Below are 57,671 nucleotides of genomic sequence, written 5' to 3'. Positions count from 1 at the left end.
TGCAGATCCCCTGGCAAACACTGCGGTATGCCCGCTCGGCGGATTCGATACAAACCTGGGGCATCAACTTCTTCCGAAACCGCCGGTATTCTAACGAGCTATCGGCCTGGTCGCCCTTTCCAAGAGCCTTCACGTCGAGCCGCATGGAGTATGCAGGGTTGATTACAGGTTTGAAGCCGCCCCCGCCTTCGCCGAATATTCGTATTCAGCCGTATGTGTTGATCAGTGATGATCGAGCCAACGGAACTGAAATTGGCTACGGGCAGAGCGCCAAGCTTAAACTTGGTGGTGATCTTAAGTGGGCAATCAATCCCAATACTGTACTTGATCTTACTCTCAACACAGATTTTGCCCAGGCAGATGTGGACCGACAGGTAAATAACCTGACTCGTTTTTCGGTATTGTTTCCAGAGCGCCGGGCGTTTTTCCTGGAAAATGCCAGCCTTTTTGGGGCGGGCTTGCCGGGCAACAAGAACACGGGTGAGGGAGGCAGTATGATTATCCAGCCCTTTTTCAGCCGAACTATTGGCCTGGCAACGCTCCCCGACGGCACCAGCGCGCCTGTACCAATCGATGCCGGTGCACGGCTTGTGTATCGCTCACTAAAGCGCAATTACGGCGGTATGGTTATCCGGCAACGGGGCATTCCCGGCAGCCCGGCAACCGACTTTTTTGTTGGGCGATATGTCGAGAATGTGGGTCGTCAAAACCGGATTGGTGCTCTGTTCACCCTGAAAAACGTACATAGTACGGATAGTACTGGAGGGCGTCAGAATGGGACATTCGCTCTGGATGGTTTCTTTCGCTTGAGTCAAAAATGGACCTACAATGCCATGCTGATTGGATCAGCCAGTTCGGGTGGTACCGATCAGGGTATATCGGCCTACAGCCAGCTTATTTACCGGACCAATCAGGTGGTAGGGTGGTGGACACAATCACTGGTAACAAAGGGATTCAACCCGGAGATGGGCTTTGTGTCGCGGGGGGATGTGATTGCTACCACACCGGGCTTATATCTGGTTAACCGCGGAAAGTGGTTGCCTAAATGGGTGCGTAATTTTGAGCCGGGGGCTTTTCTTGAACTCTACCATAAAGCATCGACGGGCTATTTGCAGGAAGCACAATACAATTTTAACCCCATCTGGCTAACGTTCCAGAATGGGGGAAATCTGGGCCTTTTTGTGAATCCAACTTATCAGCGTCTGGATGATGGCGACTATCGTCCGCTGGATCTGGCTATTGCTTCTAATAAATACCATTATGTTCGCTACAGTGCCATGTTTGGCACGGACCCATCGAAGAAAGTATCGTTTCAGTTCAACGGGGAAACAGGCGGTTATTATGATGGAAGCTTGAATTACGTACGGGCGTCGCTTATTCTGGCGCCTATTCCACATGCGGCTTTTACGTTCAACGCCGAAGTCAACGCTTTTCAGAAAGTAGGCGGCTATTCAGGTACCATATCCCTGTATAGTGTGGAGAGCCGGATGGCGGTAAACCCGCGTTTGCAGCTAATCAGCTTCATTCAGCGGAATACCTATAATGATAAGAACGCCTTGAATATTCGGCTCGCCTGGGAGTTTCAACCGCTTTCCTTTCTCTATATCGTCTACAATTACGGCACCTACGCCGGGTCTGTTGTTCAGACAGACCGGCAGCAGGAGCAGCACATTATTGGAAAGCTATCGTACTTGAAGCAATTTTGAACCGTATGGGCGGCCCCACAGGATTTAGTTAATTATTCTGATGGATTCAGATAACCTGTTTCTCAATCAGCAGAATAAACAGGTGAATCACTTTGATGTGAATCTCCTGGATGCGGTCGGCATACCCGAAGTGAGGTACCCGAATCTCAACGTCGGCCTGACCCGCTAGTTTGCCACCGTCTTTGCCAGTCAGCAGAACGACTTTCATCCCTTTTTGCCGAGCTGCGTCAACCGCCCGAATTATGTTAGCCGAGTTGCCGCTGGTACTTAACCCTAATAACACATCGCCCTCGTTGCCCAGGCCTTCTATAAAACGGGAAAACACAAACTCATAGCCATAGTCATTACTTACGCAGGAAATATGGCTGACATCTGAGATGGCTATGGCCGCCAGCGCCCGACGGTTATCGCGATACCGGCCTGAGAGTTCTTCTGCAAAGTGCATGGCATCGCAATGGGAACCGCCATTGCCGCAGGATATAATTTTATGGCCATTCTTAAGCGCGTTGGCCATGAGCACAGCCGCTTGTTCAATAGCCGAAAGGTGATCGGGGTTATTCAGAAACGCATCTAAAACAGATTGGGCTTCAGTCAGTTCCTGATGGATAATATCGAGCATGGGATAAAGAAGTAAGTAGTGAAGTCGTAAGCCAATGAGGCAGAGCGACGTAAACATACTGCCAGCTTACGACTTTATGATTAAAAGACCCAATTTCGATAGGGGAGATTCCAGCGTATGGCAAAACTGGCCACCTGATCCGTGTAACTATCGGGTTTGTACTGACTGTCCTGGTAGCGATACAGGTAGCGCCCTTCCAGGAATACGTTGTGCCGAATCATATAGGAAGCCCGAACATCGGCGTAGGTGACGACCGTTTTGCGGCCCTGTCCAATGAAGTTACCTTCATCGCGAAAGCGGAATGTATAATCCTTCAGAATATTTCCCCCATAGTTGATCGTAGGATCCGGGTCAGTTCCATACATCATCACACCAAAAATACCATTGGCCGACAGGCGTTTGCGCTGATACCGCACAATACCCAGCCCTTCCATAAAATTACCACCCAGCGGATGGGCCAGTGGCTGGCTATAGTGGGCGTAATTGGTTTGGCCGGAGGTGACCGTTGGTGAAGCTTCGTGCGAGTACGTGTATGGACGAGCCAGATTGAACTCGGTCTGTAAATCGAGGTTTGGGATCGAAAATGCGTCGATGTATTTTGCCCCTACCTGAAGGGCAAATTTATTGGTCCAGTCACCTTTGCCCGCCAGCAGTGGTTTTAACCGAAATTCATCCAGCATAAACTGGGTGTAAACCAGAAATTGAGAGAGGAAATTAGCTTTAAAATCAATGCCGATGAAGGCATTATCGCTGCTGCCCAGGCTGGATTCAACATAACGATACAGAATGATTGGATTCAGGTAGCTCAGATCCAGGCGATCCCGGCTAAAGACCTCAGCCTCAAATACGCCCAAATTCATGTGGTCGTTCAGGTTGATGCTCAGGTGGTGCATAGCCGCAAATTTGGGCGGAATCAGCTTGTCGTCCTGGGGCCTGGGGGCTTGTGTATTTTGCAGAGAAGTGAAGAGGTTTGTATACTGAATCCGGCGACCCAGTTTTGTGGATAGCTTCAGGAATAAATACGCAGGGCTGTTGTCCGACAGGAACAACGACCTGAATCCGTTCCCAAAGAAATTCCGGTCGTGGCCAAACTGCACGTTGATGACCTTAAGGGTATTGAACGTGATGTAGCCACGAGCCGTCAGAAAGTCAGCACCGGTCGTGCGGTAGGGCTTCACAAATCCTTCGCCCGGCGCGGTGGGCTGGGGTGTGCTGGATACATTTCTATCCTGGCCATAGGTCAGGCCATATTGCCGAATATATTCCGGGTAAATGGCCTGATTGTCAGCGAAGAACGTATAAAACCCTAGTTTACGGCCAATGGTCCCCCGTACTTCGATCCCTCTGGTATTGATGAATTGCGCCTGGCTGCCAGTACTTAACGTAGTGGTTGAACCGGATATATTTTCGGCACCAAACCCAAAGTAGAGAACTGGGTTAACATGCAGGTCGACATCAGGCGTTTGTAAGTTATAGAAGTCCGCCTTCTTGCGATAGAAGTGAGTTAGAAACGGCTTTTTGCTATCGCCAGGTGCTTCCTCTGGTCTTAAATGACGCGTAAATGGATCAGGCTTCAGCGAATCGTACGGAGCTACCCATTCCCAACTGTCATTGCGCAGATAATCGAAATTGAAGTAGTCAGTATCGGAGAAATCCCGATTTGGGTGAGCCGCCACACTGTCGGTGAGTTGAATAATGCTCTGCCGATTGTAGGGCTTTACGGAGCTGTGAAACCCTTCGGCCCATTTGTTTTGACGAATTTCGAGACGGTCTATCAGGTGATAATAATCGGCGTTGAGCGGCACGAATGGGCTTTGCGCCCGAACCGAAAACGAAAGGAAAAGCGAACAGAAAAGATAAACGTTAATGCGCATGTAACTAACTGACTGGCGGTGTTATTAGGCTGACTTTTGTGGACCGATACAGGCTATAGGTCGGTTAAATTAGGTATTTGGTTTGGATATACGCCAACCTTGCGCCTAAATTACAGCGAAAGAAGCCTTTATACCATGTTTGTTTTTACGCAACAGCCCTCATTGGCCAACCAGTACATTGCCGAGCTTCGGGATGTATCTATTCAGCAGGACCGGATGCGCTTTCGGCGAAATCTGGAACGACTTGGTGAGTTGATGGCTTATGAAATCTCGAAAACGTTGTCGTATCAAACCGTAGCCGTACAAACTCCTCTTGGGGTTTCTCACACGCAAGTTCTTCGTAAACAGCCCGTATTAGCCACAATTATGCGGGCCGGTTTACCCTTCCATCAGGGATTTATCAACTACTTCGACCAGGCTGAAAATGCCTTTGCGGGCGCTTATCGGGGCTATAGCTCCGGTGATAATGATGAATTCGAGATTGCTATGGATTACATCGTGAGCCCCGACTTAAGTGGAAAAACACTTATCCTTTGTGACCCGATGCTGGCCACGGGCCGTTCGCTCGAAAAAGTCTATCATGCTCTGTTACGCTACGGAATCCCTGCTCAAACCCATATTGCAGCGGTTATTGCCAGCCCCGAGGGCATTCGGCATGTGCAGGAACAATTGCCACAGTGCCACTTATGGCTTGGTGCCATCGACGATCATCTGAATGAACATTCGTATATAATACCAGGCCTGGGTGACTCCGGCGATTTGTCGTATGGCGGAAAAGTATAAACTATCGCTAAGAGTATTGATGTAATGGCGTCAGGCTATCGAGAGCAACTACGGTTCAGCCCCGATTAGCAGGCGGTTATTCTTGAGGTTATACAGTAGTAGACAAAAGGCTCCCTTGCTGGCAAGGGAGCCTTTTGTGTTCGCAATGAATAAACTACCGAAGATCGACTACCTCAACGCCTGGATACTTCGACTTGTCGAAGGCAAAGAAGGTATCCGGCACGTTTACATTGGGCGTAAACTTGGTAATGGTATAAGACGTCTGCTTGCCGTCTTTGTTGACGATCAGCCAGTTCCGAACCGACTTGTCAGCTTTGTCAACCGAAATTTGTACGGTTTTAATGGCGCTTTTGGGACGGTTAGACGTTAGCTCGATGACTTCGAGCGTGCGGCCTGCCTGCTTCTGTTCTTTCAGAAAACGATAATCGAAGCCACGTTTGTAGATGGTGTAAATCTGGGTTGGATTCAGTTCGCTGTTGCCACCGGCGTCATAATCCTGCACGTTAACTTCGTTGGACTCTTTGATGTATGTAGACATCGTTTTGCCATCGGTGAATACCTCCTGCCCACCAAGTGACAGCCTGAATTTCTCGTTTTTTACCGTCAAATCTCCTTTGTAGGATTCTTTGGCCGCGCCACCTGCGCTGGCGAATGTAAAATTTGCCTGATAGGATTTCAGTGCTTTATACTTTTTGCTCATCGCGTCCAAAATGCCCTGCGCTCGTTTGTCTTTCTGAGCAAAAGCCGGCAGCGTCATCATCAACGCCAAACTTAGCATCCAAGCTATCTTCTTCATTTTCATTGATATTACTCGTCGTATGTGGTTCTCCCGCTCGATTTGTTCTACGAACCGAACGTATTGTTCTTAGACGGGAAAATAAGGGGAAAAGTTTAATATTTTTAATTGTTACCAACTGTCTAGTAGGTGCTGTCCGTTGCTTTATTCACCTTTCAGGCGCTTCAATATATCTTCCAGCGTTTGCAAATCCTGAACCAGCACATCGCGGGCTTTGCTTCCCTCGAAGGCCCCCACAATTCGGGCAGCTTCCAACTGGTCGACCAGGCGACCGGCGCGATTGTAGCCTAACTTGAGCTTACGCTGAATCAATGAAGTGCTACCCTGCTGATGAATAACGATAAGTCGTGCCGCTTCGTCGAACATAGGGTCACGGTTGGCCATGTCCACATCCTTATCGTCACCCTGGCCGCCGTCGTCACCCACAAATTCGGGAAGTGCATAGGCATCATCGTAGCCGCGCTGATTTCCGACAAATTCGCAGATGTCTTCAATTTCGTTGGTGTCCACAAAAGGGCATTGTAGGCGGACAATATCGGAGTTAGACGAAAGCAGCATATCGCCCATGCCAACCAGTTGCTCAGCGCCACCCGTATCCAAAATGGTTCGGGAGTCAATTTTAGAGGTCACCTTAAAGGACAAGCGGGCCGGGAAGTTGGCTTTGATCAAACCCGTAATGACGTTTACCGAGGGGCGTTGGGTGGCCACGACCAGGTGAATGCCAATAGCGCGGGCCAACTGGGCCAACCGGGCAATGGGTTGTTCAACTTCCTTGCCAGCCGTCATCATCAAGTCGGCCAGCTCATCAATGATCAGGACAATGTAGGGCAGGAAGCGATGGCCTTTTTCGGGGTTAAGCCGCCGTTTAACAAACTTTGCGTTGTACTCTTTCAGGTTCCGGCACCCCGCGTCTTTGAGCAGGTTGTACCGGTTATCCATCTCGATACAAAGCGAGTTGAGCGTATTAACCACCTTCTTGGTGTCGGTAATGATGGGTTCTTCGGAGTCGGGCAACTTGGCCAGAAAATGCCTTTCCAGTTTGTTGAACAGGGTTAGTTCAACCTTTTTGGGGTCAACCAGCACAAGCTTGAGCTGCGACGGGTGCTTCTTGTAAATGAGCGATGTCAACAGCACATTCAACCCAACGGATTTACCCTGCCCGGTGGCTCCCGCCATGAGTAAGTGCGGCATTTTGGCTAAATCAGCCACATAAATCTCATTCGAGATCGTCTTTCCCAGAACAATGGGCAGGTCAAATTTGCTGTTGTTAAAGACATCGCTCGTAATAACCGACCGCATGGAGACCATCTCACGGTTTTTGTTCGGCACCTCAATACCAATCGTTCCCATGCCGGGCATCGGCGCAATAATCCGAATGCCAAGGGCAGATAAACTCAGCGCAATGTCATCTTCCAGGCTCTTGATTTTAGAAATTCGGACACCCTTAGCCGGAATGATCTCATATAACGTAACCGTTGGTCCGATAGACGCCTGGATGGAGTCTATTTCGATCCCGAAGTTGCGCAGTGTGTTTTCGATTTTTTCTTTGTTGGCCGTCAGTTCATCATCCGATACCTGCGCCTTGCGGCTGTTCGGATAATCGGTCAGGAGATCAGAAAGGGGATATTGGTACTGCGGCAAATCGAGGGTTGGGTCATACAAACCATGGGTTGCTACCAGATCATCTTCCTCGAATGGATCGGGTTCAAACGTAGGAGCGGGCACGGCACTAAGCTCTTCGGTGTCGGCGCCGTTGTTGATTGTTGTATCGCGGTTTTTAATGGTGAGCGTAACGCCCGTGGTTTGCGCAATGACTTCGGGTAACGAAGTGGCTGGAATTGGCTGTTCGTCAGGCGTTACGGCATCTGAAACGAATGAATTAACGGGCTGGCTCTGCGGAGAAAATGGCTGGTGTTCCTCCTCATCGTCGGGCTCGATCTCGTCGTCTGCCTCGGGCTCCAGCTCGCTTTCAGCATAGGTTTGCAACGGATCATCCGAACGGATTTTGGCTCTCGGCTGGGTTGAATGTGAAAAATCCGGTAGTCTGATATTCCGGACGTCGAAGAAATAAACGACAAAAAAGAACAGCAGAAAGCCAATAAAGGCCAGGTTTCCCCAACCAAACAAACTATACAGGGCTACATTGACTTCGTAGCCAATACCGCCACACCAAACACTGGCGGTCTGGGCGGAGTCGGTAACGAGCACTATATACCCCAGCATCAGGCTGGACCAAACAGCGGCAAACAGCAACGCCTTGGTCGCCCGGCTCAACGGAACCAGCTCACTTCCAAAGGTAAGTTTGTAGCCTGACAAAAAGACAATAACGGGTATGGCCAACGCGCCCACGCCAAACCAGCGGAAAACAAAGGCCTGGGCTACGTATGCTCCTACCAGCCCAACCCAGTTGCGGGTTTCGGTGCCGGTTTCGGCGAGTGGCTCCGAGAAAGCTGCGCCTACTACGCTCTGATCGGCGGGACCATTGATGATATACGAGATAAACGCCACCATCAAGCCCAGCGCCAGACCCATCAGCAGCATGCCCAGTGTTAGGGCTGAGCGTTGGTCGGTGAGCCAGCGGTCAAGGGCGGCTCCCCAGTTGAAAGAAGGGGTCTTGAACCGACCGGATGAGGATCCCCCATCCCGGTTGACACGCGGACGGGGTTCATTGCGTTCAGCCGGACGTCGGATTGTATTCTGACGGGGTGATGTAGTTGGTTGTGCCATACGTTGGGTTAGGGCGGTCGCTGCAGGTAAATTTCCCACTTTTTAACGAGAAACAACGATAAGAAGAGGTGCAGAAAGACAAAAAAAAGGCCGTACGGTAGGTAATCAAATAGAAGGAGCCCTATTTAACTACAGTTCACTTACTAATGACTTGTTGATGCGTTTGGCGAGCGCGGGTCCTTCGTAAATAAAGCTCGTGTAAACCTGCACCAAACTGGCACCGGCGGCAAGTTTTTCTTTCGCATCGTCGGGTGTGGCAATACCACCAACGCCAATAATTGGAAACGCCCCGCCCGATTGCTGATGTAAATACCGGATGACTTCAGTAGCTCGCTCGCGCAGTGGTTGGCCACTAACCCCACCCGCGCCTATCTGGGCAACGGTGGCCGGATCGGTGGCAAGGCCATCACGGCTGATGGTCGTGTTGGTAGCAATAACGCCCGCAATCCCGGTTTCGGCAATGATGGCAATAATATCGTCTAACTGGCCATTGGTCAGATCTGGAGCAATTTTCAGAAGAATAGGTTTTGGGGTTGGTTTCTGGCGGTTTTCTTCTTGCAAAGCCGCCAGCAGGTTGGTAAGAGGCTCCCGCTCCTGCAAGTCGCGCAGGCCGGGGGTGTTGGGCGAGCTCACATTGACGACAAAATAATCGACGGCATCGAACAATTCACGGAAACTGATGAGGTAATCCGTCAGCGCCTGTTCATTTGGAGTATCTTTATTTTTGCCAATATTGCCGCCAATGATTACCTGTCGATTGCCGCGGTTTTTAGCGAAATGCCGAAGCCGTTCGGCGGCCGGACCAGCCCCTTTGTTGTTGAAACCCATCCGGTTGATCAACCCGCTATCGGCCTTCAACCGAAACAGGCGTGGCCGCGGATTGCCTGGTTGAGGGCGAGGAGTTACCGTCCCGATTTCAACAAAGCCAAAACCTAAATCACTTAATTCGCTGACTAACTCGGCGTTTTTATCAAACCCGGCGGCCATGCCTATTGGGTTTGGAAACGTTAGCCCAAAAACGGTGCGCGCTAAACGCTTGTCGTCAACAACATACAGCTTCCGGCAAAGACCAGACACACCCGGAATAGATAAGGCGATCTGCAACAGGCGCGTAACGGTGTGGTGAATGGTTTCGGCATCAAAGCGGAATAGTATGGGCAGAATAATGTGCTTGTACATACCGACAAAGATACTATAGAGCCGCTCGTCCCCGGTTGGTTTCGCCTATAGAAACTTTGACCTGTGTCGTGGTCGGGTCAGGGCGGGCAGCTGTTTGCTACCCAAATAAGTCGGATGAAAGATAGCGGTCGCCCCGATCGCAGATGATGCAGACGATTACGCCAGACTCCAGCTCCTGAGCCAGTTGAAGGGCCGCATGAACCGATCCACCACTGCTCATACCCGCAAAAACGCCCTCGACGTTTGCCAGTTTACGGGTCATGAGGGTCGCTTCTTCAGCGGAAACCTCCATGACGCGGTCGACGCGCTGGGGTTCGAAAATTTTTGGCAGGTATTCAACCGGCCATTTCCGTATACCTGGTATCGACGAGCCATCGGTCGGCTGACAGCCGACGATCTGAATGTCCGGGTTTTGCTCTTTCAGGTAGCGCGACGTACCCATGATGGTGCCCGTGGTGCCCATAGATGAAACAAAATGGGTAATTTTGCCCGCCGTATCGCGCCATATTTCAGGGCCGGTAGTTCGGTAATGAGCGAGGTAATTGTCGGGATTAGCAAACTGATTCAGCATCAGGTAGCCGCCCTTTTGTACTTGTGCGTCGGCGTAATCGCGGGCACTTTCGATGGTTTCTGTCAGGGTAACTTTGGCACCGAACGCTTCCATAGTCAGCACACGCTCCCGGGTTGAGTTTTCGGGCATGACCAATTCGATCGGAATGTCATAGAGCCGCGCAATCATAGCCAGAGCAATGCCTGTATTGCCACTTGTGGCTTCAACCAAAGTCATGCCCGGTTGAAGTTCACCGCGAGACAGGGCACCCTGAATCATGCTGACGGCGGCTCGGTCTTTTACACTGCCACCAGGATTGTTGCCTTCAAGTTTGCCATATACGGTGACGTTAGGATTTGGATTCAGACGGTTCAACTCAATCAAAGGGGTATTACCGACTAAATCGAGCAAAGTTGCCATGCTGATTTGTAAAGGGATTGTTTTTAGCTTTCAAGGAGAAAGCCACTTAATAAGTTCGTAAATAAGTCATTTTCGGGAAAAACAATCAGCTGGTAACCAACTGTTGGTAAAGTTGGACTTTTGCTTAATTGAGTATAATTACGGTGTAGAATAATTTTATATATCAACTAATTGCTTGAAAATTAAAATTTTGTAATTTGCTCTTACTTTTAGGTAAGTACAGGTTACTTATTGAGTAAATCTTTTTTCCAACTATTCACACTTTAACAAATCAAGTATATGAGAGCAACAGTCGTTACTCATCCGCTTTCAAAGGGACATGTCGAAAAGCTTGCGGGCCAGTTTTCCATGTCAGATCTTACGCTTCCATTTTGGGGGTGCCGCAAAAAAATGCCGATGCACCGGATTGTGCGCCTGGAAGGCGAGGGGAATTACACCTTATTTCATTTTTCGGATGGTAGTCAACTGATCGTGTCACTGACGCTGAAAAAAATGGAGAGCCGCTTGTCGCCCAAAGTTTTTGCCCGTCTGCATAAAAAGAACATTATTAATTTATTGTACCTGGACAGTGTTCATCCCAGCCAGCAGCAGTTGAGTGTGAGCCTGATTAATGGTGATCGGGTAGAGGTGTCCCGTCGGAAAGCTAGCCGGTTTATCAAGCACCTGAAGGGATTTCAGCAAGAGTTGTCGATGCTAAATACGGTAGAACCGGTATCGTAAATCAGCCCATTATCAGTTGAAAAAGGCGTTTCTCAATACAGAGAAACGCCTTTTTCAACTGATAACAATACTATTTCTTTAGTTTGGCTAACTCTTCATCCCGCAGAGGTCGGCGAAGGATTTTGCCTACGTTAGACTTAGGTAATTCGGTCCGGAACTCGATAATCCTGGGAACTTTATAGGGCGTCAGGTTCTCGCGGCAGTAAGCTTTGATGGTTTCGATGTCCAGGTTGGGATCTTTTTTGACGACGAATATTTTGACTACTTCCGTCGATTTCTCGTCGGGTACCCCAATGCAGGCCACTTCGAGAACGCCTGGGCACTGCGCTACGACATCCTCAATTTCATTCGGGTACACGTTAAAACCCGAGACCAGGATCATATCTTTCTTACGGTCAACGATTTTGAAGAAACCATCTTCATTCATGACGCCAATGTCGCCTGTCTTGAACCAATCGCCCAGCATGGATTGGGCGGTTTCTTCGGGGCGTTTGTAATAACCCAGGAACACCTGCGGCCCACGAGCGACAATTTCACCCGCTTCACCAACGTTGGCATCGGTGCCGTCTTCACGAATGATTTTCATATCGGTGCTGGGCCAGGGGACGCCAATTGTGCCGATACGTACGCTGCCATCAACGGGGTTTGAGCAAAGAACGGGCGATGTTTCGGTGAGTCCGTAGCCTTCGCAGGGGGTGTTGCCGGTGAGTTTTGTCCAGCGTTCGGCTACGGCCGTTTGTAGAGCCATACCTCCGGCTGAAGTAACTTTCAGAGAACTGAAGTCGACTTCGCCAATGCGCGGATGATTCAACAGGCCATTGTAGAGCGTATTGACGCCCGTGAAGGCCGTAATCCTGTATTTTTTTAGATCGTCAATAAAGGCGTTCAAATCGCGCGGGTTGGTAATTAGCAAGTTCATGGAACCGCTTTTTAAGGCTGCCAGTGCGTTCGTCGTGAGAGCGTATACGTGATAGAGGGGGAGGGCCGCCACGATAATTCCCTCACCATCGGGCGTACCGCCTGGCTTCATCCAGAAATGCTGCCCTTCTACATTGGCAATAATGTTTCGGTGGGTGAGCATGGCCCCCTTCGAAACACCCGTTGTCCCGCCCGTATATTGCACAAAGGCTAAATCCGTATTCTGGATCGGTACGGGTTTGAACGGCTGGCTGCTTCCCCGGCTCAGTGCATCGTTGAATGAAATGGCGTCGGGCAGGTTATAGGCGGGAACCAGTTTCTTCACGTATTTTACGACGGCATTAACGATCTGCTTTTTGGGAAAGCCCAGCAAATCGCCCAATTGCGTAATTACAACGTGCTGGATCTCTGTCCGGTCGAGGATTTTCGCCAGGTTACTGGCAAAGTTGCTGAGAATGACGATCGCTTTTGTCCCCGAATCTTTAAACTGGTGCTGCATTTCGCGGGGCGTATACAGCGGGTTTGTATTGACTACCGCCAGACCCGCCCGGAGCGCTCCAAACATAGCGATAGGATACTGGAGCGTATTGGGCATTTGAATCGCAATGCGATCTCCTTTCTGGAGTTTCAGGTCATTTTGTAAAAAAGAAGCAAACTGGGCGGATAAATGATCCAGTTCACCAAACGTAATTTGCTTACCCATACAAGCATAGGCAGGCCGATCTGTGAACCGTCGGCATCCTTCTTCCAGCAAAGCGGCCAGTGACGTATAAGCATCAGGGTTAATCTCATCAGGAACGCCTTTTGGATAAAAACGGCGCCAGGGATATGGATTTATTGTCGATTCTGTGTTCATGTAGTGTGTAGGTTTAGCGCAGGAACGAATTTCTGTTCGGCATTCAAGCTTCTAAATGCTGGTTATTAAAGGTCTTTTTTCGGCCTTGCTGTCATTGATGCGTACAACAAAACTAAGTAAATTGTTCAATTCTTCAGGCCCTGGCAAAAAACCTTTCCGGGAAGCGAAATGACAAACGCCGGGACTAAAAAAGCCCCGGCGTTTGTCATACCCATTGGTATACGTATTCTGCCGTTTGTAATAAAGTGTCCGCTGGCGTGCAACATTAAACCAATTTCTTGCGTCATTAGTCTGACGCTTTAACAGCGTTTAAGTTAAGAAAAGGGTGCAAAAACGCCGGGCCACGATGTGTTCGGCGTTTTTTGGTTTTAGGCACCACTGGCAAGATAAGTAATATTTTCTAAACGAAACCAATGCGCAACCTTAAGTAGATGGACTTCTTATTTGGGTATGCGTTTAGCATACCGGATCATCTGGCTGCGGTGATTCGTATAGTGTTCAGTTACATGAAACCATTTGCAGTAGTTGTTCCAATCCTAATCTTTAGTTTCGCCGGATAGGGTATTTTTCAGCAGGTAGCCAAGTGGTTCTTATGCCTTGCATCAGTTGATGGTTGTTCGCCTAATCACCAGCTGATTTTAGTCAGCAACCTGATGACCATGGCGATTGGCATATTCGTGTTCTAAGTCAATTAATGGGCTGTTACCCTGATTTCGTCGCTGGGCATTGCTAGTTATGGGCACGGGCAAACCTATCCGGCCAGTTTTAGCCAGGTGCAGGTAGCTAATGGGATTACCGGACCAACGGCAATGTCATTTGCGCCTGACGGACGCATCTTTGTAACTCAGCAGGGGAGCTTTACGCGTCATTAAAAATGGAGCGTTGCTGCCAACTCCGTCCATATAGCTGAATGTTGATGCCAATGGCGAACGAGGGCTGATTGGTATCGTTCTGAACCCAGCCTCTTCAAAAAAACACTGCATTGGGTATTTGTTTAAGAGGTAGGGGATACTTCTTGAAATGTTAAATAATTGTAAATCAATGGCTTATTAACATTTGTTAACGGTTTGGCTGATCCATGCTAACGGCTTCCAAGTGTAGTTTTGGCGACTTCTTACACAAAATCATGTTGCTAACGCTATACGCTTATGTTCACTTTCAACCGACTGAATACCGTCATCGGGTGGCTTATGTTTGCCACGGCGCTCGTTACCTATGTGCTGACCGTCGAACGAACAGCCAGTTTCTGGGACTGTGGCGAGTTTATCGCTGCTTCGTTCAAACTTCAGGTACCTCATCCGCCGGGAGCGCCTTTTTTTCTGTTGCTGGGCCGAATTTTTTCCATGTTCTCTCTCGGCGATCTGACCAGAGTTGCGTATTGGGTTAACATGGCCTCTGTGCTGGCCAGCGCCTTTACCATTTTGTTTCTGTTCTGGACCATCACTCTGCTGGCCCGGAAGCTCATTGGCAAATCGGTAAGTGAGTACACCACTACCGACTCGATACTGGTTATTGGGACGGGTAACGTTGGGGCATTGGTGTACACATTCTCCGACACCTTCTGGTTTTCGGCCGTTGAAGCCGAAGTATATGGGATGTCGTCTTTTTTTACCGCTATCGTGGTATGGGCTGCTTTTAAGTGGGAGCGCATGGAGGATGAAGCGGCCGCTAACCGCTGGCTTGTTTTCATGGCCTACCTAACGGGTTTGTCTATCGGGGTGCATTTGCTGAATCTGGTTGTTATTCCGGTCCTGGCGCTCATTTATTACTACAAAAAATATCTGGTGCCAACCTTCCGGGGTGGTGTAATGGCGTTGGCCATCGGGCTGGTCATACTGGGCTGTATCAATGCCTCGATTGCGGGCCTGCCCGCACTGGCATTTGCCGTGGAGCGGCTGTTTGTCAACTCGTTTGGCTTGCCGTTCAACTCAGGCGTGATTTTCTTCATCCTGATTTTGGTCGCTGCCATCGGGTACGGTATTGTCTGGTCGATTCGTCGGCAGCGGGTTATCTGGAACACCGCGTTGCTTGCCGTAGCGTTTCTGCTAATTGGCTACACATCTTATTTGCAGGTGCTCGTTCGGGCAGGTTTTAACCCACCGCTCAATGAAAACAACCCCGCCGATGTGCTGAGCTTTCGGGCTTACCAGAGTCGGGAGCAGTACGGGAGTCGTTCCCTGCTGTATGGGCCTGTATTTACGGCCCGGCCCATTGACCAGAAGCGGGGTGCGCCCATGTGGAAGAAGGAAAACGGTAAATATGTCATTTACGATTACCAACCGGAATACATTTATGCGCCCGGCGATGAGATACTCTTTCCACGCCTGTACAGCAGTCAACTAAATCATCCTCAGTTATACCGGCAGATGCTCGGCTTGGCGGAGGGGCAGAAGCCGACCATGGGCGATAACCTCCGATTCCTGTTTACCTACCAGTTGAACCATATGTGGTGGCGGTACCTGATGTGGAACTTTGCCGGTCGGGAGAGCGACGAAGATGACGCGGGGTATTTATTGCCTTGGTCATCCGATCAGCTTGCACCCGACCTGTTGAAAGCCAACAAAGCCCATGATAACTTTTATATGCTGCCGTTTCTACTAGGTTTGTTTGGGAGTATTTACCAGTACAAACGCCGACGCCAGGATTGGCTCGTTGTGAGCTTATTGTTTCTGATCACGGGCATTGGTCTGCAGGTCTTTCTGAACTCACCCCCATCTGAGCCGCGAGAACGCGATTACATCTATGTCGGCTCGTTTTACTTCTTTGCCATCTGGCTCGGCTTAGGTGTGGCGGCCCTCGCCGAAGGGGTACGAACGGCCCTGAAGTCAGTTAGGCTTCGGAACGAACTGGTGCTCGGCGTATGCCTGCTGGTACCCGTAATGATGTGCGTAAAAAGTTGGGATAATCACAACCGGGATCACCGCTTTCATTCGGTCGATTTTGCCAAAAATATGCTCAGCTCGTGCGCGCCAAACGCGATCTTATTCACCGAAGGCGACAATGACACTTTCCCGCTTTGGTATGTGCAGGAAGTGGAAAGCTTCCGGCGCGATGTGCGGGTGTGCAACCTGAGTTTGCTGGGGACAGAATGGTATATCCAGCAAATGAAGCGAAAGACCTATGAGTCCGATGCCGTGCCCATGTCGCTGGCATTCGATCAGTTTAACAAAGGGAAGAACGACATTATTCCCTTCTACGAGATTTCCGGCGTGAAAAACGGTATTGACCTAAAACAGTACATCAACTTGGTGAAGGATAATAATCCGGCCATTCAACTGCCGCTCACCAGTGGTGAGATGACCAATGTGCTGCCCTCCTCCATTCTGTATCTGCCGATTGACAAGAAAGCCGTTGACCAGGCCCGATTCGTTTCGGCCGAGCTCCGGCCGCTGCTTAAGGATACCCTGCAATGGACGCTGGGTAAAAAGGATTTGTATAAACCCGATCTGATTATGCTGGATGTGATTGCGACCAACAACTGGCAGCGTCCTATTTACTTCTCGAGCACCCTGACTACGGATCACTATCAGGGCTTAAAGAATTACATGCAACTGGAAGGATACACATACCGCCTGATGCCGGTGGCCGTGCCAGGCGCAACGGATGGTTATGTCGATTCTAAACGGATGTATACCAACATGATGCACAAGACCGTTTGGCGGGAGCTCGACAACCCTGATGTGTATTATGACCAAACCTACAAAGGGCCGCCTGTTGTCTCGGCCCGCATGGCGTTTTTCCGGCTGACAGACCAGCTTTTGCGCGAAGGTCAGACCGATAAAGCCCGTGAAGTGCTGGACTTTTCCCTGAAAGTGATGCCGGACAAGAGCCTTCCGTATGACCAGATTTCGTCTAATTACGTACGGTTCCTGTTTGCGCTAAATGAACCTGCTAAAGCCCTGTCCATCGCCGATACCATGGCTACCCGCGCCGATCAGAATTTAACCTATACCAAAAGTGGGCAGGGGCGGTTTAGCAGTCCCAATGCTGATTTGTATATACTGCAAACCATCGTTGAAGCCTGTAAGGAGGCAAATCAACCCCTGGCTGCGGCCAGGTATGAAGCCATTTTTCAAAAGCACCTGGCAACCTATGGTTGATACGTATTGAGCTGCATGGACTACTGTTCTAAAGTGGACGTTATCTGTCCATAATCGTACACATTTAGGATGTTATGTTGTGCAATATTCTGATTATCAATGGCTTGATAACCTGGTATGGTAGTTGACTTCTAAACAGCTATGGGGCTATCCTACTCACCCTGGAGTGCGATAACTTTGTTTAGTTAGGTTAAGAAAAGCATAAAAGCCATTCCCACCTTGAGGAATGGCTTTTTACTTAGCAATAGCCGAATAAGTATGCTTGTCGTTAAGGCTGCTGTCAACCAGGAAATAAAATGAAAAGCCGTTGTAACGTTTTCCTCCTTGAATCGTCTAGGGTATGCAGCCATGGAGAAATATTTTTAATCCGGGATGCAACCTGTAGGGCGTGAGTCCTATCCTTATTCCAACGAACGAATAAGACCGGAAACCGGAACCGTCTTACTCATTCATAAACCTTAATTCATTCCCCGCCTACCAACTTAACCACAACGGGTTCAATCGTTCCAAGATTCTGATGAAACATCTTTTCACGCTGCTTCTGCTTAGCGTATGGGCGACTAGTGCCCAGGCTCAAGCCCTTCATTCCGGTAAATTAACGGGATCATTGACCGACTCAACGACGGTGAAACCCGTTCCTTTTGCTACAGCCGCCCTCATGGATGGGACTAAGCTGATTACCGGAACTACCACGGATGGCGCTGGCGCATTCGTATTGCCCAATATACCGCTGGGTTCCTACACACTCACGCTATCGTTTGTCGGCTACCGAACCAAACGGATACCGGTTACCCTCACTGCTGATCAGCCAGTACGGCAACTGGGCTCCATTCTACTGATGACCGAAGGGAAAACGCTTGGCGAAGTGACTGTGGCGGGCCAAAAAGCGCTGGTCGAGGATAAAGGCGACCGGTTGGTTTATAATGCCGAAAAAGACATTTCGAATGCGGGTGGTACGGCTGCGGATGTCTTAAGAAAGGTGCCTACCTTAAGTGTTGACCTGGATGGCAATGTGCAAATGCGGGGTAATGGCAATATTAAAGTCCTGATTAACGGTAAGCCCTCGGCCATGATGGCCCGCAACCTGGCAGATGCCCTGCGCCAAATGCCTGCCAACGTCATCAAATCCATCGAAGTAATCACCAGCCCCGGTGCCAAGTATGATGCTGAAGGATCGGCCGGCGTCATCAATATCATTACTAAAAAAGCCCTTGAAGGCTTTAACGGATCCGTGAATGTGACGGCGGGAAATTTGAATCGGGGTGTGGGGACTAACCTGAATCTGAAACGAAAGAAATTCGGATTCTCGTTGTCGGCCAATGGCTATCAGTTTCGCAATATTCGGGAAAGCCAGTCGACCCGTACGACCCTGATGCCCGTGAGTGATGGATCCAGCCAGCCGCTGAACATATTAACCCAGAGTAGCCAGGCGGATAATACAGGCACGGGTGGGTATGGCGAGATGAGTGCCGACTACGATCCCGATTCGACCAGTCATTTTAACTTTGCCGCTAACGTCTGGGGAGGCTATTATCCGAACAACAATTCAGTCATCAATCGACTGACCAGCCCCACGGGCGATGTACTACAAGCCTTCCGAAATGATATCCGGTTCAGTAATCCATATGGCAATGGACAACTTGATCTGGGCTACACGAAAACGTTTAAAAAGCCCGGTCAGGAACTGTCCATACTGACGCAGTTCAGCCGAATGCCCGACAATTATTTTTATGATACTGACCGATACAGTCTCTCTGACCTACTGACGTACCGCCAGCATAGTACCAATTATAGCAGTAACAAAGAATATACAGCTCAGGCCGATTATACGCATCCGTTCACCATTAACAGTGCACACGATACCACCGATATCAAGCTGGAAATTGGCCTGAAGACTATTCTGCGTGACATTGGCAGCGAATACCGCGTGACACAGTCGCTGGATGGGCAAGGTGCCCTGCTGCCCGATTCGACCCAATCGAACGATTTCAATTACATACAGAAGGTCTATTCGAGCTATGCCTCCCTGCGGGTAGACACCAAACGGCAATGGAGTCTGAATGCCGGCGCCCGCTTCGAACACACCGCCATTCAAAGTGACTTTGTTACGAGCCAGACGAAATTGTCCAGTCAGTACAACAACCTGATTCCGAGCATTACGCTGTCAAAAAAAATCAAGACAAACACCTTTAAGGTTAGCTATACCCAGCGGATTCAACGCCCAATGGTGTGGTACCTGAACCCGTGGCTCAACCAAAGCGATCCCAAGAATATTCAAACGGGTAACCCCTTGCTCAATCCGGAGTTAAGCCATGCCACTGAACTGGCGTATAGCTTGAGCGCCAAAAGCGGATTATCCATTAACACGGCTCTCTACTGGCGGATGACGAACAATGCCATCGAATACCTGTCAACTGTCGATGCGGCCGGCATATCCACCACAAAACCACAGAACATAGGCCAGCGGAAAGCCTACGGGCTGAACGTCAATGTCAGCAGTCAGCCCACAAAAAACTGGTCGCTCAACGGCGGGGGCGATTTGCGGTATGTTGATCTGACAAGTCCCGCGCTCAAGCAGGGAAATAACGGCCTGGTATGGAATCTCAACCTGAACAGCAGCTACAAACTTCCTCATAACTATACGTTACAGGTAAATGGAAATTACAACTCGGGCTGGATTAGTTTACAGGGCACCAACACGGGCTTTTACTGGCATAGTATTTCGGCCAAACACGATCTGTTGAATAAGCAAGCCAGCCTCACACTGGGTCTGAACAACCCATTCTATCGGGGCATTGCGCAAACGAGCCGACAGTCAGCGCCCACGTTTGAGTCGGAGTCTCGTTTTTACATGATTCGCCGGTCGGTGCGGCTCACATTCGAATGGCGATTTGGCCAGATGAGCGCCGGGGGCGGTAAGAAAGGCAAGAAAATCAGCAACGACGATAAAGATAGATAGCTGATACACAGGGCGGCTCTGCTGAGCGGTCTAGTAACTAATAAAGGCTAATCAGTTGATTGGAGTTATGTTAACTCAATCAACTGATTAGCCTTTATTAGTTAATTAATGCGCCTAGTCGGTTCAGTGTAAGATTTTTGGCACCATGATTGAGGTTAAATGGGAAACTTCTTAGAAAAACGCTCTCACTCTTTTTGAGACTATGAAAAAACTGTATTATCTATTCCTTCTCTTGCTAAATACCCCTCTCCTGGCTCAAAATAACTATGTTGCTAATATAGTCAATGCCTCTGGACCAGGGACTTACAATACATTGGTTGGGCCTGGAGCAGGTAATGGCATTACAACGGGCTACAACAACGCCTTTGTGGGATATTATGCAGGCTACAACAACACGACAGGCTACCAAAATACCTTTATGGGTTACCAAGCGGGCCGTGCTAACTCAACCGGGAATTTTAATACTTCTATGGGCTATAATGCGGGCTCTTCAAACACATCAGGTGGATTTAATACGTTTATAGGGGCTAGTGCGGGCTTATTCAATACAACAGGTACTCAGAACGTTCATATAGGTAACAATGCAGGTTATTTTAACCAAACAGGCAGTCTAAATACATATGTAGGATTTAACGCCGGATCTTATAACTCAACAGGTACCCAGAATACTTTCATGGGTAACGTCGCTGGCGAGTTAACCACGACAGGCTATGATAATGTCTTCATAGGCTTTTCAGCAGGCCGTGCTAACTCAAGCGGCAATGTTAGCACTTTCGTCGGATCCGGTGCAGGACGTTCTAACACAACGGGCGGCCAAAATACCTTTCTGGGTTATCAGGCAGGATATAGTAATACGACTTCTCCCTATAACGTATTTCTGGGGTATAGAACGGGTTACGCGAATACTACCGGAAACCAAAATACATTCGTTGGCTCATCAGCCGGCGAACTTAACACGACCGGCTTTTTTAATACCTTCGTCGGGGAGAGTACAGGAAGAAAAAATACGTCAGGAAGCGGCAACTCTTTTGTTGGCACACAGGCAGGATACAATAACACAGAGGGGGCATCAAATACCTTTGTCGGTCAATCGGCTGGTCAGAGTAATCAAACCGGTACCCAAAATACATTTTTAGGCCATCAAGCAGGCTTTAATTCCACCGCTAGAGCTAACACCTTTTTAGGGCAACGCACCGGATTTGCTACTACCAGTGGTACGCAAAACACCTTTGTTGGCTACAATGCAGGCCAGAATGTTACTGTGGGTAGTAACAATATCATTATTGGGCCCAGTTCCGGAACCGCTGTCGTTGACAGCGACGATAACGTACTAATGGGGTACAATGTTCAGTCAGGAAACGGGAATGGAAGTCATAATGTCATTATTGGTGGGGAGGCTGGAGGTGGGCAGTGGGCCGGAGGAAACAACACCCTAATTGGCCACCAAGCCAGCGCTGAGTCAATTAGCTTACACCATGCAACCGCCATCGGAGCCGGAGCCCGTGTTACCGTCAGCAATGCGGTAATATTAGGTAATCAGGCCAACGTCGGTATTGGTACCACTGCTCCAACGGCACGGCTACATGTTAGCAGCGGCCAGCCAAATGAATCTGGTTTTCGACTAGCCGATTTAACAAGCAACAGCCCCACTACCCAACATACAGATCAATTCCTGACCGTTAATGAGCGGGGTGATGTGATCAAGGCTCGTTATCAGCTACGAATCAACAACGTGACCGAGTGGAGCGATAAAGTATTTGCGCCCAACTACACATTACGTTCGCTGGATTCAGTAGCAAGCTTTGTTCAAACGAATGGGCATTTACCGGGTGTACCGTCAGCCAGCGAAGTTATGAAAGAAGGTGTTGACTTGGCGAAAATGAATGCTACGTTGCTGGAAAAAATTGAGGAGCTGACCTTGTATCTGATCCAGCAACAGAAACGGATTGAGCAATTAGAAAAGCGCAACTAACTATATGATAGTTAATTAGGTGAATTTTGTCAGCTACGTTCATTCGTATTCATCGATAAAAAAACAGCCCGCTTACTATCAACTAGCAAGCGGGCTGTTTCTTGTTGTGCTCCCGAAGGGATTCGAACCCCTATCGTCGGTACCGGAAACCGAAATTCTATCCATTGAACTACGGAAGCAGACAATGTCCCTGTTTGGGCCTGCAAATATAGCAGATTAAGGGACTAAAACGCAAGCCAAATAATAAACAAGATTTAAGTTTGGGCCAGTTAATGGCCCAAACCCTACAATCATTTATCGGCGTCCCCGGCCTCCTCGCCGGTTTTCACCCTTTGGCGCTACGCTGTCTTTGCCTTTTGAACGACCACCCGAACGGGATGAGGACGATCCGTTTGAACGGCTACCGCTCTCGCTTCGGCCCGGCCGACGGCTGGTGCTCAGGTCGGTAGCCCGACCAGCGCTGTCGCTGACCAACGCAAAGTCCATGCTTCGGCGGGCCAGGTTGGTTTCTTTTAACCGAACCACCACGGCGTCGCCAAAGGTGTACATCTTTTTGGTACGGCTGCCAATGATACGATAATTGTCTTTGTCGTATTCGTAAAAATCGTCGCTTAAATCCTGCATCCGAACTAAGCCTTCACAACTGTTTTCGGTGATTTCTACAAAAATGCCAAACTCGGTAACCCCCGAAATAACGCCTTCAAACGTTTGATCGGGCGCCATACGGCTCATAAACTCAACTTGCTTGTACTTGATACTGGCACGTTCAGCTTCGGCAGCCATTTTCTCCCGCTCCGACGAATGCCGACATTTCTCTTCATATTCATCCCGGTCGGCGGGTTTGCCTTTGTCGAGGTAATGCTGCAACAACCGGTGCGCCATCATGTCGGGGTACCGACGGATGGGCGATGTAAAGTGCGAATACCGTCGGAAGGCTAAACCAAAGTGGCCTAAGTCTTCGGTGCTGTATCGCGCTTTCGACATCGTTCGTACCGCCAGTTGCTGAAGCATGTTGGCTTCGGGCTTCCCTTCAATGCTCGCCATGAAGCGGTTCATCGAATTCGACAGGTGCTCGTCGTCGACGTTGAGTTTGTAGCCTAGTTTACGGGCAAACTCTGAAAAACTCCGGAGCTTGTCCTCAGCGGGAGATTCGTGAACCCGATATACCATGGTGTTTTCTTCGCCACCTTTATTCCGCTTCGAAAGCGAGTGCACAAATTCAGCTACACGCTTGTTGGCCAGCAACATAAACTCTTCAATGAGCTTGTTGGTGTCCTGCCGAATTTTCGGGTAAACGGCCAGCGGAACACCGTTCTCATCCAGCCGGAAGCGTACTTCAACCGTTTCGAAATTAATGGCTCCGTTTTTGAATCGCTCATCGCGTAGCTTGTAGGCCAGTTCATTCAGCAGCCGAAGCTCTTCCAGGTAATCGCCACTGTTGTGATTCAGGATGTCCTGCGCTTCTTCATAGGCAAAACGTCGGTTGGAATGGATGGCGGTTCTTCCAAACCATTCGTTCACAATCTGAGCATTAGGCGTCAACTCAAACACCGCCGAGAAGGTAAGTTTATCCTCGTTTGGCCGCAGGGAGCACAATCCGTTCGACAATTTCTCCGGAAGCATCGGCACCACCCGGTCTACCAGATAAACTGATGTGGCCCGTTTGAAGGCTTCCTCTTCCAGTTTCGAGCCCGGTAATACGTAGTGCGTTACGTCGGCAATGTGGACTCCAATTTCGTAGTTGCCATTGTCGAGTATCTGCACTGAAAGGGCATCATCAAAATCCTTGGCATCAATCGGGTCGATGGTGAAGGTCGTCACGTCGCGCATATCACGCCGTTTGGCCAAGTCTTTTTTCAGAATCTTGGTCGGTATGGCTTCGGCTTCCTGCTCAACATCGGCCGGGAAGTGAATGGGTAACCCAAATTCGGCCAGGATGGCGTGCATTTCGGTATTATTCTGCCCCGCTACACCCAATACCGTAAGTACTTCGCCTTCAAACCGCTGTTTGCTGCTGTTTGGGTCTGGAAATTTTGTTAGCCGAACAATCACTTTTTCGCCATCGCTGGCCCCACCGAGTTTTTCTTTCGGGATAAAAATGTCGTCGTAGATCTTCTTGCTGTCGGGAACCACGAAGCCATACGTAGGCCATACCTCGATGCGTCCTACCAACTCGGTGCGTCCGCGTTCAACCACGCTGGCGACTTTGCCTTCGATCCGGCGTTTAGCCCCACTACGGCCTCCGTTGCGGGAATCGGTAAAGCGCACAACCCGCACCCGGTCGCCGTCCACAGCACCGGCAAGATCATCGGTAGATACCCAGATGTCGTCGTCTCTGTCGCGACGGACACCGGCTTCCGTATCCGGCACTATGAACGCGAAGCGCGAGTTGACATGGTCGACAACGCCTTCGACAACGTTAGCATCGGCGTCCGCCCGATAGCTGCCATCGGCCTGGCGCGTTAGGAAGCCTTCGTCCTGCAATTCGCCAATCAGGCCGTGCATGATGAGTTTCATGCGCCGGTCGCTGGTATCGAAATGCTCAAGAACCTGCTCCTGCGTGAAGGATTGATTGTCGTTAATTTGAAAAAACGCCATCAGGTCGTTTTTCATTTCGTCCAGAAAAGAGTCAGCCTGTTGTATCGATCTACTCTGACTTTTTCCTGCTTTTTCCACCCTTTTTTCCCGTGGGCGAGCCGGGCTAGACTGTCGGCTGGCGGGTTGGCCAGCGGTGTCTTTTGTATATTTATTTTGTTTCGGTTTTCCGTTTCTCATGTTACTTGCCCGGCTTTTAGGACCTGGCTAAAAAAGTATGAACTACCATGGCAGTCCATGACGTATATGTGTGGGCTTTGTAGAAAGGCTCTGCTTGCCCGTGTTTGTGGTTATTGACCAGATTGTTTGTCCAAATACCAAACAACCGGTTGTTTATTGGCTATCGGGCTAGTCCGTAGATTGGCCCGGTTGTCCTGACTGACTTAATCACTCAGTACAATATGCTCGTCGGCCACGAGCGGGGCACCCACCAGGTGAAGGTAAACCTGAACCAGCATCACTATCGAATCGCGGGCATATTGCTCAATGCGTGGCCAGTCGTGTTCGCGGTAATATACTTCGCTGGTTCGGTCGCCGGTCCATTCGAGCGGTCGGGTGGGCACATTCAGCACGGCGGCCAGCAGATCGAGCGGAACGAAATGCCGCTTATCGCCAAACTGCCAGAACTCAAGCGTGTCCCGGTGCGGTATTTCCCAGGGTTTCTTACCTGATATCTGTAAAGCAGGTGGTAACGGCAATCCATTGACCATCAGCCGTCGGCATAAATAAGGAAAGTCAAATTCCTTGCCATTATGTGCACAGAGCGTCAGTTCGCCGGGTGGGTACCGGTTGACAATGACTAGAAACTCGTTTAGCAGAGTTTGTTCATCGTCATTGCTCAACAATTTCACTTTCAGGTGGGGCTTGTCGTCGTCATCGAAAAACAACCCACCCACGCTGATGCAGATAATCTTGCCAAATTCGGCAAAATAAGATGCCCGCCGATCATACCAGCCAGCCGCCGATAGCTCATCGTCACTCTTGAAAAACCGACTTTTTTCTTCCCACTGTCGTTGCAGACGTGGCTCTACAGACAGAAGTGACGGCTCCCCCGCCACTGTTTTAAGGTCGATAAAGAGGAAGTTTTTAAGGCGACGCTTCCAGGAAACGGGTTGAGGCATAGTATATAGTGTGGGCAGAGACCCGCGAATCTAAAATAATGGACCTTTGTTAGTAGGACCGAGTCGTAGAAACTTAAGCATCAACATCGTGGCTTTCTACCCACCTTACTCAAGCATGCAAAATTCCTTCCAGCCCCAAAGCGGGTATCGTCACCAGGTTTTCTTCAACAATGCTGTCGGGTACGAAGATAAACTTCTTGTCGAAAATCTGTTTTCCGATAAAATAACTCACCCAATACTCATTGTTAAGGTGAAATACATCCGGCATGATGGTTTCGACAACTTCATGTGCGCCGGGTTGAATTTCGACAAAGAAATGCCGCAGAGTCGAGGTTTTCTGCTCTTCGTCGTTCTTCAATCCGTAGCCTTTTGAGGTAACAAAAACCGTTTGGATTGGCACGTCATTCTGATTGATCAAAAAAACCTGCCAGTCATATCCGCCAAGGAGGTTCTCTTTCCGGGCAATTACTATGTGTACGCCCTCAACGGGCAAAAAATTAATGTCTTTCTTCATTATTCTCAACTAATTCCATGTCAAACAACTCGAACAAGTGCCGTTGAACATTGTTTGCGACTTCATCCAAAGGTACTTCACGGCCCAGCTCTACGGCCAGTGAGGTAACGGCCTTATCGGTTATGCCACAGGGGACAATATGAGAAAAATAACTCAAATCTGTATTAACGTTCAGGGCAAATCCGTGCATCGTTACCCAACGGCTTGCTTTAACGCCCATGGCACAAATTTTCCGTGGATTCGGGCCATCAACATCAAGCCAAACGCCCGTTAACCTGTCGGCTCCCGCGCCTTCTATCCGGCCCGCCTGCAACCCATAGTCGGCCAGGGTCAGAATAATGCTCTCTTCCAGCAACCGCATGTAGCGATGAATATCGGTAAAGAAGTTGTCCAGATCCAGAATGGGGTAGCCTACTAACTGGCCGGGGCCGTGGTAGGTAATGTCGCCCCCACGCCGAATTTTGAAAAACGTTGCGCCGAGCTCGTTGGTCAGCCGGTCTTCATTGATCAGCAGGTTTTCCGGGTGTCCGCTGGTGCCGAGGGTATACACGGGCGGGTGTTCACAGAACAGCAGGTAGTTGGCCGTGGGCTGCTGCTCATCGGCAGGCTGGGTACGGTTCAGTAATTTTTGATTGACAATGGTGGCAAACAGGCGTTCCTGTTCATCCCAGGCTTGCCGATACGCGATCAATCCTAACTTACGAACGTCAACTTGTTTATTAATGCGACTATTCATTGCTTTACGGAGGAACTGGCCTTTCATAAGGCAACTTCCTTTTGCTAACAATCAGACGGCTCTGTTTCGTTCGATTGTTTACCCGTAACCTACTTAAAGCAATGGCGCAACACAACGAAACTGGTAAGCAGGGCGAACTCGAAGCGACCCGTTACCTGCGGGAAAAAGGCTACGAAATTGTCGCCCAAAACTTCCGTCATCAACACGCTGAAATTGACATCATCGCCCAAAAAGAGAAACTATTGATTTTTGCCGAGGTCAAAACTCGCACCAATCTGAGTTATGGCAACCCGGAGGAGTTTGTGTCCTACACGAAGGCCAAACTGGTTATGAAAGCCGCCGAACAATATATCTTCGCTAATGGCTGGATGCACGATATCCGGTTCGATATTATCGCAGTAACCGTAGCCGGCACTGACTTGCGGGTGAAACACATTGAGGATGCCTTTTCGTAGACGTACAATCAATTGGTCTATATTAGTATCTTTCGATAGTCTTTTAATCCGATTCCTGTGTTGCCAACACCAGACTCAAATGAACCTTTACTTCCGCAGCAGGAAGAAAAACTGCGCGAATTAACCACGCAGAGCTGGAATCTCGAACTGGTTATTTCGGGGGCCGCGTTATTTGCCGTTCTGCAACTGCCTGATTTGCTCGATGAAGCCTTCGATTACTTTCGGTATAATCTAATGAGTCAAACGGCAGGTATGCAGGGGCTGTTTCCGGCCATGGCCTACAGCATGATGAAGGCGACATGCTATGTTCTGTTCCTGGCTTTCCTGACCAACTTCGTCATGCGTGCCTTCTGGGTTGGCCTGGTTGGCTTACTGGCCGTTTATCCGACTGGTATTCATTACGACCGAATTCCTTTTTCCACCAAATATGCCCAGGAAAGAATGGCGACCGAATTGGGGCCACTGGATGCCTATATTATGCGGTTGGACCGACGATGTAATATCGTCTTTGCCGTAGCTTTTCTTTTTGTTTTCATCCTGATTTTTGTTGCGCTATCCTATTTGTTGACCTTACTGGTTTACTCGGTAATCCACCCGATTATTCCCGATCAGTATTGGGAGGGCATAAAACAGACGGCTTATGGACTCATCATCTGCTACTTTATAGCCAGTACTATCTTGAGTTTACCCAAGGTCAGAGCACATCCGCGTGGAGCCAGTATACACTATCGATTGACTTCTCTTAACAAACTCCTGTTTTGGGGCTTTCACAGACCCTATGGCTTCATTCTCAACACGTTTTATAGCCATCTGCCATATCAGAAAATTATCCGGACGATGGGGGGGATGACGATCGCTTTCTTCGTCTTGATTATCCTTGAGTTCTATATCGACTTTTCCCGGCTAGAACAGCGTAAAGTAAATCTACGCCAACGTCATTTGTACACGGCCCGGCTCGATAGCCTATATATCAACCCAAGTGCTTATGACAATCAACGAGCGGAGGGGCAATACGTTGATAGAGCCTCCATTCAGGCCGATGTAATCCGGGACCCGTATATTCAGTTGTATATAGCTTATCCCAAAACCCTGGATACGCTTCTGACCAGGCTGTCCACGGAGCCTGTATGGAGCGATACCCCGTTCGGGCGAAAGCGCCGTAAGGTTTTCTTCACCAAAAGCGCCGAGGGTATCGGTAAGCATTCTGTGTTCCAGTGTTGTGCCTGTTCCTTCCATATTGTGTATAGTGAATTTAAAGAGTGATGGTATATCTCCGCCAGCACTAGTCGTAATGCCTATGAGCTGGTGCCCAAATTGCGTAAAATTTTCGACAAGCTCTCCAGGCCGCCTGTCCAGGTCCCTTCGGCGGTTTGGCCTTCGGCAACTTCCTGTGCGGTATCGGCCAGACTTGTCAGCAAGGTTCGTAGGTGCTGTTCGTCCGGTTGGGCCGATTGCAGAACCGTGCGTAATTCATTGAGTTGATCTTTGATCCGGTCGATGTTCGGGTCGCCGTCTAATGCCTGTAGCCAGCCATCGATTAACATAACGCCCTGCGTGGCTGAAAGATCGGCCGGGTCGGTACCCCGAAACAAACTGAGCGTATCGCCGAGCATGCTCTCTTCTAACTTGTTTGATCCTAGCATCCTGATGGGGTTAATTAATGACAAACCAATAAAGTCTGTAAGACCCTGTTGGTTTGACCTATTGCTATTTATTGACCTTTCTACATTCCTGCCAGCGAACGCAGCGTAAAGGCCACGCTGTCCAGCTTGTTGGCTGTTTGTTCCTGAACATTTTTGCTCTGCGCCACAAGCGCAGTATTATCGGCGAGGTTTAGCAGCAAACTCCGAACGCGGTCGGCGTCGGGTTCATCAAGCATAAGCTCGCTTCGTAATTCGTTCAATTCCTCTTCGACGATTTGCGTACTGGTATTTCCAGCAATGATCCGTAACCAGTTGTCAATGAGTTCAACACCATCCTGGGGCGACGCTAAAATCGAATCGTTTTCGTCGGTGAGGCTGTTTGTTCGTTCGAACAGCCGTTGATCTAATGCGTGAGAAGGCATAGTTCTTTATGGATTGTAACAGGTCGAAAATCGTCTGATCAGGAGCGGGCTTCAACCAGTTAGTGGTTTGTTGTTCTATAAATAACCCGTCTGGCGACGGTTTGTTTAGCTCACAGAAGGGCGTTGCCAGCTACGCGAAAAGCCGGTCTGACCGGGTATGTCTCTGGGTTCAGGAGCAGTAAGGCAAGGCCCTTGATTCCCTCAAAGAGATGACCGCCCTCCGGATTGAATGGAATCCGAATCGCTGTCACCGCCGGAAATACCCATACCGCCAACTCGTCCCGCACCAGCTTCTGCTACATCCGAAACCGATGAATACGAGTCGCCACCGGCCGTTTGGGAATTGCTCGCGTCACGGCTTTCGTTTGAAGAGCTGCCGCTGGCAGCCAGCCGGCCATTATCGGGGGTGGCCTCCATTTCGACGGTTGGACCACTGCTTACGGTACCTCCATTTCGGTTCGACAGGTCATCGTCACTTGTTCCAACTGCCGACATGCCCGCGCCACTGGTAGTCGACTCGCCCCCAACGGTGCTGGTCATGGGCGCCTGTTTGTCGGGGTTGGTCATTGGCGTTGGCAAGTTCAGTTGCTCATTAAACCCCTGCAAGGCTTCTGCTAAGGTGGTAAGCCTTGGTTTGTTGTCGGCCTCTGCTGAATCGGCTAATTGCGTTGTTTGCCCAACCAGATCATTGAGAATGTCCTGAATCCGGGCGCCGTTAAGGTTGCTCTCCTGTAATTCCGTTCTTAGCTCGGTTAAGCGATTGGTGATCGGGTTGTTTTCCTGTCCGTCAGATTTTAGAAAGCTAATCCAACTGTCGACAAGTGAAAGTCCATCTGTTGGGGATATGCTGATAACATCGCCATTGAAAGCCTTAGCGGTGATATCGATCAGGTTTGATGCGTGCTGGTTTATAGCCATTTAAATGGGTTGTTTGGGATTAATCAATACGACTAACTGCCTGCCGATGCAGGTTTTCGAGCGTGGCAATCAATTGCGAAAGCTCCAGTTGCTCAGCACTGGCTTCGGGCAAAGCCGCTACCTTTTGAGTTTGCTCAATAAGTTCCTGTAGTAGACTGGCGATCTGCTGGTTGTCTGTCCGGTTGTAGCGTTGCGACGTGTCGATTTCGGGCCGAAGTCGTTCGAGTATATCGGTAATGGTAGCCGTGTTTTCAGTGCCAGCGTCATTGAGCCGGGTAAGCCACTTATCAATGAGCGACAGGCCGTCGGTGGCCGTCGTCTCGTCAATATTTCCATCGAACGTATTTACCGTCTCTTCAATGAGCGAAATCTGATTTTGATCTTTAGCAATCATGGTCTAATGTGTTCTATATGTAGTTTGTTGTCTTGCGTTTTACTTGGCCAGCCCTCGGGCAAAATCCTTCAGGGAAGTGGATAGATTCTGCAAATCCTCTTTATAGTTACCCGTTTCGCCATCGTTAGCGAAGTCGATAAGTACCCCGGAAAGATCGCGCATGAGCCGTTCGACCTCGTTTACATCGTTGGCATTGAGGGCATCCCGAAGCTTTCGGAGAGGCTCGGCAACCCATTCGGTATTGGGCGTAGAGCGAACAATCCCGATCCACTGCTCAACCAGGTTAACGCCTTCATCAGTGGTGGTTGAGGGCGAACCACCACCCAATACGGTTAATGTATCGCCCAGCATCGTGGCGATTTTCTGATCGTGATGAGCCATACCATTGAATCCATTAGTTTTGGGGAAAACTGACACCTTTGGCGATTGTTCGCTGATTCTGTAGTTTTTCTATTCAATCTGCAGATTAGCTTCATTAAGTATGGATACGTCCCGTTTACAGCCCGAGTTACAGTATCAATTTGCCCGCAGTGGTGGGGCCGGTGGGCAGAATGTAAACAAAGTGGCAACCAAAGCTGAGCTCCGATTCAACGTTCGCCAGTCGCAGGTGCTTACAGAAGAAGAGCGGGCGATTCTGGAAGAAAAACTAGCCAGCAAACTGACTACCGAGGGTGAGTTGGTACTGACGCATCAGACCGAGCGGACGCAACTGGCCAATAAAGAGAAGGTAACCAAGAAGTTTTACCGGCTTATCGAAAAAGCGTTCGAGAAACCCAAGCCCCGGAGAGCGACAAGGCCATCGAAAGCAGCCGTCGCTGAGCGCATTGCCGCAAAAAAGCATAAGGGAGAGGTGAAAGAGAAGCGGAAGAAAGTTGACTTCTAACTTTAAGCAACAGTAAGTTGATTGGTTTACATGAAATAAGCGCCGAATAAACTTTATATCAACCCATCACGCGACACGTGACGGCGGCCCGGTTTAGCGGTAGGGTTAGTCAAAATGGCTTCATCTTATGAACCGTTTCAACGGTTTATGCTCATGCTAAACCATTGAAGCGGTTGTTTATGGGCGCTTATTTAATAAAAGTCAATCAGCTGAGGGCTGATCAGGTTCGATTTTGCCCTTATTCATCTTAAATCAATGAATTAACCACAGAGACACACAGGGCACATAGCTTTTGTGTCGAATCGTCGGCTACTGCTGATGCCAATCTCCGAATTAGTAAGCGCTTCTGCCTAATAGGCTCATCGTCACGTCAATGCCTTTTCGAAGCCTCAGGCTAGTCTTGAGTAACGGTAATTCCCGATAGACTAATGGGTAAATCTTTGATAATCAAATTTTTAACTTTCTCTTGGAAAAGAAATTTGACTTATTAACCTTTGCCCATAAATTAACCATACTATTATGCCTAACGGCAAGCTTCGTTTTCGCTGCGAGGCAGTTTATCGGTTGTTGCCACGGATTCTGGCACCTAACTAGTGAATAGCTCAATCAATGATGTGCTTACCCATTCCTGTCCAGTTTATGGACAACTAACCACCTAATTTTATTATCCGTATGACCAATTATTTACAAAAAGCCATTAACGTGGGTCTTTTGTCTATGCTATTGCTTGCTGGGTTGCGGCCTGCCTGGTCGCAGTCCGTTGTCCTGGCCAGTAATCTCCAGCTCAAAAAAGAACCTACCAAGGTCGTTACCCGTCAGCTAAGAGATGCTTTAACGAAGGCATCCTCGACGAGCATTGCTGACCAACCTATTACGGGTACGGTGAAGAGCGAGACGGGCGAAACTCTGCCGGGAATCAATGTCGTCATTAGGAACACCGCAAAAGGTACCACAACCGATGCCAACGGGAAGTTCACCCTCGATGCGCCGGCCAATGCTGTTCTGGTTTTTTCGGGTATTGGCTTTACCACACAGGAGGTGCCGGTGAATGGGCGCAGCCGTATTGAGGTATCCTTGACAACGGATAATAAGCAACTTGACGAAGTTGTGGTGGTAGGTTATGGTACTCAAAAACGCAACAGCCTGACGAACTCCGTATCGCAGATTGGCGCTGAGGAGATAGCCCGGCGGCCCGTTTCCAATATTCAGCAGTCGTTGCAGGGACAGCTGCCAGGCGTTACCGTACTCGATCAGGGCGGTTCGCCGGGGCGCTCCAATACGGCAATCCGCGTTCGGGGAATTACCACGTTCAACATCAATGGTGTCAGTAATACGGCCGGAACCAACAATGGCACGGGCGGATACGACATGAGTAAAAACGACGCGCTGGTGATTGTCGATGGGATTGAACAGCGGCTATCGGATATTAATCCAGACGATATTGAGACAATTTCTATTCTGAAAGATGCTGCGTCAACGGCCATCTACGGCTCCAGAGCTACAAATGGTGTGGTACTGGTTACTACAAAGCGGGCTAAAGGCAGCAAAGTTCAGGTAGAATATAATGGGTATTACGCCCTCCAGAATTCGATTAACAAACCGCATATGATGGGCCTGGAAGATTACATGCGGATGCAGGTAGCAGCTTATACTAATGCCGGTTCGCCGTTGCCCGCCCGCTTTACTGAACAGTCCATTCAGGCGTATGTTACGGCTACTGATCGGGAGAAGTACCCGCTACCCAACACCTGGTTTCAAACGGTTCTTCAGGCGGCTCCCCAGCAAAATCATACCATAGCGGTAGCCGGAGGCACCGAAGCCATCCGGACCCGGCTAAGCCTCCGGTATCAGGACCAGGCGGGTATCATCACACATTATGGGAGTAAGATCGGCGAAATACGTCTGAATACAGATTATACAATTTCGCCTAAACTGCGGGTGAGTGGCGACATCAACTACCGCTACAACTATTCTCAGGCACCTACTGTCGACCCGATCAACTACTTCCTGCACGGATCACTATGGGCCGTCCCGAAATATGCCGACGGTACCTATGGCTTAAGTACGCAGGGAAATAATCCGTTGATGTATGCCGAAATAGGCGGTGATTCAAAGCGGTCTACGGATTACCTGGCGGGGTACGTAAAAGCTGACTGGGAAATCGTTGACGGCCTGACCTTCTCGACGCAACTGGCTGGCAGGGGCTTTTTTACGCAGGAGAAGAACTTTGCCAATTCGTATGTCAACACGGATAAGAACACCAATATTACAAAAACGGTCGCCAACAATACGTTGACTGAAGTCCGCAATACCCTACGGGAATACACCCTAATCAACCTGCTGACCTACGAGCGGAAACTGGGTAGCCATAACCTGAAAGGGCTGCTGGGTTACTCGCAGATTGGCAATACGCAAACATTTTTGAGCGCTTATCGCGAGCGGTTTTTCAACAACGACATTCAGTCAATTGGCCAGGGCGCCAATGATGGGACCAAGAGCAATTCTGGAAACGATGCCGTTTATGGCTTACGGTCTTATTTTGGTCGTGTCAATTACGATTACGATGGCAAGTATCTGGTTGAAGTGAACGGACGTTATGACGGCTCATCCAAATTTACAGGTCCCAGGCAATACAGCTTCTTCCCTTCGTTCTCGGCAGGCTGGCGACTCTCCAGGGAAACGTTCTGGCAGGGTCTGCAAAAAACGGTTAATGATCTGAAACTGCGTGGTTCGTGGGGGATAACCGGTAACCAATCGGTGAATCTATACAGTTATTATGCCGCCCTTACGGCGAATGGCTATGATTTCAACGGGGCCGCCGTGCAGGGTTATCGCCAGACAACACTCGCCAATACGAACCTGGGATGGGAGTCGACGACACAGTTGGATCTGGGCCTGGATGCCTCTTTTCTGCGTGGCCGACTGAACCTGACTGTCGATTTCTACCGAAAGCTGACGAACGATATTCTGTTGAACCTGGATATCCCGGCAACCATCGGCCTGACGGCTCCGCCACAAAATGCGGGCTCGGTAGAGAATAAAGGCTGGGAGTTCAGCCTGAACTACCGGGGTGCTAAAAATGCGTCCGGCTTTCAGTATAACCTGGGGGGCAATTTCAGTATAAACGAAAATAAGGTCGTTGACCTGAAAGGAACGGGCCCTTACATCATTGGCTCCGATATTGATCCAAGGTACATTATTGCCGTCGGGTTGCCGATCAATACATTGTGGGGCTACAAGACCGATGGGTTGTTCCAGACGCAGGAGCAGATTAACAACTACAAAGCGACCTATGCCGCCAACACCAAACCCGGCGACGTAAAATACATAGACGCCAATGGGGATGGTAAAATTGACGCCAATGACATGACCAATATTGGCAACTCGTTTCCCAAGTTCACCTTTGGCCTCAACTCCAATTTCTCGTACCGGAATTTTGAGTTGAATCTGCTCTTTCAGGGCGCTGCCCAGGTGAGTACCCGTTTGGCCGGTGCGCTGGCCGAAATGGGAAACCAGGAAGGTTTTACACATTCTATTTACACCAATAATTACTGGACACCTGACCATACGGATGCCCGGTTTCCAAGACCGCTGAAATTTGACCTGCGAAACGTAGCAACCTCCGATCGGCTGGTGATCGACGGGTCGTATGTCCGGCTGAAAAACGTCCAGCTGGCCTATTCACTACCAGCGGCCATCGCGTCGAAAGTGCGCTTAAGCCGCATCCGTACCTACGTGTCGGCCACTAATGTGTTGACCCTTTCTAAACTCAATGAGTGGAACCTGGACCCCGAAGCCGGCTCGGGCCGGGCGGTTTATTATCCGCAAACGGCCTTGTACACGCTCGGGCTCAACCTGCAGTTCTAACCTCATCCACTCTGTTTATTCTACACGCATGAAACGAATAAATTATATACTGCTTCCTTTTCTGCTGGCCGTCTCCGGGTTGATTTTTACGGCCTGCGACCGGGAGTTACTGGACACTGCTCCCAACGACCGCCTATCGGAGAACTTATTCTGGAAAACCGAGAATGATGCCCGCCTGGCCGCTAATTCGCTGTATACAGACCTCGACAGCACCAACATTTTTAGTTGGGATGCCATGACGGATATTGCCCACACTAACCAGCCGTTCGATGTGCAGGCTTATGTTGAACTGGGTCAGTATGACGCCACAAGCGCAAAAGTTTTTGGCGAATGGGCTAAGGCCTACAAGGGTATCCGAGCCTGTAATTATTTTCTGGAGAACGTCGATAAAGTGACGTCTACCAATACCACGTTGATCAGTCAGTTTAAGGGAGAGGCACGAGCGCTCCGGGCGTATCAGTACGTAAAGCTGGCTTCTCTTTTTGGCGATGTTCCCTTGGTGACGACGGCTATTTCGCTGGATCAAAGCCGCACCCTGGCCCGAGCCCCCATTACCCAGATATGGGATTTTGTGGATAAAGAACTAAGTGAGGCTGCGGGCTTGTTGCCCACCACCTATGCCGCTACCGATAAAGGCCGTTTTACCAAAGGGGCCGCCCTGGGTTTGCGGGCGCGGGCTAATTTACTGGCTGGCCGATACCAGCAGGCGGCTGATGCGGCCGATCAGGTCATAAAGCTGGGAGTTTATGGACTAAATGACAGTTACGAAAAGCTATTTACGCTGGCAGCCGAAAACAACAAGGAGGTACTGCTGGACCGGCAATTCATTAAAGACACCTATCCCGTCAATGTCTTTAACTTGCTGGCGCCTTATAGTCAGAAAAGTGCCAACAGCACCTATGTGCCGACCAAAGCGCTGGTGGATATGTATGAAACAACGTCGGGTAAGCTGATTACCGATGCCACTAGTGGCTATGATCCGGCCAATCCATATACCAACCGCGACCCACGACTACGGTTCTCGGTTTTCCTGACGGGTGATGTGCTGCCAAGTGGGATAATCTTTCGGCCTGAGCCAACCAGCGGTACGGCCGATGCCGTCGGGAATACGTACATTGCCTCCACAACAGGCTTTAATATCAAGAAATATGTTAATCCAGAGGATTATGCCAACCCGGCCAACAATGGCATCAATATCATTTTGCTGCGTTATGCCGAAATTCTGCTGACTTATGCGGAAGCTAAGATTGAGTTGAATCAGTTGGATGCCACTGTCATTGCGGCCATCAATGCCGTCCGGAATGGTCGTTCGGATGTGAAGCAGCCTGCTATTGGCAGCACCGCCAGCCAGGCCGATCTCCGAGCGATTGTTCGCCGGGAACGGACAGTTGAGTTAGCCTTTGAAGGCCAGCATCTGTTCGACATCCGCCGATGGAAAACGGCTGAGAGTGTGATACCCGGCCCGGTTTATGGAATTACCTACAAAACCGCTACGGGAGCGCTGGCAACCGTGCAGGCAGTGGCTGTAAATCGGACGTTCGATAAATCCCGCCATTATCTTTGGCCCATTCCGCAAAAGGAGCGTAATCTAACCCCAACGCTCACGCAGAATCCGGGCTGGTAAAAAGTTGATGTTGTATAATTTAGGCAAAGCCCTCACCAACATGAAAACAGGCACATTTTGGGGGAGTATCTCGGTTCTATTAGTATCAGGTTGGGTCGGCACGGCCTTTGTTTTCAGGCAGGCTGTGCCGACCAGGCCCAATGTCATCTACATCTACGCGGATGATCTGGGGTATGGGGAACTGGGATGTTATGGCCAACAAAAAATCCGGACGCCCAACCTGGACCAGATCGCCCGCGAAGGCATCCGGTTTACGCAGCACTACACAAGCATGCCCGTTTGTGCACCGGCGCGCTGCATGCTGTTGACAGGCAAACACAGCGGCCATTCCTACATTCGGGGTAATTACGAGATGGGCGGCTTTCCCGACTCGCTGGAAGGTGGGCAAATGCCACTCTACCCCGGCGCGTTCACTATTGGGCGAATGATGCAGCAAGCGGGTTATAAAACCGCCTGTATCGGTAAGTGGGGAATGGGCATGAGCAACACTACCGGCAATCCCAATGAGCAGGGATTTGACTATTTCTACGGCTACCTGGATCAGAAGCAAGCGCATAACTACTACCCAACGCACCTCTGGGAAAACGGTAAACGCGATCGCCTGAACAACCCGGTTATCGATGTACACCATCGGCTGACACCCGAAACAGCTACGCCGGAAGCTTTTGCTTATTACCGGGGTAATGACTACGCCATTGATAAAATGGCGCAGAAAGCGCAGGCGTTTGTTCGTCAGCATCACCAGGCTTCATTTTTTCTGTACCTGCCGTTCACGGCACCGCACGTTTCGTTGCAGGCGCCGGAGGCAGCAGTCAAGCCGTACATGGGTAAATTTACAGACAATCAGGCCGCTGAGCGGCCTTATCTTGGTCAGCAGGGATATGCATCCACGCCTTCCCCGAGGGCTACCTATGCCGCAATGATTACGCATATGGATGCCCAAATCGGGCAGCTGATGCAACTTCTGAAAGAACTGAAGATCGACGAAAATACGATCGTTATGTTCTCCAGCGATAACGGAGCCACATTCAATGGCGGGGTTGAGGCTGCCTATTTTAACAGCGTAGGTAACTTACGCGGCCTGAAAATGGATGTATATGAAGGGGGCATTCGGGAGCCGATGCTGGCGCGGTGGCCTGGCAAAATAAAAGCGGGTCAGGTTACCGATCACGTATCGGTTCAATACGATTTGCTGGCTACTCTGGCCGAGCTGGTTGGTTATAAACAACCGTTCGAAACGGATGGAATCTCATTTTTGCCGACTTTGCTGGGGCCGTCAGCCGCTCAGAAACAGCATGCTTTTCTTTATTGGGAGTATCCCGAAAAAGGGGGGCAACTGGCCATTCGGATGGGAAGTTGGAAAGGGGTGAAAACCAACGTACGTAAAAATCGAACGGCGGCCTGGGAGGTGTATAACCTGGCTGAAGATGTAAGTGAACGCACGAACATAGCCGCCCAGCATCCCGAGTTAATTCGCCAGTTCGACGCAATCGTTGCCCGAGAGCATAGGCCCACGCACATCAATGAGTGGGAAATCGTAACGCCTAAAGCCACCGGTGTGGCCGCCAATTAATAGTCAGGCAGGGGTTTACCAGTAATCAGGTCGTATTTTTTAACCAGTTTTCGCTAATGATGTCAACCCGTTCTCTTCGTCTTTTTTTAAGTGTGCTTTTACTCGCGGGCACTGGCCTGCTCATTACGGCCTGGGTCCGAAAACCAGCTCCCGTGGCCCCGCCAAACGTCGTTCTGTTTTTTATGGACGATCTGGGTTATGGCGATTTATCCTGCACTGGTGCGTTGGATTACACAACGCCCAACCTGGATCGGATGGCGGCAGAAGGGACTCGTTTCACCAACTTCCTGGCAGCTCAGGCCGTTTGTAGCGCGTCGCGGGCGGCTCTGCTAACGGGTTGTTACCCCAATCGGCTGGGCATTTATGGCGCCTTAGGACCAAACTCACTCATTGGCCTGAATCCGAACGAAGAAACCCTGGCCGATCTGCTCAAGGAGCGCGGCTATGCAACAGGGATGTTCGGCAAATGGCATTTGGGTGATAACAAGCAATTCCTGCCACTACAGCAGGGTTTCGATGAGTACTATGGCGTACCGTATTCGCACGATATGTGGCCACTGCATCCCAATCAGGCTGCGGCTCATTACCCGGCGCTGCGGTGGATTGAGGGCAACGAGCCGAAACAGGAAATCAGGAATCTGGACGATGCCGGCAAAATAACCGAAACCATCACCGAGCGGGCCGTTTCCTTTATTCGGAATCATAAGAAAAAACCATTTTTCCTGTACGTACCGCATCCGTTGCCACACGTTCCCCTGGCGGCTTCACCGAAATTTAAAGGAAAGAGCGAACGAGGCATTTTCGGTGATGTACTGATGGAACTGGACTGGTCTGTTGGCCAAATAATGAGTGAATTGAAGCAGCAGGGCCTGGACAAAAATACCCTTGTTATATTCATCAGCGACAATGGCCCCTGGCTGAATTATGGTGACCATGCGGGTTCGTCGGGCGGTTTCAGAGAGGGCAAAGGAACGTCGTTTGAAGGGGGCCATCGGGTACCCTGTCTGGTTCGCTGGCCGGGCGTTGTTCCGGCGGGTCGGGTGAGTAACAAATTGCTGACGGCGCTGGACATTCTGCCCACTGTAACAAAACTTTGTGGCGCCCGCCTGCCCAAACAGCGGATTGATGGCGTTGACTGGATTGCGCTCCTCAAAGGCGATAACACCGTGACGCCCCGCGATAAGTTTTATTACTATTATCGTAAAAACAGCCTCGAAGCCGTTCGGGAAGGCGATTGGAAACTGGTATTTGCTCATCCCGGCCGTACATATGAAGGGTTTCTCCCCGGTCAGAATGGGCAACCTGGTCCCAGCACAGAAACCCACGAATTTGCGACTGCTTTGTATGATCTGCGCCGTGACCCCGGCGAGCGCTATGACGTTCGGGAGCAACACCCCGACGTTGTTGCTAAACTGGAAAAGATTGCCGAAGAAGCCCGTGCTGACCTTGGCGATGATCTTCAGAAGCGTACAGGCGCCAACGTTCGCGAACCGGGGCGGCTTACGTCGGGCCAGTAAACTAGTTATTAAGGAAGCGTATAGAGATAGCTTCGTCACAGACAGGCTCTCTTCTTAACATGAACACGGGGTTTTCCTGCCGATTACAAAATGATTACGTGCCGTAGCTGACCATTTTTCTATAAATATTGGTCAGCTACGCGGCCAAATCTCATCGTTCACGTTCTTTTAGTCTGCCTGTGCCGGTTGCTTTATCAACTCACGCAATTGATCTACAGTTACCTGTGTGTAGTCATCTATGGCGAGTTCTGCCTCCCCAAGCTCGTTAGGTGAATGGGTGGTTGTTAGGACAACAACGTTCATACCAGCGGCCTTTGCGGCCTCGACACCTGGTTGGGAATCTTCAAAAACCAGGCACTGGTCTGGTGAAGCCTGTACTCGTTCAGCCGCTAGACGAAACACCGTTGGATCTGGTTTGCCAACCTGAACATCCTGTTCAGAAACGATTTTAGCGAAAAATTTCCGGATCGGAATATGGTCGAAGACAAAGTCTACATTCATCATGGGGGCCGATGTCGCCAGCACCATCAAAAAACCAGCGTCGTGGGCTGCCTCCAGAAACGGAACCAGGCCATTGATGGGTTTGATCACCGGCGCGTATAACTCATGAAAAAGCGATTCTTTCTCCTGCGTTAACGCCTGAATACGCTCCGAGCCAATGTCATCACCGAAGAAGTGCTTCATAATATCGGGATTCATACGGCCTGATATATACTTCATGAAGTCATCATCGGTCATCTCAATATCGTGGCGTTTCAAAAATTCACCATAAGCCACTTTATGGGTCGGGTTGCTATCAATCAGTGTGCCGTCCATATCAAAAATGAGGACGTTCGCATCAGGTCTGTTTGCCATAAAACTACAATCGGGTATACCTTTTTATAAGGAACGGCCGGCAATAGCTTTAGTTTGAAAGAGAAAGACTGCGGTCCTGAGCGCGCATCGTGTGCGGTACACACTGACGCGTTAACCCTAGTTAACGTGGCTAATGAATTTTTGTCATCCCGACGCAGGCGGGATCTTAACGTATCCTTACTTGAGTGCTAGTACATGTTAAGATCCCGCCTGCGTCGGGATGACAAAATACTCCCTAATGTACTGTAGGTGAGTTTTTTGGCTCTTTAACGTGCCTAGTGTTTACATTATTTAGGGTGCCCGAAAAGCAGGAAAACCTTCTGGCAGTAGTGAACAGCACTACCGCCAGAAGGTTTTCTTTTGATTGGATCAACCAATGCTCGACTTACAATTCCCGAATCTGCACATTCCGGTACCAAACGCGCTCTTTAGGGCTGTGATTTTGCAACGCAATTTTACCTTTTGCGTGAGGTGTCGCATAGGGCCAGTTCGCAAATTTGCTCTTCGCGACCAGCGCCTTCCAATCGGCGGAACCATACTGGTAATCAACTACTTTCTTGCCGTTCAGGAAATGTTCTACATGGTCTTTATTGACCACAATGCGCCCTTTGTTCCATTCGCCGGGGGCTTTGGCAATGCTGAAATCAGATGGTGGAATCATGTCGTAGTTCGCACCGGTCATTTGGGTATCCTTGAGTTTATAAGGCTTTCCTTCGCCGTCTAGGTACCCTTTGTCGTCGATAACCTGATACTCCGGTCCCGACATGTAGGTCGATTTAATATCAGGGCTGTCGATTATTTTGTAAACAACGCCACTGTTGCTGCCTTTGGGAATCTTGAACTCGAATTCCAACTCAAAGTTTTCGTATTCTTTGTCCGTGACAAGGTCACCGCCGGTACCGTCGGGGGTCATGGCGCCATCTTCAACAGACCAGCCCACCACACCCTCTTTGTGGTAGCTATGCCAGCCTTTTATGGTCTTGCCATCAAACAAAGAGGTCCATTTTGGGGGTGATGCCAGGGCAACTGCACTCAGCAAAAGGCAGGGGAGAAGAAGCTTTTTCATGTAGTTTAGAATTTTTGACTAAGGTAGGAAAAAACGCAATGCGGCTGGAAAATCACGGGTTAAGACGTTATAACAAGCGTCTTAACCCGTGGCTTTCCAGCCGCATTACATCTTTTATTCCTAGCTAGCCATGTCGCGGGCCGCCTGTGGGTCGTTGTATTTACGGTCCAAGCCATCAGTCGATTTCTGATCGGAACGATCAGGTCCCGAAATCATATCCTGCGCCGTAACGCTGCTTTCGTCGGCCAGCTCACGGGGGAGACTCTGTGCTTCCTTCGCTTCTTCCGGGCGTTCGCCGGGCTGATTCTCGTGCGTATCTTTCGCATTTACATCGTACGGGCGCGCTGAATTACCCGTGTCGGGTTTATCTTCCATACCCTCATCATCTGGTCCGGCGGCTGCACCCTGATAGGCTGTTCCTGCAACGGGTTCGCTTGTTTCAAGTTCATCAGGAGGCATCACACTCGGTAGGCCCGAAGTGAACGTACTCCGTATGCCTGCGTTGATTTCGTGCGACCGGTCGGGTTGGTCGGGCTCCTGAATCTCGGGTACCGTTGGTTTGGGTGTACCAGGAAGATCCGGGATTTCGGGACCTGGTACTGGGGGGCTTGGTGGCGTTTCTGGAATGCCCGGCACAGGTTGCATGGGATCGGGAATTCCCGGCGTTTGCGGAATCATGTCGCCGGTTGGATAACCGCTTCCAATGAAGTTCCAGCCACTAAAGGAATTGGTCGGCGTTTCTTTTTTATCCTGACCGGGTTCATCTTCGGAAGGCAGTCCTGTATTCACGATAGAGCCTGCGTCCGGATTTCCGGTGATATCGCCAACGGCAATGGGGTCGTCTGGCATCACCGACGGATCGAACATCGTGCCCGCCCGCAAGGCAGCGTCTGAGTTCTCGTATTTCTTTTTATCATCGCCCTGTAACGCCCGCTCCTCATCGCTACCTAACCGAATACGGGGCATATCGTCAGAAACATCAGCTTCGGTATCGCCGGTAGAGACTAGTTTGCCATCTACCAACTTCACCATATTGGTTTCGGCCTGATCCGTACCGAACATCGTTTCGGCGTGTTCGCTGGAGACGGTATCGGCCTGTCTGGCTCCATCGGAGAGATTTGCGTTGTTTTCCATGACTTGTGAATGTTTTACGTCTATGGAGAACCACTGGAACCGGAAAAGGTTTTTTGTAATGCTGTAGCCATCAACCAATGGCAGACAGGATGTCGAAATGCCGCCCCACCGCGCTATAGCATTACAAAAGAGCGTCAAATAAAATCTCGGCGGGATGCTGGGCTTTCCGGCCTGTACCGTCTTTGATCTGGTGACGGCAACTGGTGCCTGCTGCGGAGATAATGGCGGTTTCGGCCTGCCGAACAGCCGGGAACAGAACGAGCTCGCCAATCTGCATCGATAGGTCATAATGCTCTGTCTCATACCCGAATGAGCCCGCCATGCCACAACAGCCCGATGGAATTAGCTGGACCGTATAATTACGGGGTAAGGACAGAGCTTTCTTAACCGGAACCATAGACGAGAGCGCCTTCTGGTGGCAATGCCCGTGCACTTTCACCAACTGAGCCGTCGTCGTAAACTGGTTTCGGTCAATGCGCCCGGCGTCGGCTTCCCGGGCAAGCCATTCCTCGAACAGAAAAACGTTTTTGGCAATCCGCTCAGCATCGCCTTTCAGGTTGTCGGGAACCAGAACCGGATACTCATCACGGAAGGTCAGAATGGCCGATGGCTCAAGCCCGATCAGCGGCAGGTCGTCGGTGACGAGGTCTTTTAATAGCGTTACGTTGCGAATAGCGATAGCTTTTGCCTCATCGACCAGCCCTTTCGATAGATACGTCCTTCCACTCTCTACATGCTCGGGGATCGCAACGGAATAGCCTAAACGCTCCATGAGCTGAATCGCTTTCTGCCCAACCTGCACATCGTTATAGTTCGTGAATTCGTCGCAGAAAAACAGGAGTTGTGAGCCAGATGTATTACCTGAACGAGCCGATTTTTCGCTTCTATTTGTAAACCATTTTCGTAGTGTCACCTTGGCCAATTCCGGCATGGTCCGGTCGGGGTGGAAACCCACGGCCCGGTTAGCCGCCCGGCGGAGCGCAGGATTGTCATAGATCGCGTTGTATGTCCAGGGCGCAATGCTCGCCAGCGACATGAGCTTTGTGAAGTTACCTACTAGTCGCGCCCGTAGCGGAATACCCGTTTCCCGGTACTTCTGCTGCGTAAACTCGGCTTTCATGCGGGTCATGTCCACACTCGATGGACATTCAGCTTTGCAGGCTTTGCAGGACAAACACAAGTCGAGGACGTCTTTAACGGCTTCGTAGTCGTGGTCGGATGGTTTTTCGGTACGGCTATAAAAATGACGCAGTATGTTGGCGCGGCCCCGGGTGGTGTCGCGTTCGCGTCGGGTAGCCATGTAGCTTGGGCACATGGTTCCCCCCGAAATTTCCGTTTTACGGCAGTCGCCGGAGCCGGAGCATTTCTCGGCTAATTCCAGTAGTCCGCCATCTTTCGAAAAGTCAAAAACAGTGTTGGGTTGTGGAATCACCCGATCCGCTTCCGAGCGTAAGGACTCGTTCATGGGGGGCGTATTCACAATTTTACCGGGATTGAAGGTGTTGTGCGGGTCCCAAAGGTCTTTGACATCCTTGCACAACTGGAAATTTTCGGGACCCAGCATAAATGCGATGCACTCGCCCCGCAACCGACCGTCGCCGTGCTCGCCGGAGAGCGAGCCACCGTATTTTTTGACCAGTTGCGCCGTGTCCATGAGCAATGCCCGAAACTTGGCCCGTCCTTCGGATGACTTGAGGTTGATCAGGGGCAGTACGTGAATCTCGCCCGCACCGGCATGGGCTGAGTATTCGAGTTTCAGACCGTGCTGCTCCCAGGCCATCCGGTCCAGTTCGTCAATGTAATCGGGCAGGTCGTGCACATCGACCGCCGTATCTTCAATCACATTCGCGGGTTTGTCATCGCCGGGAATGTTGTACATAATGCTCAAACCGGCTTTTCGTAAGGCCCAGGGCTTCTGCGTATCGGTATCAAACAGGGTCGGATACGCATAGCCGAGTTCTTTCTGTTGCAGATCCAACACAAAATCGGCGGCTTTTTTAGTTACGCCCTCCACCGTGTCGCCGAAGAATTCGACCATCAGAATGGCCTTCGGATCGCCTTCAACAAACGTGCGGTTTTTGGTCTGCTCGATGTTGGTTTTGGTAAGTTGCAGAATGTAATCATCGACGAGCTCCGAGGCTGAGCAGCCATGCGCCAATGCGACCAGATTGGCCTCCAGCGATTGCCGAATGGTGGCAAAATGAGCACACACTAACGCCGACTCTCTGGGCGGCAGCGGCAACAAATTCAACCTGGCCTCGGTGATGAAACAGAGTGTTCCCTCCGAACCGGCGATGAGGTGAGCAAAGTTAAACGTTGGTGCCGGTGCACTCGCCTGCTGGTTTGATAGAGATGCATCGTTTTTGAAAAACGGCACCAGCGCATCCAGTGCGTAGCCTGTATTCCGACGCGTAACGGTCGGTTTAGGATAGCCTTCGCTGATGTGCTGCTGAATGGCTGGCGATGACAGCCAGTCGCGAAACTGGACGTAAAGCCGCTGTTCGAGCGGACTCACCACGTTTTCGCCCCGGCACTTGGCCTCGAACTGATCCTGGGTAAGTGGCCCGAACGTGGCTTCAGCGCCGTCACTTAACACGGCTTTTACGTCGAGCAGGTGATTTCGGGTGGTGCCCCAGATGATGGAATGCAGTCCGCAGGAATTATTGCCAATCATGCCGCCAATCATAGCCCGGCTAGCCGTAGAGGTTTCCGGACCGAACAGCAGTCCGTGCGGCTTCAGGGCTGCGTTGAGGTCGTCCCGAATAACACCCGGCTGAACGCGCACCCATTTTTCATCTGCCTTGATGTCCAGTATTTTACCGAAGTATTTGGAGATGTCTACCACAATTCCACTCCCGACCACCTGCCCCGCCAGGGATGTTCCGGCAGCCCTCGGAATAAGTCCCAATCCATGTTGCTGGGCAAACCGAAGGAGTTGTTTTATGTCGCCTACGGTTTTGGGCAAGGCTACCGCAATGGGCATTTCCTGATAAACAGAGGCATCGGTTGCGTACAGAATCCGCTGGGCTGTATGTTCAGGTGAATTGTCGAAGTACAGATCACCTTCGAAGGAAGGCAACAAGTTGGCAAACGAGGGATTCTGAGAAAGGCGAAACATAGCAGCAAAAGCATCAAACGTCTTGTAAAGATACAAAAACGAATGGCGTTTGTGGAATCATTGTGGCTGCGTCATCAATCGACTAAACCCTTTTTCGTCATGAAAACACGCCGTAGATATACTCCGATACGCATTGATTTCACCCCTTTTGTGTCGGTTGCGCTGTTACTGATTGTGTTTTTTTTCTGGTTGAAACTAGTACAGCGACCAAATTACCTGCCTTACTTATTACCTGATCGAGGTAAATCTGAGTGTTCAGAGCCAGTTTCTGTGGATGCCCACCTGTTCCTGCTGGCGAATAACCGGGTTGGCTTTCTGACGTACCGCCCGGATGGGTCGCAAGCCGAGTTACTAGAAACCGGTTATTCGGTCCATCAAATTCGCGATCAACTGCTAAGTATCACGCTGAATCATGATTACAGAGCTATTGTTGCTATTTCCCCAACAAGTCAGGCAACGTTCAAGAATATAGTGGATGTTCTCGACGAATTACAAATACTTGGACATATCCAGTACTATTTGAATTACGATCTCAGCTCCGAAGAGAAGAATATGCTTGAAAAATACGCGCGCTATAAAGCCACTAATTCGAAATTAGCCCGGTCAATGAATCTAACCCTTTATCCGCCAAAGTGGATTCGCTATTACATGCCTGGTTTAACCCGGAGCCCACTTCAATAACCGTAATAAAACGATGTAGGGTATATGTTATATGATGGCCTGAGACCATATAACATATACCCTACATCATACATCTTTTCTACTGGTTCACATACACATTGCCGCTGCTGGCCGAAAGGGTAACGGCAACACCACCGCCATTTAAGGTGCCTTTGATACGGTCTTTCTCGGTGTCGCCCGTAAAGTTATTCAGGGGAATTTTGATCCGGTTGCCACTCAGGTTCAGGCTGATGCCTTTGTCGAGGGGCATTCTTACGTTGATGTTGCCCGCGCTGGTATTTAGCCGGACAAACTCGCCCAATTTGGTAAGACTGACATCAACGCTACCGGCGCTTGTGCTAGCGTCGAGGCTACCCGCCACGTCGGTCAGCCGCACAGATCCACCCGATGTGCTTGCTTTGATATCGCCTTCGATGTCGCTGCCATTGACGCTACCACCGCTGGTTTGAGCATCAATCGTGCCTTTCAGCCCGGTGAGCCGGATACTGCCTCCCGACGTGTGCAGGCGCATCGACCCCGTTGATTCTTTCGCTTCAATAGAACCACCTGACGTTTGGAGGTCGATGTTTGATGACCGGTTGCCGCGGCACCGATCCATATGAATGGAACCGCCCGAAGTTTGCCCATTGATATTGCCTTCGACGTCACTGACACTCAGACTGCCGCCACTCGTGCGAAACCGCTGATCACCCGTAAGGGCCGCCAGTTGAATGCTGCCGCCCGAGGTGCGCAGGTCGGTGTTAACGTTGCGGGGCGTGTAAAACTTGAAGCTGATGCTTAACGATTTTTTCCAGTCCCGGTCGTTGTTCCGGCGTTTAGCCGTTGCCACAAGGGTGCTGCCTTCCTGAGCAATCGTAATATCATACTCTCTCAGCCGCTCCTCAATCTCGCTTTTGTCGAGCCGGTCGTTCCAGTTATTGGCACGTACGTACATCTCGACTTTAGCGTTCATGTCGGTGCCGCCTTCAATGGTCAGGCTACCGCCCGATGTTTCGGCCCGTACAGCGTTGATTCTACCCGAGAATGTTTTGGTTTGATAAGGTGGTTGATCCTCAATGGGCGTATTGGCCAGCGATGTCAGCGCCAACGTACCGGCGCTCAAAAGGGTCAGTAGAAACTGGTTGCGTTTCATGGTGTTTATCGGTTTATGCAGTAAAGATGCCCTTCCCTACAGGAAAGTTGCATGCGGCTTACAAATTCACAAATGGGTTAGTCTAAAAGCCATCTTACATGAATTAACAAGCGTCGTGCCATCTTTTTAACATTTTGAATTTCAGATAGTTGCTAACTAGATAAAGCCTGCGCTGTCCGTCCCCGGACATGACTTGTTCGGGGACGGACAGCGCAGGCTTTGGAGAATAATAGACTAATCGACCCGTTTTTCGGACCTACGAAGAATATGTCTTCTGAGGCTGTGAAGATGCAGCGCTCAATACAAGTAGATGTTTCGTATCAATAACAAGAATGTTTTGTTAGGCAACCGGGCCCATGTATGTCATTGGGCTTTGAGATCCGTTTGTTTGAGTCAGTACACGAAAATGGATCAGGCCCTTCAGGCGGGCACCCTGTATTTCCTGCAGATGCTTCACCACCGGCGTAACCCTGCGTCGACTTACCGGCAACCAGGTGCCATCGACCAGTACATCGGCACAACGGTCCCCTTTTCGGCGAACCTGAGCAACGTGATAGGGATTGACCGCAAGGCTTTTACTCAATCGAATAAAGCCGGGGAGTGTACCAACACATTTTTTCAGTGTGGTCGCATTCACCTGGGGCGTTGAGTCAATCAGGAAAACACGGGTATAATTACCCCAACCCATTAAGTACGTAATACGCGATGTGTTGTCAACCAGTCTACTAAATCTCATGTATATAGAATATATTATATGTAAACTATAAGTTCCATATAAATGTAGAGAATAAATTAATCCGTTACTTTTAAAAATCTTAATAGCTACTATTTTTTTTCATCTTTCAGCGTAATCTCAACGCGCCGATTTTTACTCCGTTCAATTTCAAGGGCGTTGTCGGCAATGGGATGTGTGCCTCCGTAGCCGTTGGTAATAATGCGGTCGTCTGCAACGCCCCGGCGTTTAAGATAGGCGGCCACCACTTTTGCGCGGTTTTCCGATAAGGCCAGATTCAAACGGGGGTCGCCTATGTTATCCGTATGACCCGCAATCGTGATTTGCCAAAGCGGGTTTTTCTTCAAAGCTATGACCAGTTGATCCAGCTCGGTCGAGGATTCAGGCAACAGAATATAACTGCTTTGTTCAAACTGCACCTTGTGCAATACAACCGTTGCCCCCGGCTCAAATGCGCGAATGGGCTCCGGCTCAACCCTGGTGATTGGTGGCGCAAGTACAGGAGCATTAGCGGTTACTGTTTTTGTTGACGGCGGACTGAGTGCAGGTTTAGGTATGGTCTTCGCAACACGGGTGGTTGGATTAATCTTAGCTGGCGTTTTAACAACAGCTACCGGAGGTTTAGGAACCGCCGGTGGGGGAGTTCTGATTAGGGAAACGCGGGAGGGTAATGGTTTTTGAAAGAAATATTGTGTGGTTATGAGTTCGCCCGGCGTATTGAACGGGTTTAGACTAGTTTTCTTCGCGTCGGGTCGTTGCCAGTAAAGATAAATTTCACCTTCCAGCATGTCGTTGAAGTAGTCTACACGCAGGTCGTAGAACTGTCCCGCTTCCAGAAGAATACTACCGCTAAAATCTTTAGAGTCGTTCAGTTGCCAGGAGTTTACAACGAGCTTATTGCCGACCCAAATCCGGATGCCGTCATCTACTTTAGCGTAAAATCGGTACACTCCCGACGCCGGAGCCAGTAGTTTTCCCGTCCACCGGATCGAGTAGAAAGATTCGGAAAGGCCGGGTGCGGGGTTGCGTCCCCGCCAGTTGTAGTTGAGTTGCGGATCCATTCGAGTGAAAACCTTTTTCTCAAAATTCGTCCCGGTATAGTAGTCGCCTTTCAATCCCTGTTGTGCCCGTACCGACATGACGGTTAGACAAAGGGATAAACCTAAAAGTCTGGTTAGTGTCTTCATCGCTAGGGGTTTATATCAAATTTCGGACTTTTGCCAGTGCGTGTCAAAGCCGTTGATAAGTTTATCGTTAACGTGCTCTTTACGGCTGTGATGGCTGTGCAACGATAGCGCGAGGCTGTAGCCTCGCACCATCAGAAATCCACTTTATTCTGTCCGCAGGCTTCGGGCGGGGTCCATACGAGCGGCTTTTAGAGATTCATAGCCAACGGTGAGCGCCGTGATGACGACGGCTGAGACCAGGGTAATCGCAAAAATCCACCAGCTGAAATGAACGTGGTATGCGTAGCCCTGAAGCCAGCCGTTCATCAGAAACCAACCCAGCGGAGCTGCCAGCGCAAAGCCAATGAACACCAGTCGGCTAAATTCGCGGCCAAATAGCCAGACAAGCTGCGGTAACGTAGCACCCAGCACTTTACGAATACCAATTTCTTTTGTTCTGGATTCGGCCATAAACGCTACTAGTCCATACAATCCCAAACAGCCAATCAGGATGGCGATTAACGAAAACACCTGGGCCAAACCGAGTAGGATGTGCTCGGTCATGTAAAAGTTGTCCAGCAGATCATCCACGAAATTGGCTTTGAAAACGTGTTCAGGATATAACGCATTCCAGGTGCTTTCAACCGCTTTCAGCGTTGCCGGTAGGGTGGTTGAGTTGAGTTTCAATGAGGCTAGTCGATTCTCACGGTAGTAGTTTAGAATGGTGGCAGGTACAATCCGTTGGTTTAAGCTACCCAGGTGAAAATCACGCACGACGCCAACCACAATTTTGTCGCCACCCCACAGGTTAATGCGTTTTCCGAGTACATCATTGGGTGAGTGTAGCCCTAAGTCCCGTACCATTGTTTCATTCACGAGCGCTTCATTGTTCGTCGTATCGTTGGTTCGAAAGTTGCGCCCAGCCAGTAGCCTGATCCCATAAAGCGGCACATAGTTCTTGTCGGCAACCTTAACCACCGTAGGAAATTTCTCCGGTTGCGTATGGGAGTCATACGTAAAGGGCACGGGCAGTCGCCGGTAAGCTACGGGAGGATCGGCACCCAACGACACGGCTTCGACGCCCGCTATCTGCTCCATCCGGGTCCGAACGACGTCCTGCTTCAGGGCATTACTAGCCGGTAGGGGTACCGTCAGGATAGCTTCTTTCTGAAATCCTAAATCAGCCTTTTGTATGTGCCGTAGCTGAGCCATCATGACGACTACCCCAATGATGAATAATTGAGTAATGAAAAACTGCGTGACAATCAGCCCGCGCCGAACGAATACCCCGCCAACCTGTTGCGTCGTTAGACGACCGCGCAGAGCCGCCACCGGATTAAAGCGAGCCAACACCAGCGAGGGATACAGGCCAGCGAGCAGAATGACGCCGACAATCAGGGCAACAAACCAGCGTAGTAAATCGGGCCGAAATAGACTCCCAATGGAAATGTCGGTATTCATAACAGCCAGGGCGCTGTTCAGCATTGGCAGGCAGAGGTAAGCCAACAGAATAGCCAGGAGCACGGCTGCGAGTGTAATCAGTGTTGTTTCCGTCATAAACTGCCCGACGAGTTGCCAGCGCGAACTACCGACGGCCTTGCGTACCCCCACTTCTTTGGACCGTTTCAGGGCGTGGGCAGTGGCTACGTTAATGAAGTTAATGCAGGACGCCACCACCAGAAATAGACCGACAATAATGAGCGCATACAAAATTGCCTTCGGCGACCGGCCACCGTACTGGGGTAAATGGTCTAACTCCGGGAGCGGAATGGCATGAAAGTCCAGTTTCTTCGCTTCGGGAGTGGTCAGGTATTTCTTTCGGATAACCGGAAAAGCATCGAGCAACCGTTCTACGGGCGTGCCTTCGCGAAGAGTAACGAAGCATACGGTAAATACGTTGGCCCAGTCCTGCATGGCCTGTTTGCCATTCGCGCCCAAAAGAGTGGGCACGGTCGCATAGGAAATGAAGGCGTCGTAACGGAGCTTGGTATTGGACGGCAGATTTTTGATGAGGCCTGTAACGGTCAGGTTCGCCTGGTTGTCGAAGCGTAACACTTTACCGATTGGATTGGCTGAACCAAAGTATTTCTGCGCATATCGCTCCGTCAGGACGACCGTGTTTGGGGCCGCCAATGCGGTTGTCGGGTTACCACTTAGCCACTCAGAATCGAATACGCTGAAGAATTCCGGTTCAGTAAAACAGAGGTTACGCGATTCGTCAAATTTTTTCGAAAAGCCGCCTTTCCCATCGGGCACAGCCATGACGCGGCTGGCGACATTTTCGAGTCGGGCCGCCGTTTCCACAAAGGGAAGCTCCTGCCTCAGCACATCGCCCATTGGCCGGGGTGTGGCATCGGTAGGGACAATATTCTCCTGCCGGATGTCTGTGACGACCCAAAACGTTCGGTCGGCTTTCGCATGATAGCGATCAAAGCTGAACATATAGTTGACCAGCAGGAAAATAACCAGGCTGCAAGCCAGTCCGATTGAGAGGCCGACGATACTGATCAGGGTAACTTTCCGGTTACGCCACAGATTGCGAAGGGAGATTTTGAGAAAGTTGCGGAACATAAGGCGAGTTTGGAGATAGTAATGGAACAAATATATATAGTTTTCTTATATATAGTGGGTATGATTTAAGCCTGATGGATAGTTTACATAACGCCTATCGATCAGGCTTATTCATCAAGATAATCTCTGTTGAGTTGATTACAATCTGCTGACCCGCTTCAGGAGGAAGCTCTCAGAAGGGTGCGTTGTTTGACCAGATCCTCTTTCCTGACAAATGTGATAGGAACGAAGTCGTCAGTGGGTGAGCCAATGTAATAAAGCGCCCAATCACGGTCATAATCGGCCAGCAGTTGTTGAATGCACTCGACCCGGTCGAAGGTCGGTACCCGGCAATCGCCCCAGTAAAACAGTTCGACACGGTAGTGAAGCGCCTGTTTTTGCCCGTTGATCGTCACGTCGATTTCAATGTCCTGTTTACCAGGTAATGAGGAGATGGGAATGGCGATGTATGACATAGCTTTAGGATTAAGGATATGGCTTATAACCATCCCAAATCTTGTACCACTATATCTAACAGGTTGTCAATTAGTGGGTTGGCTAAACGAAGCGAACGTAAAATGTCCATTATCGGACAGTTTACGTTCATCTGCGGACATAGGAAATGAATAAGGTATAGGTCAGTGTTTGGCAGGTCAGCGGCAAGTCATCAGTTCGGCAAGGCCACCGCTCGTTCGTCAAGGGCCTGCATCAGTTGATTGGCCAGCGTCGTCATACGGAAAGCGGTTTTCCGATCACATTCATTGCTGAGGATAACGATGCCCATGTCCAGATCCGGGTAATTGACGCACAGGCTGCTAAAACCGGGAATGTTGCCGTCCTGCCAAATGACGCGGTGGCCCGCGACGTTAAGCATTTGCCAGTTTAAACCAGCCGAATACCGATTTTCGTCGCCCCAAGTTGGCTGATGACTCAGTTTGGCCGCTTTGTCCTGTTCGGCGACATTCCATTGAATGAATTTCAGCATATCTGCCACAGTCGACTTCAAAGCACAAGCGCCTTGGAGTTGATTCGGCGCGTTCGGCATTTGGACGCCATTGCAGTCGTACCCGTTGGCCATACGCGCCTGATCCGCCGGGTCCAGCGTAATTTTCGTATCGTTCATGGTCAGCGGCTGGGTTATTTTCACACGAACAAGCTCCTCGAAAGGCATTTTATAGACGCGTTCCAAAATATACCCCAATAACTGAGCCCCCACGTTGGAGTACCTGAAGGTATAGCCCGGTGCGGCATCAAGTTTGACTTTACGCAAATCGGCAAAGAAGTCGGTTTGGGTATAATTCTGCAAAAGCGCGGTGGCAATTGCCGAGGAGGATAGGGTAGTGTTGGCGAAGGCATCCGGACGATCTGGCAGGAGGAATGGCAATCCTGATCGGTGATTGATCAGGTGAAAAAGGCGAATGGGTTGCCCGTCAAATGAGAGGTTTGGATAATGGCTTGGCAAATACGTCCGGATGTCGTCTCCTAACGTCACTTTCTTTTCAACGACCGCCTGGGCCAGCAAAGCACCCGTCATGGTCATACTGATGGACGCGATGGCGTACAGCGTTTGGCTGGTTGGGAGTTGCTGACGGTCTTTCTGAAGGGTGCCGTAGTTATAAACATACGTTTGCCCATCTTTATAAATACCGACCGAAAGTCCGACCGCCTGCGGTGCTGCCATGAATTGCTGAGCGGCTTTCTCAACAAGACGATCGACCGGACTTTTCTGGGGGTTATCCGTTAAGGCCTTAATGGGAAGCGTAACCAGTGCAGCCGGGCATTTAGGGTAAATAAGCGCTGATGGAAACAGCAACAGGGCGGAGATAAGCCAGGCGTTCATAAATGTAGGCTGAGGTAAAGAGTTGAGGATAGTAAATCGCTGATTGAGGCACTCGCTGTTTATCAACAGATGCAGCTTTTGCCAAACCGGTTGCTTGCCTACTCCACATAACCAGGGCATCTGTTACTTACCCTCGCCGTTTTTTTTGAGGAATTCGGTAGCGTTGGTATTGTTCGGGTTCAAGGCCAGCGACCGGGTATAATTATCGATGGCCAGTTTGCGGTTGCCGATTCGCTCGTAGGTTTCAGCCAGGCTGTCGTAGGTATTCCAGCCAGTGGGATAAAGGCTGACATTCAGCTTGAAGATGGCGAGTGCCTCCTGAAGTTTACCCTGCCCGACCAGTGAGTAACCCCAGTTATTCACGTAATTTTCGTTCAAATGGAGTTCCGGATGCTTTTTATGGACATCCTTCACCACATTGATCACCTGTGCATAGCCTCGTTTTTTCAACGCGTCCTTCAGCGCTGTCAGGGCGGCCGGTTCTCCATAGAGCGCGTCCATTATTTTTTTTGACAGTTCACCAAGCTGGCCCTGTGTTGTTTGATCCGAGTTGTTGGCGAATAACACAAGGGCCGTTTTCTGATCCGGATATAGGTCGCAGTAACTGGCAAAGCCGAACGTACCGCCTGAGTGTTCGATCTGTCGTTTGCTGTCGATGGTTTTGTGGAGAAACCAGTTTAAGCCAAAGGCCTGACTGTCGGGGCTACCCCAGGTAGTTTGATGGCTCAGCTTCACGGCCGGGTCTCGCTCATCCAACTGATAGGCGGCATACTTCAGCAAATCGGCTGTACTGTAGCGAAGGCCACCGGCTGCCTGCATGGCTTTCAGCGTAAACGCAGGCATCTGGACGCCATTTCCACTGTAGCCTATCGCAAACTGATCCGCTGATTGTGGCAAACTAAAGGTGTTCCGCATGGCAAGCGGCTGCTCAATCTGCGTTTTGATCAACTCATCGTAGGGCATCTGGTAGATTTTCTCCAGAATATAACCCAACAATTGAGCCGCTACGTTGGAGTGACGGGGATTTTGGCCGGGTGCCGCCTTGAGGGTAACGGCGTGCAAATCGTTGAAGAAATCCTGCCGGGTATATTGGCTTAACCCATTCATAATGCGGAATGGAATCGAATCCTGGGGTACCTGCTTGTAGGCATCGGGCTTATCCGGGAAGTTGTCCGGTAATTCGGACGTCCAGTTGGTCAGGTGTACCAATCGAATGGGTTTGCCTTCGTAGGCCAGATTCGGATAGTCGCCATCGAGGTACTGGCGGATGTCGTCGTCGAGCCGGACGCGCTGGTCGAGAACGGCCCTTGCCAGCAGTAGGCTCCCAAACGTCTTGGTGATCGACCCGATTTCATAAATCGTATTCTCCGTCGGTAACTGATTTTTGCCTTTCTCCGTCGTACCGAAAGTATAGAACGATGTCTTTCCATTCCGGATGATCCCGATGGACAATCCCACATGCGACTTTTCCTGAACAAACGCGGTTCCCAGTTGCTGAATAGTCGCTTCAGCGCGGGCATTTGTTATGGCCGACTGAGCCTGAACAAGAGCTGGCTGTAGAACCAGTAGGCAAACGGCAGCGAATAATTGGTTCATACGATGTGGTCGCCTTTTACTTCGCTTTGCGGATGTAGATATTACCGTTCATGTTTTTCATCATGACTTCCGGCCCACCCCCGTTGATCTTGCCATATACCCAATCTTCGATCTTTACCTGATACATCCCGGATTGGCTGGTCCGACTGACTTTCGGCTGGTTTTTATCGACGTCGATATCGAAGTCGCTGTAGATATCACCCCGGTCGGATTTGAGCTTGCTGTTCGCTTTTACACTGGCCGGGAAGGTTACGTCGACATTCCCGTTCAGCGTAGAAAACGCCATCGGTGTATCAGAATCGATGGCTTTAAACGTAGCAATCAGGTTACCATTTACCGTGTTGGCGACGGCCGAACCCGCAATATTGGCCAAGTGGATATAACCGTTGACATTGGTTGCTTCCAGATTGCCGCTCACATTTTCAATCTCAATCGTGCCGTTGTTGACCGTGCTGACTTTAAGCGAAAACCGCTGCGGTACTTTAATCGTCAAATCCACAGTCTGCCGGGTGGTGTTGGCGTTAATATTAACAGTATTGTTCCGTTCTTCAGCACTGACATCCAGGGGCGAGCCTGTACCAATGCGTTTCATCCCGTTTGCTGACCGCTCAGGCCGGTCGTCATTGTCGTCCCGCCGTCCACGTTTTGGATTGGCAACGATGTCGATGACAACGTCTTTGCCTGTATAACCGATCACATGAATGGAGCCATTGATCAGGCCTACATGCAGGGTGCCGGGTTTGCCGGGGTCGCTCAGCGGAACGACCAATTGTTCTTTTACCTCATTCTGAGCGAGTAGTGGTCGGGATAAAAATAGGCCCAGAAACAAGAGTGCGGTGGTTAGTGTATGCGTTTTCATCAGGATTGTTTTTTAATGTAAATGCTTCCGTTAAATGTCTCGAACTTGAATGTTTTGCCACCGTTGCCAATGCGAATGGCGGTGTTTTTATTGAGTTTATAAACTGTGCCGTTGCCGGTTTGCTGGGTCGTTTTTATGGCCTGAACGGGAAGTATTTCGGCGTTGGGAAAGTCGGTGTAAAACTTACCCTGGAACGTCTTGAACTGTAAATCGGCAGAAAAATTGGCCGGGTAGCTCACCCGAATGTCGCCGTTTAGGGTGTAATAAGATGAGTTTTCGGGAGGGTTTGCCACGTAGTCAACATCGAGGTTTCCGTTGATGGTGTGGGCATCTGTCGTGCCTTTCACGTTCGTCAGCGTAATGGCCCCATTGACATTTCGGACTCGCAGGGTTCCATCCACATCCTTAACGGTCACGTTGCCCCGGTTGACAGTCGAGACAATCAGATGCATGCGATTAGGCACTTTGACGGTGAAGTTGAGCGTAAAGTCATAATCTAC

44 protein-coding genes and 1 tRNA gene (2 of these 45 running past the window's edge) are annotated in these 57,671 nt (G+C 50.1%); 14 read left to right on the top strand and 31 right to left on the bottom strand.

The annotated features are described in order from the left end of the window. On the top strand, positions 1–1,706 hold the 3' portion of the coding sequence (locus SD10_RS25010) for a carbohydrate binding family 9 domain-containing protein (protein ID WP_082111688.1). It extends 649 nt beyond the left edge of the window; 1,706 of the gene's 2,355 nt are visible here — the last part of the coding sequence; its start codon lies beyond the left edge, outside the window; it ends in the stop codon at positions 1,704–1,706. Between the two features lie 46 nt (positions 1,707–1,752). On the opposite strand, the gene lpcA is transcribed toward SD10_RS25010, so the two are convergent. Next, positions 1,753–2,325 carry a D-sedoheptulose 7-phosphate isomerase gene (lpcA, locus tag SD10_RS25005; RefSeq protein WP_046580137.1) on the bottom strand — a complete coding sequence of 191 codons (573 nt, stop codon included), beginning with the start codon at positions 2,323–2,325 and terminating at the stop codon, positions 1,753–1,755. A gap of 80 nt (positions 2,326–2,405) precedes the next feature. Continuing rightward, positions 2,406–4,199, bottom strand: coding sequence for a hypothetical protein (locus SD10_RS25000; RefSeq protein ID WP_046577717.1), 1,794 nt, complete (start codon positions 4,197–4,199; stop codon positions 2,406–2,408). A 135-nt stretch (positions 4,200–4,334) separates the two neighbouring features. On the opposite strand from SD10_RS25000, the gene upp reads away from it, so the two are divergent. Further along, positions 4,335–4,982: a uracil phosphoribosyltransferase gene (gene upp, locus SD10_RS24995; RefSeq protein WP_046577715.1), complete on the top strand. Its 648-nt coding sequence runs from the start codon at positions 4,335–4,337 to the stop codon at positions 4,980–4,982. A 154-nt stretch (positions 4,983–5,136) separates the two neighbouring features. Here upp and SD10_RS24990 read toward each other — a convergent pair whose 3' ends face one another. The 4 genes from SD10_RS24990 to cysM form a co-directional block, all read right to left on the bottom strand. Continuing rightward, positions 5,137–5,778 carry a LolA family protein gene (locus SD10_RS24990; RefSeq protein WP_046580135.1) on the bottom strand — a complete coding sequence of 214 codons (642 nt, stop codon included), beginning with the start codon at positions 5,776–5,778 and terminating at the stop codon, positions 5,137–5,139. A 144-nt stretch (positions 5,779–5,922) separates the two neighbouring features. Next, on the bottom strand, positions 5,923–8,505 hold the full coding sequence (locus SD10_RS24985; RefSeq protein ID WP_046577713.1) for an FtsK/SpoIIIE family DNA translocase: 2,583 nt from the start codon (positions 8,503–8,505) through the stop codon (positions 5,923–5,925). A gap of 129 nt (positions 8,506–8,634) precedes the next feature. Beyond that, on the bottom strand, positions 8,635–9,684 hold the full coding sequence (locus SD10_RS24980) for a quinone-dependent dihydroorotate dehydrogenase (RefSeq protein WP_046577711.1): 1,050 nt from the start codon (positions 9,682–9,684) through the stop codon (positions 8,635–8,637). A gap of 97 nt (positions 9,685–9,781) precedes the next feature. Next, positions 9,782–10,654 (bottom strand): cysteine synthase CysM, encoded by an 873-nt coding sequence (gene cysM, locus SD10_RS24975; RefSeq protein ID WP_046577708.1) that lies wholly within the window; start codon positions 10,652–10,654, stop codon positions 9,782–9,784. 279 nt (positions 10,655–10,933) lie between these two features. Here cysM and SD10_RS24970 point away from each other — a divergent pair, with 279 nt between their 5' ends. Continuing rightward, complete coding sequence (locus SD10_RS24970; protein WP_046577706.1) at positions 10,934–11,374, top strand: LytR/AlgR family response regulator transcription factor; 441 nt, start codon at positions 10,934–10,936, stop codon at positions 11,372–11,374. Positions 11,375–11,444: 70 nt separating this feature from the next. Here SD10_RS24970 and SD10_RS24965 read toward each other — a convergent pair whose 3' ends face one another. Together SD10_RS24965 and SD10_RS29755 are read right to left on the bottom strand one after the other, a co-directional pair. After that, on the bottom strand, positions 11,445–13,148 hold the full coding sequence (locus SD10_RS24965; protein WP_046577703.1) for an AMP-binding protein: 1,704 nt from the start codon (positions 13,146–13,148) through the stop codon (positions 11,445–11,447). An 812-nt stretch (positions 13,149–13,960) separates the two neighbouring features. Beyond that, complete coding sequence (locus SD10_RS29755; protein WP_158500597.1) at positions 13,961–14,131, bottom strand: hypothetical protein; 171 nt, start codon at positions 14,129–14,131, stop codon at positions 13,961–13,963. A 165-nt stretch (positions 14,132–14,296) separates the two neighbouring features. On the opposite strand from SD10_RS29755, the gene SD10_RS24960 reads away from it, so the two are divergent. The 3 genes from SD10_RS24960 (at position 14,297) to SD10_RS24950 (ending at position 22,179) form a co-directional block, all read left to right on the top strand. After that, positions 14,297–17,248, top strand: a complete 2,952-nt coding sequence (locus SD10_RS24960; RefSeq protein WP_046577700.1) for a glycosyltransferase family 117 protein — start codon at positions 14,297–14,299, stop codon at positions 17,246–17,248. 517 nt (positions 17,249–17,765) lie between these two features. Then, positions 17,766–20,207 carry a TonB-dependent receptor domain-containing protein gene (locus SD10_RS24955; RefSeq protein WP_046577698.1) on the top strand — a complete coding sequence of 814 codons (2,442 nt, stop codon included), beginning with the start codon at positions 17,766–17,768 and terminating at the stop codon, positions 20,205–20,207. Between the two features lie 202 nt (positions 20,208–20,409). Then, positions 20,410–22,179: a hypothetical protein gene (locus SD10_RS24950; RefSeq protein ID WP_046577696.1), complete on the top strand. Its 1,770-nt coding sequence runs from the start codon at positions 20,410–20,412 to the stop codon at positions 22,177–22,179. 107 nt (positions 22,180–22,286) lie between these two features. Here SD10_RS24950 and SD10_RS24945 read toward each other — a convergent pair. The 5 genes from SD10_RS24945 to lipB all read right to left on the bottom strand — a co-directional run bounded on the left by SD10_RS24945 (position 22,287) and on the right by lipB (position 27,145). Beyond that, positions 22,287–22,358, bottom strand: a tRNA-Arg gene (locus SD10_RS24945). 115 nt (positions 22,359–22,473) lie between these two features. Continuing rightward, positions 22,474–24,954: a ribonuclease R gene (rnr, locus tag SD10_RS24940; RefSeq protein WP_046577695.1), complete on the bottom strand. Its 2,481-nt coding sequence runs from the start codon at positions 24,952–24,954 to the stop codon at positions 22,474–22,476. Between the two features lie 203 nt (positions 24,955–25,157). After that, the gene (locus tag SD10_RS24935; protein ID WP_046577693.1) at positions 25,158–25,895 is read right to left on the bottom strand and encodes a 3'-5' exonuclease; all 738 of its coding nucleotides are present in this window, start codon (positions 25,893–25,895) and stop codon (positions 25,158–25,160) included. Positions 25,896–26,004: 109 nt separating this feature from the next. After that, the gene (locus SD10_RS24930) at positions 26,005–26,409 is read right to left on the bottom strand and encodes a hypothetical protein (RefSeq protein ID WP_046577690.1); all 405 of its coding nucleotides are present in this window, start codon (positions 26,407–26,409) and stop codon (positions 26,005–26,007) included. After that, positions 26,393–27,145, bottom strand: a complete 753-nt coding sequence (gene lipB / locus SD10_RS24925) for a lipoyl(octanoyl) transferase LipB (protein ID WP_046580133.1) — start codon at positions 27,143–27,145, stop codon at positions 26,393–26,395. Before lipB ends, SD10_RS24930 begins: the two co-directional genes overlap by 17 nt. A 101-nt stretch (positions 27,146–27,246) precedes the next feature. Between lipB and SD10_RS24920 the strand changes: the two genes are divergently transcribed. Both SD10_RS24920 and SD10_RS29750 read left to right on the top strand, forming a co-directional pair. Further along, positions 27,247–27,600, top strand: coding sequence for a YraN family protein (locus tag SD10_RS24920; RefSeq protein ID WP_046577688.1), 354 nt, complete (start codon positions 27,247–27,249; stop codon positions 27,598–27,600). A 57-nt stretch (positions 27,601–27,657) separates the two neighbouring features. Next, positions 27,658–28,863, top strand: a complete 1,206-nt coding sequence (locus SD10_RS29750; RefSeq protein ID WP_158500596.1) for a hypothetical protein — start codon at positions 27,658–27,660, stop codon at positions 28,861–28,863. 32 nt (positions 28,864–28,895) lie between these two features. On the opposite strand, the gene SD10_RS24910 is transcribed toward SD10_RS29750, so the two are convergent. The 5 genes from SD10_RS24910 to SD10_RS24890 all read right to left on the bottom strand — a co-directional run bounded on the left by SD10_RS24910 (position 28,896) and on the right by SD10_RS24890 (position 31,358). Further along, positions 28,896–29,243 carry a hypothetical protein gene (locus SD10_RS24910; RefSeq protein WP_046577687.1) on the bottom strand — a complete coding sequence of 116 codons (348 nt, stop codon included), beginning with the start codon at positions 29,241–29,243 and terminating at the stop codon, positions 28,896–28,898. 80 nt (positions 29,244–29,323) lie between these two features. Beyond that, positions 29,324–29,665: a hypothetical protein gene (locus SD10_RS24905; RefSeq protein WP_046577684.1), complete on the bottom strand. Its 342-nt coding sequence runs from the start codon at positions 29,663–29,665 to the stop codon at positions 29,324–29,326. Positions 29,666–29,866: 201 nt separating this feature from the next. After that, positions 29,867–30,583 carry a hypothetical protein gene (locus SD10_RS24900; RefSeq protein ID WP_046577681.1) on the bottom strand — a complete coding sequence of 239 codons (717 nt, stop codon included), beginning with the start codon at positions 30,581–30,583 and terminating at the stop codon, positions 29,867–29,869. 19 nt (positions 30,584–30,602) lie between these two features. Continuing rightward, on the bottom strand, positions 30,603–30,977 hold the full coding sequence (locus SD10_RS24895) for a hypothetical protein (RefSeq protein WP_046577678.1): 375 nt from the start codon (positions 30,975–30,977) through the stop codon (positions 30,603–30,605). A gap of 39 nt (positions 30,978–31,016) precedes the next feature. After that, entirely contained in the window at positions 31,017–31,358 is a 342-nt protein-coding gene (locus SD10_RS24890; protein WP_052731292.1) for a glycoside hydrolase family 95 protein, read from the bottom strand. Positions 31,359–31,458: 100 nt separating this feature from the next. Here SD10_RS24890 and arfB point away from each other — a divergent pair, with 100 nt between their 5' ends. The 5 genes from arfB (at position 31,459) to SD10_RS24865 (ending at position 40,441) form a co-directional block, all read left to right on the top strand. Continuing rightward, the gene (arfB, locus tag SD10_RS24885; RefSeq protein WP_046577676.1) at positions 31,459–31,860 is read left to right on the top strand and encodes an alternative ribosome rescue aminoacyl-tRNA hydrolase ArfB; all 402 of its coding nucleotides are present in this window, start codon (positions 31,459–31,461) and stop codon (positions 31,858–31,860) included. Positions 31,861–32,532: 672 nt separating this feature from the next. Further along, a complete protein-coding gene (locus tag SD10_RS24880; RefSeq protein WP_046577674.1) occupies positions 32,533–35,727 on the top strand; it encodes a SusC/RagA family TonB-linked outer membrane protein in 3,195 nt (1,064 codons plus the stop codon). Positions 35,728–35,755: 28 nt separating this feature from the next. Then, entirely contained in the window at positions 35,756–37,351 is a 1,596-nt protein-coding gene (locus tag SD10_RS24875; protein WP_148562507.1) for a RagB/SusD family nutrient uptake outer membrane protein, read from the top strand. A gap of 40 nt (positions 37,352–37,391) precedes the next feature. Further along, entirely contained in the window at positions 37,392–38,924 is a 1,533-nt protein-coding gene (locus tag SD10_RS24870) for an arylsulfatase (RefSeq protein WP_046580125.1), read from the top strand. Between the two features lie 56 nt (positions 38,925–38,980). Continuing rightward, the gene (locus tag SD10_RS24865) at positions 38,981–40,441 is read left to right on the top strand and encodes a sulfatase family protein (RefSeq protein WP_046577673.1); all 1,461 of its coding nucleotides are present in this window, start codon (positions 38,981–38,983) and stop codon (positions 40,439–40,441) included. Between the two features lie 168 nt (positions 40,442–40,609). On the opposite strand, the gene SD10_RS24860 is transcribed toward SD10_RS24865, so the two are convergent. The 4 genes from SD10_RS24860 to SD10_RS24845 form a co-directional block, all read right to left on the bottom strand. After that, the gene (locus tag SD10_RS24860) at positions 40,610–41,296 is read right to left on the bottom strand and encodes an HAD family hydrolase (RefSeq protein ID WP_046577671.1); all 687 of its coding nucleotides are present in this window, start codon (positions 41,294–41,296) and stop codon (positions 40,610–40,612) included. 385 nt (positions 41,297–41,681) lie between these two features. Next, positions 41,682–42,362 carry a 3-keto-disaccharide hydrolase gene (locus SD10_RS24855; RefSeq protein WP_046577669.1) on the bottom strand — a complete coding sequence of 227 codons (681 nt, stop codon included), beginning with the start codon at positions 42,360–42,362 and terminating at the stop codon, positions 41,682–41,684. Positions 42,363–42,482: 120 nt separating this feature from the next. Then, on the bottom strand, positions 42,483–43,496 hold the full coding sequence (locus SD10_RS24850) for a hypothetical protein (protein WP_046577667.1): 1,014 nt from the start codon (positions 43,494–43,496) through the stop codon (positions 42,483–42,485). 121 nt (positions 43,497–43,617) lie between these two features. Continuing rightward, the gene (locus tag SD10_RS24845; RefSeq protein WP_046580123.1) at positions 43,618–46,614 is read right to left on the bottom strand and encodes an FAD-binding and (Fe-S)-binding domain-containing protein; all 2,997 of its coding nucleotides are present in this window, start codon (positions 46,612–46,614) and stop codon (positions 43,618–43,620) included. 99 nt (positions 46,615–46,713) lie between these two features. Between SD10_RS24845 and SD10_RS24840 the strand changes: the two genes are divergently transcribed. Then, positions 46,714–47,295 (top strand): biopolymer transporter ExbD, encoded by a 582-nt coding sequence (locus SD10_RS24840; protein ID WP_046580122.1) that lies wholly within the window; start codon positions 46,714–46,716, stop codon positions 47,293–47,295. Positions 47,296–47,374: 79 nt separating this feature from the next. Here the strand turns inward: SD10_RS24840 and SD10_RS24835 are convergent, their stop codons facing one another. The 9 genes from SD10_RS24835 to SD10_RS24795 form a co-directional block, all read right to left on the bottom strand. Continuing rightward, positions 47,375–48,427: a DUF4097 family beta strand repeat-containing protein gene (locus tag SD10_RS24835; RefSeq protein ID WP_046577665.1), complete on the bottom strand. Its 1,053-nt coding sequence runs from the start codon at positions 48,425–48,427 to the stop codon at positions 47,375–47,377. 340 nt (positions 48,428–48,767) lie between these two features. Then, on the bottom strand, positions 48,768–49,163 hold the full coding sequence (locus tag SD10_RS24830) for a LytTR family transcriptional regulator DNA-binding domain-containing protein (protein WP_082111687.1): 396 nt from the start codon (positions 49,161–49,163) through the stop codon (positions 48,768–48,770). Positions 49,164–49,252: 89 nt separating this feature from the next. Continuing rightward, positions 49,253–50,347, bottom strand: coding sequence for an OmpA family protein (locus SD10_RS24825; protein WP_046577662.1), 1,095 nt, complete (start codon positions 50,345–50,347; stop codon positions 49,253–49,255). A gap of 144 nt (positions 50,348–50,491) precedes the next feature. Further along, on the bottom strand, positions 50,492–52,897 hold the full coding sequence (locus SD10_RS24820; RefSeq protein ID WP_046577660.1) for an ABC transporter permease: 2,406 nt from the start codon (positions 52,895–52,897) through the stop codon (positions 50,492–50,494). A 158-nt stretch (positions 52,898–53,055) separates the two neighbouring features. Further along, a complete protein-coding gene (locus SD10_RS24815) occupies positions 53,056–53,352 on the bottom strand; it encodes a hypothetical protein (protein ID WP_046577658.1) in 297 nt (98 codons plus the stop codon). Positions 53,353–53,543: 191 nt separating this feature from the next. Then, the gene (locus tag SD10_RS24810) at positions 53,544–54,716 is read right to left on the bottom strand and encodes a serine hydrolase domain-containing protein (protein ID WP_046580119.1); all 1,173 of its coding nucleotides are present in this window, start codon (positions 54,714–54,716) and stop codon (positions 53,544–53,546) included. 123 nt (positions 54,717–54,839) lie between these two features. Continuing rightward, positions 54,840–56,312 (bottom strand): serine hydrolase domain-containing protein, encoded by a 1,473-nt coding sequence (locus tag SD10_RS24805; protein WP_046577656.1) that lies wholly within the window; start codon positions 56,310–56,312, stop codon positions 54,840–54,842. Positions 56,313–56,328: 16 nt separating this feature from the next. Beyond that, on the bottom strand, positions 56,329–57,171 hold the full coding sequence (locus tag SD10_RS24800; RefSeq protein ID WP_046577654.1) for a DUF4097 family beta strand repeat-containing protein: 843 nt from the start codon (positions 57,169–57,171) through the stop codon (positions 56,329–56,331). Further along, a protein-coding gene (locus tag SD10_RS24795) for a DUF4097 family beta strand repeat-containing protein (protein WP_046577652.1) crosses the window boundary here: on the bottom strand, positions 57,171–57,671 show its 3' portion. 372 nt of this gene lie beyond the right edge of the window; only the last 501 of its 873 coding nucleotides appear in the window; its start codon lies off the right edge, out of view; the stop codon is at positions 57,171–57,173. The genes SD10_RS24800 and SD10_RS24795 overlap by 1 nt, the downstream gene beginning before the upstream one ends.

Source organism: Spirosoma radiotolerans (assembly GCF_000974425.1).
Lineage (GTDB): Bacteria > Bacteroidota > Bacteroidia > Cytophagales > Spirosomataceae > Spirosoma > Spirosoma radiotolerans.
Note: the sequence above shows the minus strand (reverse complement) of the source record. Positions and strands in the feature narration are given on the sequence as shown.

What these genes read in the sequence shown, in the direction of transcription:
- cysM (WP_046577708.1), bottom strand. Translation starts at nt 10,654, where the DNA reads ATGGCAACTTTGCTCGATTTAGTCGGTAATACCCCTTTGATTGAGTTG.
- SD10_RS24805 (WP_046577656.1), bottom strand. Translation starts at nt 56,312, where the DNA reads ATGAACCAATTATTCGCTGCCGTTTGCCTACTGGTTCTACAGCCAGCT.
- SD10_RS24920 (WP_046577688.1), top strand. Translation starts at nt 27,247, where the DNA reads ATGGCGCAACACAACGAAACTGGTAAGCAGGGCGAACTCGAAGCGACC.
- SD10_RS24990 (WP_046580135.1), bottom strand. Translation starts at nt 5,778, where the DNA reads ATGAAGAAGATAGCTTGGATGCTAAGTTTGGCGTTGATGATGACGCTG.
- SD10_RS24825 (WP_046577662.1), bottom strand. Translation starts at nt 50,347, where the DNA reads ATGAAGACACTAACCAGACTTTTAGGTTTATCCCTTTGTCTAACCGTC.
- SD10_RS24865 (WP_046577673.1), top strand. Translation starts at nt 38,981, where the DNA reads ATGATGTCAACCCGTTCTCTTCGTCTTTTTTTAAGTGTGCTTTTACTC.
- lpcA (WP_046580137.1), bottom strand. Translation starts at nt 2,325, where the DNA reads ATGCTCGATATTATCCATCAGGAACTGACTGAAGCCCAATCTGTTTTA.
- upp (WP_046577715.1), top strand. Translation starts at nt 4,335, where the DNA reads ATGTTTGTTTTTACGCAACAGCCCTCATTGGCCAACCAGTACATTGCC.
- SD10_RS24860 (WP_046577671.1), bottom strand. Translation starts at nt 41,296, where the DNA reads ATGGCAAACAGACCTGATGCGAACGTCCTCATTTTTGATATGGACGGC.
- SD10_RS24850 (WP_046577667.1), bottom strand. Translation starts at nt 43,496, where the DNA reads ATGGAAAACAACGCAAATCTCTCCGATGGAGCCAGACAGGCCGATACC.
- SD10_RS24895 (WP_046577678.1), bottom strand. Translation starts at nt 30,977, where the DNA reads ATGATTGCTAAAGATCAAAATCAGATTTCGCTCATTGAAGAGACGGTA.
- SD10_RS24935 (WP_046577693.1), bottom strand. Translation starts at nt 25,895, where the DNA reads ATGCCTCAACCCGTTTCCTGGAAGCGTCGCCTTAAAAACTTCCTCTTT.
- SD10_RS24870 (WP_046580125.1), top strand. Translation starts at nt 37,392, where the DNA reads ATGAAAACAGGCACATTTTGGGGGAGTATCTCGGTTCTATTAGTATCA.
- SD10_RS24960 (WP_046577700.1), top strand. Translation starts at nt 14,297, where the DNA reads ATGTTCACTTTCAACCGACTGAATACCGTCATCGGGTGGCTTATGTTT.
- SD10_RS24900 (WP_046577681.1), bottom strand. Translation starts at nt 30,583, where the DNA reads ATGGCTATAAACCAGCACGCATCAAACCTGATCGATATCACCGCTAAG.
- SD10_RS24910 (WP_046577687.1), bottom strand. Translation starts at nt 29,243, where the DNA reads ATGCTAGGATCAAACAAGTTAGAAGAGAGCATGCTCGGCGATACGCTC.
- SD10_RS24810 (WP_046580119.1), bottom strand. Translation starts at nt 54,716, where the DNA reads ATGAACGCCTGGCTTATCTCCGCCCTGTTGCTGTTTCCATCAGCGCTT.
- SD10_RS25000 (WP_046577717.1), bottom strand. Translation starts at nt 4,199, where the DNA reads ATGCGCATTAACGTTTATCTTTTCTGTTCGCTTTTCCTTTCGTTTTCG.
- SD10_RS24845 (WP_046580123.1), bottom strand. Translation starts at nt 46,614, where the DNA reads ATGTTTCGCCTTTCTCAGAATCCCTCGTTTGCCAACTTGTTGCCTTCC.
- SD10_RS24890 (WP_052731292.1), bottom strand. Translation starts at nt 31,358, where the DNA reads ATGGCTCATCACGATCAGAAAATCGCCACGATGCTGGGCGATACATTA.
- SD10_RS24855 (WP_046577669.1), bottom strand. Translation starts at nt 42,362, where the DNA reads ATGAAAAAGCTTCTTCTCCCCTGCCTTTTGCTGAGTGCAGTTGCCCTG.
- SD10_RS24800 (WP_046577654.1), bottom strand. Translation starts at nt 57,171, where the DNA reads ATGAAAACGCATACACTAACCACCGCACTCTTGTTTCTGGGCCTATTT.
- SD10_RS24965 (WP_046577703.1), bottom strand. Translation starts at nt 13,148, where the DNA reads ATGAACACAGAATCGACAATAAATCCATATCCCTGGCGCCGTTTTTAT.
- SD10_RS24875 (WP_148562507.1), top strand. Translation starts at nt 35,756, where the DNA reads ATGAAACGAATAAATTATATACTGCTTCCTTTTCTGCTGGCCGTCTCC.
- rnr (WP_046577695.1), bottom strand. Translation starts at nt 24,954, where the DNA reads ATGAGAAACGGAAAACCGAAACAAAATAAATATACAAAAGACACCGCT.
- arfB (WP_046577676.1), top strand. Translation starts at nt 31,459, where the DNA reads ATGGATACGTCCCGTTTACAGCCCGAGTTACAGTATCAATTTGCCCGC.
- SD10_RS24950 (WP_046577696.1), top strand. Translation starts at nt 20,410, where the DNA reads ATGAAAAAACTGTATTATCTATTCCTTCTCTTGCTAAATACCCCTCTC.
- SD10_RS24985 (WP_046577713.1), bottom strand. Translation starts at nt 8,505, where the DNA reads ATGGCACAACCAACTACATCACCCCGTCAGAATACAATCCGACGTCCG.
- SD10_RS24835 (WP_046577665.1), bottom strand. Translation starts at nt 48,427, where the DNA reads ATGAAACGCAACCAGTTTCTACTGACCCTTTTGAGCGCCGGTACGTTG.
- SD10_RS24970 (WP_046577706.1), top strand. Translation starts at nt 10,934, where the DNA reads ATGAGAGCAACAGTCGTTACTCATCCGCTTTCAAAGGGACATGTCGAA.
- SD10_RS24880 (WP_046577674.1), top strand. Translation starts at nt 32,533, where the DNA reads ATGACCAATTATTTACAAAAAGCCATTAACGTGGGTCTTTTGTCTATG.
- lipB (WP_046580133.1), bottom strand. Translation starts at nt 27,145, where the DNA reads ATGAATAGTCGCATTAATAAACAAGTTGACGTTCGTAAGTTAGGATTG.
- SD10_RS24930 (WP_046577690.1), bottom strand. Translation starts at nt 26,409, where the DNA reads ATGAAGAAAGACATTAATTTTTTGCCCGTTGAGGGCGTACACATAGTA.
- SD10_RS24830 (WP_082111687.1), bottom strand. Translation starts at nt 49,163, where the DNA reads ATGAGATTTAGTAGACTGGTTGACAACACATCGCGTATTACGTACTTA.
- SD10_RS24815 (WP_046577658.1), bottom strand. Translation starts at nt 53,352, where the DNA reads ATGTCATACATCGCCATTCCCATCTCCTCATTACCTGGTAAACAGGAC.
- SD10_RS24905 (WP_046577684.1), bottom strand. Translation starts at nt 29,665, where the DNA reads ATGCCTTCTCACGCATTAGATCAACGGCTGTTCGAACGAACAAACAGC.
- SD10_RS24955 (WP_046577698.1), top strand. Translation starts at nt 17,766, where the DNA reads ATGAAACATCTTTTCACGCTGCTTCTGCTTAGCGTATGGGCGACTAGT.
- SD10_RS24820 (WP_046577660.1), bottom strand. Translation starts at nt 52,897, where the DNA reads ATGTTCCGCAACTTTCTCAAAATCTCCCTTCGCAATCTGTGGCGTAAC.
- SD10_RS24840 (WP_046580122.1), top strand. Translation starts at nt 46,714, where the DNA reads ATGAAAACACGCCGTAGATATACTCCGATACGCATTGATTTCACCCCT.
- SD10_RS29755 (WP_158500597.1), bottom strand. Translation starts at nt 14,131, where the DNA reads ATGCAGTGTTTTTTTGAAGAGGCTGGGTTCAGAACGATACCAATCAGC.
- SD10_RS24980 (WP_046577711.1), bottom strand. Translation starts at nt 9,684, where the DNA reads ATGTACAAGCACATTATTCTGCCCATACTATTCCGCTTTGATGCCGAA.